Here is a 57,141-nt window from a genome sequence, read left to right as displayed (position 1 = left end):
TCGAGCGGGACGAGGCGGCCGGACACGCCGTCGATCACCGACGAGGTCAGGCCGGACGTGCGATAGGCCAGCGTCGGCACCCCGCACAGGCCGGCCTCGATCGGCGTCTGCCCCAGGGTCTCATGCCGGCTCGCGGTGACGTGGAGGTCGCAGGCACCGTACCAGGCGGCCAGGATCTCCTCGTCCGCGATCAGCCCCGGCGCGAACAGGTTTGGCACGCCGAGCCGGGCGGGATCGTCGAGCCGGCCGATCGCCACGACGCCGACGCCCGGGCGCGCCACGGCCTGGAGCGCGTCGCGCAGATCGGAAAAACCCTTGTCGGGCCCATCGACGATCACCGCCGAGACCAGGATCAGCACATCGTCTGCGGGCAGGCCGAGCCGGCGGCGCAGGGCGGCGCAGTCGCCGGGACGGAACGCGGCGGTCGGGAAGGCCAGCCGGATCCGTTCGGCCACGGTACCGGGCGGTGCCAGGTCCAGCGCGCGAGCCAAAGTCCAGTCGGAATTGGCCAGCAGCCACGGCCCGGCGGGACCGGACAGGACGGCACGCTTGCGAGCGTGCATCCCGGCGATCCGGTTCGGAGCGAGTTGCGGGTACTCGTCCGGGCCGGGACAGGTCGCGTCGCATCCGGCGATGGCGCGGGTGCAGGCGCGCGGATGGCAGCAGCGGCCCGTGAGTGGAAAGAGATCGTGCAGCACCAGCGCCACCGGGCCGCCCCGGGCGAGGCGCCCGACCACGTCGAGGCTGCGGGTCGCCCCGTGCAGGTTGCCGGCAAGGATCAGGTCGGGGCCGGCACCCGCGACCGTGGCCTCGGCCGTCGGGAAATCGTCGGTCCATTCGGCGGCTTCGGGTCGGTCGCTAAGGGCGACATGCGTCACCCGGTGACCCGCGAGCGCCAGAGCCTCGGCGAGCCGTCGCTGGGCCACGCCGGCACCGCCCTGGGTACCGGTGCCCGTGAGCGAGACGATCGACAGGGCATCGGGCGCCTCAGCCGGCGCCCGGTCCACGCGCTGCAGCAGCACCGGGCGGCCGATGGTCCCGCGCACGGCGTCCGTCACCGCCGACCATGCGGCAGCCGCGTTCAAGCGGCCGTTCGCGTCGAGCATCGTCTGCGCGCTTAGGGAACCACGCATCCACAACACCTCGCCGCCGGTGAACGGCAGGTCGTCCGGCGCGTCCGACGATGCCGTCCCGGGCGTGTCGAGCGCCAGCACCCTGTCGGTGAACAGGACGCGCAGGCCCGCCACGGCGACCGCGCCGGTCAGCGCGGCCTCGAGCGCCAGTGCGGTGAGGGCCCCGGGGGCGAGCAGGTCGCCGGCGGCGAGCCAGAGCACGGCGTCGCAGGCGGCATCGGCCACCAGCGCCGCAACATGGGCATGCCCGAGATGCGCCGGCACGACGTCGTGCCGCAGCTCGGGATAATCCTGGCGCAGGACCGAGGCGGCGGTCTCGTGCAGATCCGCCCCGGCCGCGGCGACCGTCACGATCCGGATCCGCGGCCAGGGGCGTCCGTCCGGCAGGGTGTCCGGTCGGCGCATCCAGGGCGCGGCGGCCCCGAACGGCCAGCCGGCGACCCCGTGAGCGGGCGGTGATGCGGGGGCGTCGGTCAAAGGCGGTTCGTGGGTTCGAAGGGGCGTGCACCGTGATCGTGAAGGATGAAGATTGCCTCTCGGGCCGGGCCATCCGTCGGCCCTCGACGCGGATTCGGGCGGTGCGGGCCGCCATGGCATAGGCCGACCGGACAGGGCGCGTCGGTCATAGCGGGGCTCCGTTCCGGCCGAGGCCGCCGGTGCAGAGCGTGTCAGTACCGGGTTGTCACCGCGTTCAGCCAATCCGGCGAGGCCGCCACAGCCGCGGCCTCGACGCGCTTGTCGGTGCCGGTGAGGACGAGCAAGCCGAGCACCACCATCACGACCCCCAGGGCCGCCTTGACGCGCGTGCCGGCCGCCGCGAGCCCGCCCCGCCAGCGCATCAGCGCCTCGCGCGAGACGAAGCCGAGCAGCATCAGCGGCGCGGCGGCACCGATCCCGAAGGCCAGCATGGTCGCGGCGACGTCCCCGAGATGCTCGCCCCGGGCCGCCAGCAGCGACGCTGCGCCCAAAGTCGGCCCGACGCAGGGGCTCCAGGCCGCCCCGAGCAGCAGGCCCACGCCGAACTGACCGGACAAGCCACCGGATCCGAACCCGCCGAAGCGCTCCTCGGCCCAGGCCCCCGCGGGTCCCGCCGCGGTGGCGACCCGCGCCTGCAGACGCGGCAGCGTCAGGACCACGCCGAGGATGACGAGCAACACGGCGCCGACACCGCGGAATACGTCCCCGTCGAGCCCGATCGAGAAGCCGATCGTGGCCACGAACAGCCCTATGGCGGTGAACGACAGCGCAAGGCCGAGCGCCAACGCCACCGGCCCCAGCCGATGCTCCGACGCCGCGGTGCCGAGGACGATCGGCACCAGCGGCAGGACGCAGGGCGACAGCACCGACAGCAGCCCCGCCAGGAACGCGAACCCGACCGTCCCCAGCATCGTTCCGACCTTCCCGCGATCTTAAACCCTCGCGCCGGCTTCGCGCCGGGGGGCGACGGCGTCAACGGGGATGCCGATCACGGTCCGGTTTGATCGCCGCGCAGGTGTCCGTCGGGCCCGTCGCGCCGAGCCCAGGAACGAATACCAATATGGGTTAGGCAAGGCGCCGAACGGAGCAGTTTATAATGGATGTCGGAGTCCAGGAGCCGACCTAACTTTTGCCGCGGAAGCCGCTACACGGTGTCATGCCCGAACGCAGCCATCTCCAGCATGTCATCGAGAGCGCGATCGATTTCGCGATCGTCGTCACCGACCTGGATGGCATCGTCACCGACTGGAACGCCGGCGCGGAGAACATCTTCGGCTGGCGAAGCGGCGAGATCCTCGGTACCTCGGCCGACCGCATCTTCACCGCGCGGGACCGGGCGGCCGGGCGGCCGCGCGAGGAGATGCACGTCGCCCTCGCCGAGGGCCGCGCCGCCGACGAGCGGTGGCACGTGCGCAAGGACGGCTCCGAGTTCTGGGCCTCCGGCGAGTTGATGCCCCTGCGCCGCGAGGACGGCACGCGGCACGGCTACGTTAAGATCCTGCGCGACCGCACCGGCCCGCGCGAGGCCGGCGAGCGCCTGCGCAAGACGGAGGATCTGTTCAGGACGCTGCTGGACACGGTGGAGACGGCCTTCGCCATCGTCGAGGTGAAGTTCGACGGCGACCACCCGGTGAATTACCGCTTCCTCGAGGCCAACCCGGCCTTCGAGCGTCAGGCCGGCGTCAACCTGCGCGGAAAATGGGTCACGGAGTTCGCCCCCGACCTGGAGCGATTCTGGTTCGAGACCTACGGCCGCGTCGCCTGGACGGGGGAGCCGGCCAACTTCGAGAGCTACGCCAACAACTTCGAGCGCTGGTTCGACGCGCGCGCCATCCGGGTCGGCGAGCCCGCGGACCGGCATATCGCGATCTTCTTCAACGACGTGACCGCGCGCAAGGTCGCGGAAGCGGAACTCCGGACGCTCAACGACACGCTCGAGCAGCAGGTGCAGGAACGGACCCTGGAGCTGAACACCCTTTGGGACACGTCGCCGGACTTCCTGCTGGTCATCGATTTCGCGGGGGTCTTCCGGCGGGTCAATCCCGCCTGGACGAAGATGCTCGGCTACACGCCCGAAGAACTCCTGGGCCGCCACGTCAACGCGTTCGTGGTCCCGGACGACCATGCCGAGACCATCGACGCCTACACCGCGGCGGCTGAGGGCGCCCAGCCGCGGATCGTCAATCGCTACCGCCACAAGGACGGGTCGCTGCGCTGGATCTCCTGGGTCGCGGTCCCGGCGGGAGACATGCTCTACGCCACCGGCCGGGACGTCACGGCCGAGAAGGAGCGCGACGCCCTCCTGCGCGACGCCCAGGACTTCGCGCGCCTCGCCCTGTCGGCGGTCGGCGGGGTCGGCGTCTGGACCTACGAGCTGGACAGCGACCGATTCTTCTACGACGCCGCCATCGCCAAGCTCTACGCGATCGATCCGGACCGGGGATCGGAGGGCATCCCGCGTCCGGACTTCCTCGCCAACGTCCACCCCGACGACCGCCCGGCGCTCAAGACGACCATGACGGGCGGATTGGCGAATGCCGGCGACCTCGAACTCGAGTACCGCCTGTGCCACTCGGACGGCACCGTCCACTGGGTCCTGTCCCGCGGCCATACCTACCACGACGCCGAGGGGCGGCCGCTCCGGCGCACGGGCGTCGGCATCGACACGACCAGCCAGCGCCAGACCGAGGAGGCCCTGCGCCAGTCGCAGAAGATGGAGGCGGTCGGCCAGCTCACCGGCGGCCTGGCCCACGACTTCAACAACCTGCTGGCCGGCATCTCCGGCGCGCTGGAGCTGATGCAGACCCGGATGGGCCAGGGCCGGTTCGCCGAACTGGACCGCTACATGACGGTGGCCCAGGGGGCGGCCAAGCGCGCGGCCGCCTTGACCCACCGCCTGCTCGCCTTCTCGCGCCGGCAGACGCTGACCCCCAAGCCGACCAACGTGAACCAGCTCATCCTGGGCATGGAGGAATTGATCCGGCGCACCATCGGGCCGGAGATCGGCCTGGACGTCGTAGGAGCTCCGGCGCTGTGGCCGGCGCTGATCGATCCGGGCCAGCTCGAGAACGCGCTCCTGAACTTGTGCATCAACGCCCGCGACGCCATGCCGGCGGGCGGGCGCATCACCATCGAGACCGCCAACACCCACCTGGATCGGGCCGCGGCCCTCCGGCACGACCTCCCCGAAGGCCCGTATCTCGTGCTGAGCGTGACCGACACCGGCACCGGCATGCCCCCGGAGGTGATCGCCCGGGTGTTCGAGCCGTTCTTCACCACGAAGCCGATCGGCCAGGGCACCGGCCTCGGGCTCTCGATGATTCACGGCTTCGCGCAGCAATCGGGAGGCCAGGTGCGGATCGAATCGGAGGTCGGCCGGGGCACGACCGTGTGCCTGTACATGCCGCGTCATTGCGGTGAGGCCGAAGGCGGCGATGTCGCCCTGCAGCTCTCCAGCGTGGCGCGGGCCGGCCAGGACGAGACCGTGCTGATCGTGGACGACGAGCCGTCCGTGCGGATGCTGGTCACCGAGGTGCTGGAGGATCTCGGCTATACCGCGATCGAGGCGGCCGACAGCACCGCGGGGCTCAAGGTCCTGCAGTCGGACGTGCATATCGACCTGCTCGTCACCGATGTCGGCCTGCCCGGGGGGATGAACGGCCGGCAGATGGCGGATGCCGGCCGCGAGCGGCGCCCCGACCTCAAGGTTCTGTTCATCACCGGCTACGCCGAGAACGCGGTGCTGGGGCACGGCCACCTGGAGCCCGGCATGCAGGTGCTGACCAAGCCCTTCCCGATGGAGGCGCTCGCCGCGCGGATCAAGGATCTGATCGTCGCCCGCTGATGGCCGTTGCGGGCGTGATCGCCGGGTTGCGTCGGCTGCCGTCCCAGGTATGCGGCGTCGCGGAACGCCATCGCGTCCGCGGTGTCGGATCCCCGGCGTCGCGGCGTTCCCGACCGCAACGCCACGGTCGCCATCAACGCGACTTCGACGGGTTCCGGTCCAATCGGCCGGGCCGGCTGAGGCCGGTCATGGCGGATATCCGACCGCATCTTTCGGCCGTGTGCTGCGCAGCAGCCTCGACGGAGCTGCCCAGGGATCGCGCGGCAGGCCCACAGCATGCGATCTTTACCCTTCCCGACGACCATGGGGACTGCACAGCGTGGCCTCGCCGCCGCTTCGATGTCGCAGTCCGAGGCCACGTCTTGTCCATCCGGAATGTCCGCACGGAACGGTGCGTCGAACTCGATGTCTTCAAGACGTTCCTCGTACTGGGCATGGTGTTCGCCCACGTCGTCCAGATCGTCCAGGCCCCGATCGACGGGTTCACGGCGGGCCTGTCCAACGTCATCAACCTCGTGAGCTTCTCGGGATTTCTGTTCGCATTCGGCTGGGGGACGGCCCTGTCCGCCCGGTCCGGCCGGGTTAGGCCGGTGTGGGAGCGGCTGCAGGGGCCGGCCAAGATCCTGCTGGCCTTCTACCTGTCCGGGATCGGAGCCGTAATCCTGACCGACGGCAACGGGTGGTCGGCGGCGCGGATCCTCGGCGTGGTGACGCTGATGGACCTGCCGGGCCACAGCGAATTCCTCGCCTCGTTCTTCGTCCTGAGCCTCGCGATGGTTTGGCTCGGCAGAGGGCTCGGGCACGTCGTCCGCAGGCCGGCCTGTCTGATGGCGTGCGTTGCAGCCTCGGCCGCGTTCGGATGTCTCCCGTTCGACGGTCCCGATCTGCCCTGGCTGACGATCTTCGTCCCCGCGCCGGACAACACGTATTTCCCCCTCGCCCCGCACGCGATGTGGCTGTTCCTGGGGGCCTTTTACGCCGACAGGACGGAGCCTTTCGGCGGCATCGATCTCTGCCTCGCCGCGTCGGCGACCTACGCCCTCCTGACCGTCGCGTCGATCACCGGGAGCCTGCCTTCGCGGTTCCCACCATCGACCGTGTGGGTGATCGGGCCTGCGCTGTTCCTGCTGCTCTACCGGGCGGCCAGCATGGCGATCGTGCGGCGCATCGCGGTCCCGCGCCTCTGGACCAGCCCCGGTCGGCACGTCCTGATCTATCTGGTCGCGTCGAACTTGAGCCTGTTCGCCGTCCAAAACGTCTGGGGTCCGATCGCTCGAAGCCCGTGGGAGGCCGCGGCGCTCACCATCGTCCTGATGGCCGCGATCACGGTCCTCCGCGCGGCGTTGACGCGTGCGACGCAGGCCGCGTTCATGCTCGCACCGACGTGACCTCCTAACCGCGCGCGCCGTCGCCCGTGACTTCGAGCACGACGCAGGCGCGGATCGGCCGGCCGTACTCGTCGGTGCCCGCGACCGTGACCCGGTGGGCGCCCGGCGCGAGGTCGTCGGGCAGGCCCGCGGTCCAGATGTGGGTCGAGGGCGTCGCCTGCACCCAGCTCTTCCTGGTCTCGGGATAGCGGGCGTAGAGTTCGGTCACGAACGGATCGAGCCGGCGCGTCCGCGCCATCGGCGCCGGCGCGCGGTCGCCGATCCGAATCGCGAGGTTCGTGCGCGGGCCGCCGTCGAACACGTTGACCACGAGATTGGTCGCCGTCAGCGCGTCCTGCGGGACCGGCGGGCGCAGCCCCTGCATCGGGTGGCTCGCCCGGACGATCTCGGGGGCGGCCGGGCGCAATTCGCTCTCGAAGGCGATCCGCATCGCCGCGTCCGGCTCGCCCTGGGCGGGGACGAAGCGAGTGGTGTAGTCGGTGCCGCGGATCGAGAGCACGTGGAAGCCGTTCGGCGTGCCGTCGCGGCTGTCGGCGGACGGGATGCCGGTGCGGGTATCCGGCCCGCTCCACCACGAGCCGGACACGGCGGTCATCACGTGGTGGTGGTGCCGCTCCGAAAGGTAATGGTGCTCGGTGGTGTGGGTGTGGCCGGCGAGGCTCAGCACCGTCCGGCCGGCCAACAGGTCGAGGAGCGCGGCCCGGTCGATCGTCGCGCTGCGCGGGTCGTCGCCGGTATCGGTCACCAGCGGGATATGGGTCGCCAGCACGATCAAATCGTCCGGCGGGATCTCGGCCAGAAGGTTCTTCAGGAAGGTGAGCGTGCGCTCACCGACATGGCCCCGGTAGGTGTTGGCTCCCACGGGCACCGGCGGCCCCATCCACTCGACGTTGTCGATCATCACGAACAGCGCGCGCCCGTGGCGGAACGCGTAGGTCGGCGACCCGAACACGCGCTTCCAGGTCTCGCGGCTGTGGCGGGCGTCCGGTGCCTGCATGTTGAGGTCGTGGTTGCCGGGCAGGCTGTACCACGGCAGGCCGATCCGCCCGACGATGCGGTTGGAGCGGCCGTAGAGCGAGAGGTCGTCGAACAGCACGTCGCCGGTGGTGAGGCCGAAAGCCGCCGGGATCGCCATCGCCCGGGCGACTGCGGTGTCGCGCACGTGGTCGAGCTCGAACCGGCTCTCGGGCTGCGGATCGGTGAACAGGATCACGTCGAAATCCGCCGGCTCGTCGGCCTTCGTCAGGGTGAAGTCGATCGAGGCCGGGAGCGGACCGGTAGGCGCGATGCCCCTGTAGCGCAGGCCGAGGCCCGCGGGCGTCCCGCCGGGCTGGTGGATGTAGGAGTGGCGGGGCACGTTGTCGGCGTCCCGCGGCAGGGCATAGCGCGGCGGCTTGATCACGAACACCACCCCGTCTCCCGGCATCGGCAGGCGGTAGCGGCCGTCTCCGTCCGTCCGCACCACCTCCCGGCCGTTGGAGACCAGCACGCCCGGCAGCGGCGCGCGCGTGGAACCGGCCGCCCCGACGGCATAGACGATGCCCGTGGCCTCAGCGGATCCCTGCGCGCCGGCACGGCCGGCCAGGAGCGAGAGGGCGGCGGCGCCGGCGACGGTCTCCCGGCGGGTCAGACGTCCGGACGCTGGGATCGAATCGCGTGGCATCGGGGGCTCCTGCTCGGCGGCAAAGGCCAAGCAGAGGCATTTGACTGCCGGATGACAGAGCGGCCCCAAACGCGCGAGGCCCGCACCCCGGGTAGGGGTGCGGGCCTCGGCTGAACCCGATAAGCGCGGCGCGCGGCGAACTTACTCTTCGTCGCCGGGCTCGAAGGTCTGCGGCAGCGGCTCGGCGCTGGCGACCGGGGTCGGCGCCCCGATGGTCGAGGGCACGTTCACGCCGTCGCGCTTGTAGATGTCGTCACGGAACTGCACGAGCCCGTCCGGGGTCGCCCAGGCGGTGATGTAGGTCCAGTAGACCGGCACCGGCTGGGCGATGTTGGCGTCGACGCGCTTGCCGCTCTCGATCGCCTGCTCGACCTGCTCGCGGCCCCAGCCGGGCGTGTCCTTCAGGAGCCACGTGATGTACTCGCGCACGTTCTGCACGCGCACGCAGCCCGACGAGATGAAGCGGAAATCGTCGCCGAACACGCCCTTGGTGTTCGTGTCGTGCATGAACACGCCGTAGGGGTTCGGGATGTTGATGCGCACGATGCCCATCGAGTTGAAATCGGCGCCCGATTCCTGCCGGTAGGTGAAGCGCGTGCCCTCGTCCGAGTTCCAGTTGATCGAGCGCGGCGAGACCTCACCGTTGCCCGACAGGATGTGGATCTTGTTGTCGGTGAGGTAGTTCGGATCCTTCTGCATCTTCGGGATCAGGTCCTTCTTCACGATGGAAGCCGGGACCGTCCAGGTCGGGTTGAAGTTGATCTGGGTCGCCTTGGTGTTCATGATCGGCGACTGGCGGTCGATCTTGCCGACGCCGGCGGCGTGCAGCGTGACGACCTGGCCGTTCTCCACGGTCTCCACCAGGGCGGCCGGGATGTTCATGATCACGAAGCGCCGGCCGAGATCGCCCGAATAGGAGCGCAGGCGGACGACGTTGGTCTCGAGCTGATGCAGCCGCACGTCGGCGGGCACGTTCATCGCCTGCTGGGTGGCGAGGCTCATGGCGCCGGTCTGGCTGAGGCCGTGGCGGGCCTGGAACCGCTTCACGCCGGCCGAGACGTAGGAATCGTACACGCCGGAGCCGCCGGCGGCCGGATCGAGGTCGCCGGTGACGATCAGGCGCTGGCGCACCGCGGCCACGGCCGGGCCCTTGGCGCCGACGCGCAGGCGGTCGGCGCCGGAGACCGGGCGCCAGCCGCCGCGGTTGACGATGTCCCGGTAGCGCTCGACCATCTGCTCGGTGGCCGACACGGTCTGGGGCGACAGGATCGGCACGGTCTCGCGCTGCACCTGCATGGCGGCGGGCGAAGCGTAGTCCTGCGCCCATTCGGCCTGGGCGTAGTTGCCCTGGTCGCGGGCCTCGGCGGCACCGAGGCCGAGCGTGCCGAGCGCGGCGACGCCCAGCATGGCGGTGAACCGGTTTGTTGCCTTGATGCGCATCAGTCGCTGGCTCTTGTCCGGAGTTCGTCAGTTCATGGCGAGAGCGGGTGTACTCGGTCGCCACGGTGTCGGGATGGCCTTAAGACTCCCTATCGAAGGGGCCGGATTGTGGCGTCGGCGTGCGCCAGCGCACGTGGCGACTGGATGCGGCACGGCGACAACAGTCCTGGGTGGACCAGTGTGGCAGAGATGTCACCGCAACGCGGGCCGGCGCAGGATTCCGCCTACCTCATAAGGACCGGCCGCGCGGGCCTGACGTGTCGTCTCGGTCGATCATCATCCTCAGGACGGAAGCATGCCGATGAAGATCTTTTGCGCGGCCCTCCTCGGCCTCAGCGTGTTCACGGGGGCGGCCCAGGCCGACCCGATCAAGGCCGGCGACCTCACGATCGACACGCCCTGGCTGCGCGCCACGCCGAACGGCGCCAAGGTCGCTGGCGGCTACGTGACGATCCGCAACTCCGGCACCGCCCCGGACACGCTGACGGGCGCCGCGGTGCCGTTCGCGCGCTCGGGCGAGATCCACTCCATGTCGATGGAGGGCGGCGTGATGAAGATGGCCCCGGTCTCCGGAGGCCTGACGGTCAAGCCAGGCGGGACCGTGGAGCTGAAGCCCGGCGGCTATCACCTGATGTTCGAGGGCCTTTCGGGCGCCCCGAAGGCCGGCGACAGCGTGTCCGGGACGCTCACGTTCCAGCGTGCCGGCACCGTGCCGGTCACCTTCTCGGTCGCACCGATCGGGGCGAGCGCGCCCGGTGGCGGTCACCAGCATCAGCATTAAAACGGCCACCGCCGGGGTGACTACCGGCTCGGCATGAGCCGACTTGCTGAACCAAGCCCTTGGACCCGTTCACGATTGCGCGGCTGTCGCGAGCGGCTCGGGCCTCCGGCTCTGCCGAGCCCGGACGGCGATACACCTTCCGGGTGTCTCGAAATGGGTCATGCAACTGATCCTGGCGTCGCCGACGCGCCCCTGTTCAAGGCCTGCGCGCCCGAGGGAAGCCCGATTCCAAGACCGGTCCAAGGCACCGTGTATTCGGTGGTGTCCAGGTCACCTTTTGAATGCTTGCAGCTGGCCGTGTACGCCATATCTTAACCATCGGCCGGCTCATTAAGGTTAAGGAAGATCTAACCCTGATGCCGCCGCGGTTCGGCGCTAGGATTGCGGCGTCGCCCGAGAGCCATGGCCGGAATGTCCCGGTCCGGGACGGCTTGGCCCGTCGGCGGCACAGGAGAGGCACATGAACGGCTTCGATGTCACGTTCCGGGACGATCGGGACTGGGTCGATTTCGGCAAGACCTACGTCAATTCCGAGGCGTTCAAGACGCTGTTCCGCGACGGCATGCTGCTCGTGGAAGAGACGGCGGCCTATCTCGACGGCCAGGGCCGGGACGAGTCGCGCCTGGTTTCCCGGGATGCCACGCTCAGCTACGCGGCCGAGAGCATGCGCCTCACGACGCTGCTGATGCAGATCGCGTCGTGGCTGCTCGTGCAGCGCGCGGTGTCGGAGGGCGAGATGACCCCGGCGGAGGCGCTGCAGGAGAAGCATCGGGTCAAGCTCGGCAAGTCCGAGCCGCCGAAGCAGTCGGACTTCTCCCTGCTGCCGATGCGCCTCCAGCAGCTGATCCTGCGGGCGCGCCGGCTGCATGCCCGCATCCTGCACCTGGATTCGCTGATCACCGATGACCGCCCGACGCCGATGCCGGTGGAGAGTCCGGTGGCGGCCCAGCAGGGTCTGCTGCGCATGGCGTTCCGCCTCGGCGAGGGCTGAGGAGGGCGGCGCGGTCGGTCCCGAAGGCTCCGACCGCGCGCAGACCTCAGAAGGCCGGCACTTCCCCCGGCCGCTTGTCCGTGATGTAGGCCCGGATCGTATCGTTCTGATAGGCGTGGACGAGCTTGGGTACCCACGGAGCGTTCTTGTCCGTCTCCCGAACCGCGATGAAGTTGCTGTAGGGATTGTCGACCGACGACTCGATCGCGATCGAGTCCTTGCCCGGCTTCAGGCCTGCCTCGACCGCGTAATTGGTGTTGATCACCGCAGCATCGAGATCGTCGAGGCTGCGCGATAACTGGGCCGCGTCGATCTCACGGAACTGAAGCTTCTTCGGATTGTCGGTCACGTCGAGCACCGTAGGCAGGATGCCGACGCCGTCCTTCAGCTTGATCAGCTTCTGCGCCTGAAGCAGCAGCAGGGCGCGCCCGCCATTCGACGGGTCGTTCGGGATGCCGACCGACGCGCCGTTCCTGAGTTCGCCGACCGCCTTCACGCGCCGGGAATAGAGCCCGATCGGCGAGACGATCGTGGCCCCGACCGGCGCGATCTTGTAACCCTTCGCGGCGATCTGGTTCTCCAGGAAAGGCTTGTGCTGGAAGGCGTTGGCCTGAAGGTCCCCGGCATCCAGGGCGGCGTTCGGCAGGAGGTAGTCCGAGAACACGACGAGATCGAGATCGAGCCCGTCCTTGGCGGCGATCACCTTGACCTTCGCCCAGACGTCCTCGGCATCGCTCATGATGCCGACCTTGATTTTCTCACCCGCCAAGGCCGGTGCGGCGAAGGTCAGCAGAACGGCGACGACGGAAAACAGCCAGCGCTTCATGAAAAACCCCACAGTCGCCGCTTGCAAAACTCAAGCGCGCAAGAAGATGCATCGACTTAAATTTGAAACTACTCAGGCTCCGCGCGACGAAGACCTCGAGACAAACGGCCGCCACCGGGTCCGTGCGAGACCGTGACGACCGAGGATCGTGACCGGGCGGATCGTCGACGGCACCGGACATTACGACGGCTCGGCTTGGCTGGAAAAGAGGCCGCGCCGACCGGGCCGGCCGGGTGGTACGACCGGTGCGCACCGAGACAGAAGAATATTTTCTCTCTGCGGCGTCAGACAAGATCGAACGCGTCGGCGAGCTGGAAAATTCGCCAGACCATTCCGCCAGAAAATTCTCGCCCCGCTCTGCGACGGCGCAGAACAGGCACGAAAAAACGGGCGGCCCCGCGAGGGACCGCCCGTTCTGATTCGTTTCGGCGCGATCCGTCCGGGATCAGCGCTTGCCGAGGTTGCCGAACCGCGAGTTGAAGCGCGAGACACGACCAGCGCGATCGAGCATCTTCTGCTCGCCGCCGGTCCAGGCCGGGTGGGTGAGCGGATCGATGTCGAGGTTGAGGGTGTCACCCTCCTTGCCGTAGGTCGAACGGGTCCGGTACTCGGTACCGTCCGTCATCACGACCTTGATGAAGTGGTAGTCGGGGTGCTCTGTCCCCTTGGCCTTTGCGGCCGCGTCCTTCGCCATGACCTGTCGTTCCTGTTCTGGCATGCCGGCGGGGAGCGCAGGAGGCGCCGCCCGGCCCGGAATGCGGAAGGTGTCAGCGGTTGCACCGAACCGTAGGTTCGTGGCAACGGCACGTCCAAGCCGACCGTGGTGGCGGCCCGCGGCCATTGAACACGCGCAATCGGATGAGGGGCGGCGTATATCGCAGGCTCTCTCCGGGAACAAGCGCCGTGGACCGGGTGGGAAGAGACGCGTGAGGCGTGATGGCCCGTAAGACCAAAGCGGCGGCTTCCGGCCGGCCGAAGGCCCCATTGAGCGCGCTCCGGCCGCTCCTGCCCTTCGCCCTGCGGTATCGTGGGCGGATCGTTGCCGGCATCCTGGCTCTCGTCTGCGCCTCGGCCTCGACCCTGGTGGTGCCGATCGCCATGCGGCGCGTCATCGACCACGGCTTCACGGCCGACGGCGCGAACGTGATCGACGCCTACTTCCTCGCGCTGCTCGGGGTGGTCGCGGCTTTCGCGCTCTCCAGCGCGGCCCGGGTCTACACCGTGGTCACGCTGGGCGAGCGCGTGGTCGCGGATCTGCGCAGCGCCGTCTTCGCCCGGCTGACGATCCTCGACCCCGCCTTTTTCGACCGCTCGCAATCGGGCGAGATCGTCTCCCGCCTCACCGCGGACGCGACGCAGATCAAGTCGGCCTTCGGCGTTTCCGTCTCGATCCTGCTGCGCAACCTATTCCTGTTCGTGGGCGCGACCGCCATGATGGTGATCACCAGCCCGCGCCTGTCGGTGATGGTGCTGGCCGCCATCCCGGTGATCGTGTTCCCGCTGATCGTCTCGGGCCGCGGCGTGCGGCGGCGCTCCCGGGCCGCGCAGGACCGGCTGGCGGACGCCTCAGCCTACGCCGCCGAGGCGGTCGGAGCGGTGCGGACCATGCAAGCCTTCGGGCGCTCCGGCACGGCTGCGGCCCGGTTCGCGGCCGCCTCAGAGGACGCCTACACGGCCGCCCGGGACTCGATCCGGGCGCGGGCGCTGCTCACCGGTGTGGCGATCTTCCTCATCTCGGCCTCGGTGGTCGGGGTGATGTGGTACGGCGCCCAGGGCGTACTCAACCACACGATGACCGGCGGTGAGCTGTCGCAATTCGTGCTCTACGCTGTGTTCGGCGCAGGCGCGCTCGGCCAGCTCTCCGAGGTCTACGGCGACCTCGCGATGTCGGCCGGCGCGGCCGAGCGGCTGACCGAGATCCTCGCGTCCGAGCCCGCGATCCGTGCGCCCTCCCCGGCCCTGCCCCTTCCCGTGCCGGCCGGCGGCGCCGTAAATTTCGAGGCCGTGCGCTTCGCCTATCCGACCCGGCCCGGTCACGCTGCCCTGGACGGGCTGACCTTCGCGGCGGCCCCCGGCGAGCGCATCGCCATCGTGGGACCGTCCGGTGCCGGAAAGTCGACGGTGCTGCAGCTGCTCCTGCGCTTCTACGATCCGCAGGGCGGCCGCGTGCTGGTCGACGGCATCGACATCGCGCTGGTCGATCCGGAGGCGCTGCGCGCTCGCATCGCCCTGGTCCCGCAGGATCCGGTGGTGTTCTCCGGGACGGTCTCCGAGAACATCCGCTACGGGCGCCCCGAGGCCGGTGAAGCCGAGGTGCGGCACGCCGCCGAACTTGCCAACGCGCACGGCTTCATCGCGGCCCTGCCGCAGGGCTACGACACCCAGGTCGGCGAGCGCGGCGTGACCCTCTCCGGCGGGCAGCGTCAGCGCGTCGCCATCGCCCGGGCGATCCTCAAGGATTCGCCGATCCTGCTACTCGACGAGGCGACCTCGGCCCTCGACGCGGAATCCGAGCGCGCCGTCCAGGCCGCCCTCGACACGCTGATGCGTGGGCGCACCACCCTGGTGATCGCCCACCGTCTCGCCACGATCCGCGCCGCGGACCGGATCCTCGTCCTCGACGACGGTCGCATCGTCGAGACCGGCACCCACGAGAGCCTGCTGGCCCAGGGCGCGCTCTACGCGCAGCTCGCGAGCCTGCAATTCACCGACGCCCTGGACGAGACCGCCCGCGGCAAGGGGCTTCGTACGCGCGGCGAGCGCATCCCCGCCGCCGAGTAGTTTTGGGACTTGGCTGGGTAGGGTTCGGGGACGGAAGGCTCGTGTCCGTCGCCGAGAGCCGGAACAGGACCGTGATCGTACTTCAACGGGCGGCCGCCTTGAAGGTCTAGGCCCCGCCGTGCCTATGTGTCTCCCGTCCGGTGGATGGAACCCGATCGGCTGCCTCGGCTACGCCAATGCCGCCTCCGAGATGCTCGCGCAGGCCGACGCCACGGGCAGCAATCCGATGCTGGCGAGATCCCCCACACGATGGTCGCCGAAGACGGCCACGCTCGGGCCGAGGGGCTGGGGACGTCCCATGCCACCCTGGACCTGGTCGGCGCCGAGCGATGAGTCCGCCCCCGAGGACATCGCCGTCGGTGTGCGCCATTGCGGGCGGGGCTCTCGAAGCGCGTCGTTCGGTCCGGTCTATCGGACGGGCGAGCGCCTACCGCTCCGTCAGCTTCATCTCGATCCGGCGGTTCCTGGCATAGGCATCCTCGGTGGTGCCGGTGTCGAGGGGTTGGAACTCGCCGAAGGCCCCGGCCAGGAGATGCTGCGGCGGGATGCCCTTGCTCGCGAGATACTGCACCACCGCGATCGCCCGGGCAGCCGAGAGCGCCCAGTTCGACGGGAATTGCGCGGTGATGATCGGCCGCGCATCGGTGTGACCGTCGACCCGCAGGACCCACGGCAGGTCCGCCGGGATCTGCCGGGCAAGGTCGGCGATGGCCGCGGCGATCCGGTCGAGCTCCGGGCCTGCCTCCGGCTTCAACGTCGCGGAGCCGCCGGGGAACAGCACCTCGGATTGCAGCACGAAGCGGTCGCCGACCACCCGGATGTCCGGCCGGTTGCCGAGAATCTGTCGCAGGCGCCCGAAGAAGTCCGAGCGGTAGCGCGCCAGCTCCTGGACTTTCTGGGCCAGGGCGACGTTCAGCCGGCTGCCGAGTTCGGCGATCCGCACCTGCGATTCCCGGTCGCGGGTCTCCGAGGCGGCCAGCGCATCCTCGAGGGCTGCGAGCTGGCGGCGCATGGCGCTGATCTGCTCGTTCAGGAGATCGACCTGGGACAACGCCCGCTTTGTCGCGCCGCGCTCGGCCTCCAGCTGCTTGTCAAGGGCACCCGCGGCCCCCTGGCTGACAGTCGCGGCCTCGGCCTGCGACTTGGCCTGATCACGCTCGGCCTCGACGCCGGCGAGCGTGGTGCGAAGGCTGCGGACCTCGTCCTCCTGGCCGCGGCGGTTCGAGCGCTCCAAGGCCAAAAGATCGGTGAGGTCGGCGATCTGGCGGTTGAGCTTGACCAGCGTGGCGTCTCGCCCGGTCAATTCCTGCGACAGGAAGAACTGGCCGACCACGAACACCGTGAGCAGGAACACTACCGCCAGCAGCAGCGTCGCCAGGGCATCGACGTAGCCGGGCCAGACGTTGAGGGGGCGCCGGGCGCGGGCCGCGGTCGAGGCCACTACACCCGCTCCCGGCCGAGCCGGTCGAGCACCTGCTTCAGCTCACGCTCGCGGCTCGCCTGGGCCTCGACCCAGTCGCGGATCATCTGCTGCTCGGCGCGCATGTGCTGGACGAGGCCCTGGATGCCCTCGGCCAGGTTGGTCATGGCCAGCGTCGCGGCACGGCCGCCCCCGCCCTCGGATACGATCGTGGTCAGACGCTCGACCGCCTCCTTGAGATCCTGCGCACCGGCGGCGGCGGCAACAGGCCGGACAGCTCCCGCCACTGCCGGCTCGGACGCCGTTCCGGACAGCAGCCAATCCTGCAATTCGTTGTGGAAACGGGCATGGGCCTGGCCGGCCTGCAGTTCCAGAAAACCGGTGATCAGCGACGAGGCGAGACCGAACAGCGAGGCCGAGAAGGCGAGGCCGATGCCTGAGAGCGGCACGGCGAGCCCGGACTTGAGCTCGTCGAACATCACCCCGGCATCGCCGCCGCCACGCATGCCCTTGATCACCCCGCCGACCGCCGAAAGCGTGTCGATCAGGCCCCAGAACGTGCCGAGCAGGCCCAACAGGATCAGGATGCCGGCGATGTAGCGCAGCATCTCGCGGCCTTCGTCGAGGCGCGCCGCGATCGTATCGAGGTAGCCGGAGGTCCCCGGCAGCAGCGCCCCGGTCTTCCGGGCCGCGATCATCGGCACCATCGGGGCGAGCAGCGCCGGCGGCTTCCGGGCCTGAGCACCGGTCGCCACCGCGTTGACGTAGCCGACCTCGCGGAACAGCCGGACGACCTGCCCGAAGGCGATCAGCACCGCGATCAGCAGAACCCCGAGGATCAGCCCGTTGAGCCCGGGATTGGCCAGGAAGGCTGGGGTGATCTGCTTGAACAGGATGAAGGCCAGGAAGCCCACCAGGATCAGGAATATCACCATACGCCCGAGATAAATCCCGGGTCGCGCCAGCGGTGGACTGCTATTCTCACTGTTGTCGCGGGCGGCCATCGGTCGCTCTAACCTGATCTCAACATGGGGTCGCCAAGAAGCGGGGCCCGTCACGGCCACTGTGGGGGCAGCCCCACCTGCGATCAAGTCTCACCGCGGACACGCTTGTGTGGCGCCAGACCGGGCGAGACCGGATCCACCCGTGGCATGAGGTAGGCATCAGCCCTGCACAAGCGGCCCATTCGACTTAGGCGGGTTCGATCTCGGGTGGTCGGACGCGGGATGGCGGAGCCGGCTCGATCGCGGGCTTTAGCGGTGCTGGTACCAGTCCCAGACCAGATAGGCCGGAAACGGAAGCATGATGGCGAAGAAAATCCAGTCGAACATCTGAGGCATGCGGAGCTCCCTGGTTCAGAGGATCTCTGCAATCTACGGGTGCGGGCCGCTGAAGTTCCTGGGGCGGCGCGTGCCGGCATCCGCTTCGGCTGCGAGGGCGCTAGTCCCAGAACTGAGGCCAGCTCTCCTCGAGATGCGGACCGAGGCGGACCGCCGCGACCCGGGTCGCCAAGCCGTCCGCCTGCGTCTCGACGGCGAAGCCGCACAGCGTCGCCTCGCCGCCGGCGACCTCCCAGCGGGAACCCGGCGTCTTCTGGATCATCCGGCGAATCGGCTCATCCTTCTGCATGCCGATGACTGAGTCGTAGTCGCCGCACATGCCGGCATCCGACAGGTATGCCGTGCCGCCGGGCAGGATCCGGTGATCGGCCGTCGGCGTGTGGGTGTGGGTACCGACCACGAGGCTGGCACGGCCGTCGAGATAATGGCCTAACGCCTGCTTCTCGCTGGTCGCCTCGGCGTGCACGTCCACCACGACGGCGTCGGCGGCGGCCCCAAGCGGGCAAGCGGAGATCTCGCGTTCGACTGCGGTGAAGGGGTCGTCCATGGCGTCCATGAAGACCCGGCCCATCACGTTGACCACGAGCACCCGGGCTCCGCCCTGCGTCTCCACCACGGTGGCGCCGCGGCCCGGCGTACCCGGGGGATAGTTCGCCGGCCGCACCAGACGGGGCTGACGGGCGATGAACACCAGCGCCTCGCGCTGGTCGAAGCTGTGGTTGCCGAGCGTCACCGCATCGGCGCCCGCCTGGATCAGCTCGTCGCAGATCGTCTCGGAGATGCCGAAGCCGCCGGCGGCGTTCTCACCGTTGACCACGACGCAGTCGAGCCGCCAGCGCTCCCGGAGTTTGGGCAGGCGCTCGCACACGACGGTACGGCCCGGGCGACCGATCACGTCGCCGAGAAAGAGCAGCCGCATGGATCAGGATGTCCTGTCGAACCGGATCACGCCCATCTCGGTGATCACGAACTGGAGCGGCCGGTCGTGCGGCTCAGCCGGCACGTGTTCAACCGCCTGGACGGAGAAGCCGACCCCGACCGTGAGGACGGGTCGCCGAGCGGATAAGCGCGCGATCGCGCCGTCATAGTACCCGCGACCGTATCCGATGCGCTGGCCGTCGCGATCGAAGGCAGCGAGCGGCACGATCAGGGCGTCGGGCTCCACGGGCGGAAGCGACGGATCCGGCTCGCTCAGGCCGAAGCGGCCGGCGACCAGCGCGTCCCCGGCCCGCCACTCCCGGAAGATCAGTCCCTCGGGGGTGACGTGCGGCAGTGCGACCGCTTGGCCACGGGCGAGCAACCCCTCGGCCGTGGGACGCGGATCGACCTCGCTGCGGATGGGCCAATAGGCGCCGACCAGCCGGGCCTCGGCCAGTTCCGGCAGAGCCAGCAGCGCGCGGGCGATCCGAGCGGAGGCGTCCAGCCGGGCGGCCGGATCCAGCGCGTCCCGGGCGGCCAGTGCCGAACTGCGCAGTGCGGCCTTGAGGACCGCGTCCGGGCTGGGAGATCCGGTATCTGAAGACGATGAGTGCGGAGCCACGTGAGCCGTTGGAGGATCGATCCCGGGAAACCTACAGAGTAGGTGGGCGCCGTGTTGGCCAAGTCCAGGGACGAGGCCAGGGACAGCTCCCGAGGGAGTCGATAAGGCCCCGGGGAAAGTGCTCCTGACGAACTCTGCAGCCCCGCCTTCGCAATGTAGCGATCTCGTGGGGCTCCCGCCAGGGCCGACGACATGGAAATATCGATGGGCAGGGATCGATCTGATGCGGCATCGGACGCGACGGCTCAGCTCCGTATCGCGGCGGCCGAGCGTTCCTCAGCGAAGGTTGTCGCTCGCCCCGGCGACGACCGCGCGGGTGCCGGCCAGGATCTCTGCCCGCACGGTCTCCGTCTCGGCCGCGTCCCAGAGGCGGATCAGCTCGATCAGACCGCCATGGGTCGCAGACACCGATTCAGTGAAAAACGCCTCGACCGGAATGCCGGCAACGGCGGCGATCCGCGAGAGCCTGACATTCAGGGCGTTGCGCGCAGGCATGTCGGTTCCGATCGTGGCGCTTGCACTCATGAAACAGTCACTCCGATTGATCGGACGCACGGGATATCAGACATCCTCAAACCAAAATACAATCTATGCAATTAGTCCATCCGGCTTAAGGCACGCACAAGTTGCGTTATCCACCATCGAGGTAGGCAACAAGCGCCGGGACAGCGTTTTGACCCCTGAAGCCCTATTGCAACAGGCTGAACCCATGGGTTTGGGGGCTACCGACGCCGGCAACGCTGCGAAGCGATCAGGAACGGCCCGGCATCCGGATCCGAGGGGCTCGGGCCGAGCCGTCGATGCACTCGATGCCGCCACCCGAATTGACGGTGTGGAGCCGTGTCCCGGCCCAGGCCGGGCCTGGTTCGATGAGGCCGATCAGGGTCTGGGCGAACCCGTCCGGGTCCAGGCGATCGATCCGCGCCAGCCCGAGGGCGCGGCCGTAACCCGTGGCGCAGTCCTGGACCGGGCGGATCAGCTGGCCGCCGCGCTCGACAATGCGCCCGGCCGGCCGGGCGGTCGCAGGATCGATCAGGACCGGGTTGGCCGGATGCGGCGTGTAGGGACCCCGGAAATCGGGAGCCGACCAGAGGCACAGCGCGTCGTGGTAGGATCCGGAGCCGGCAGGCGCCTCGGTGGCGGCATCGCGCACGGTCGCGAACAGCCACCATCGGCCGCCGTGTTCGAGGAGCGTCGCATCGCTGGCGACCACGTCGGAGAGCAGCGTCGCCTCCTTGACCCAACCTCCGGGATAGCGGGTCGCCCGGTAGAGATCGACCCGGCCGGCCGCGGAACTCTCCGGGACCATCCAGACCGCCCCGTCACGCTCAAACACGAACGGATAGGAGAGATGATGGGGCTCCTCCAGCACCGGCACGGGCGTGCCCTCCGGGCCGTCCGGGCCGAACCGGACGGCTGAGATGATCGCCTTGCCGGTCGCGTGCGGAAATTCCTCGACGAAGACGTGCGTGCTCCCGGCGTAGGCGAGCGGGAACGGGTCGGCGTAGAAGCGGTGGCCGTCATCCGGCAGGTCGGTCCACCCGGTCTGGGGGTGACGCCCGAGGTCGATCAGGTCCGGTCCGTCGAGGTGCCGCCAGCCGCAGCGCCAGTGCGGAGCGCGATAGCAGAGATGGTACAGGCGGCGGATGACCGCGCCGGCCAGCATCCGCGCTGCGCGCGAACCGAGTTCGCTGCCCGGCAACGTCCGCTCGGGCCTCGGGGACGGCTCGGGCACGGCCGAGGGCGGAGCGCTGCGCCCGGCGGCGCGGCGAGCGGTTGCTGCGGCGATCAGGGTCACCGTCCGCGCCAGCGCGTCGTCGATGCCGGCGAGAAGGATGCCGGGCCGGTCGGTGCCGAGCCGGCCTTCGGCCTGAATGCGCCCATCCGCGATCAGCGTAGCCCGCGGGACGGCACCGGCCAGCAAGCTCGCCAGCAGGGCGTCGTCACCGCGCCGGCCGTCGAAGGCCAGATGCCAGATGCCGGGCCCGGCAGGTAGGTCACCGCACAGGTCGATCGTCAGATCGGGCCAGGCGTCTTGCCGCCGCCATCGGTCGAGGGCGGTCGGCGGCAGGCGCTCCGAGCCGATACGCGGCAGACGGTGGATCAGTGCCTCCAGCCGGAACAGCAGCTCGACCGTGTCGGGCCACCCGTTCGGGACCTGCGCGGCGTCGATGCTGACGGCGCGGATGCCGGGTGTCGCGGCGATTCGTTCCAACAGGGCGATCTGCCAGCGGCGTGGTTCGGCGCCGTCCAGGCGAACTCTCACATGCATGATGGAGCGCCCCTGCGCAGTGTAGCAGTCCGGCAGATCACGGCTGCGGCTACGACCTAATTCCCAAACCCTAACGGGACGGATAATCCTGGCGGCAGCAAACTTCGGTAGAGGGCGTTTACCAGACGCTGAGTAATCGGTGCGTGCGGCCACGACCCTCGGCAGTCTTGAGGGATTGTCAGCAGTCTGCGCGACACTTGCAGTGGGGGTGGAGCCCGCGAGGGACCGACCGAGTTCGAGACGATGGTGACCGATCGTGGCACAGATCGACCGTAACATTGCCGTGGCGAGCTGGCTCGCGCCGGTCCATCCGGCACAGCCGGAGCGGACGGGCCCGACCCGGCCCGACACCACCGCCGAGTTCGGCGACCTGTGGCGCATCCTGTGGCGGCGCAAGCGCACGGTGCTGACGACCGCCCTGGTGCTCGGGCTGCTGGTCCTCGCCTATGCTCTGATCACCCCGTCCCTCTACACCGCGACCGCGCAGATCCTGATCGACCCGCGCGACCGGCAGGTCGTCCTGAACGACGTCAATCCCGCCGCGCTGTCGCCGGACGGCGGCATCGCCCAGGTCGAGAGCCAGGTGAAAGTGATCGAATCCGACGCGGTCCTGGGCCGGGCCGTGACGCAGGCGCGCTTGGAGAGCGAGCCCGGGTTCGGCGCGGCTCAGGACGGTCTGGTCGCGCGCAGCATCGCCTCGCTCCGGGAGTTGGTGCTCGGTCCCAAGCCGGAGCGGCCGGTCGATGCGCGCGGCCGGGCGCTCGACCAGCTGCGGCGCAAGCTTGCGGTCAAGCGCGCCGACAAGGTGTTCGTGATCGACGTGGTCGTCACCACGGTGGATCCCGACCTGTCGGCCCGCATCGTCAACGCGATCGCGAGCGCCTACCTGGCCGACCAGACCGAGGCGCGCTCCGACGCCGCCAAGCGCGCCTCCGGCGACCTGCGCGGACGCCTCGACGAGCTGCGCAACGCGGTCAACGCCGCCGACAAGAAGCTCGAGGACTACAAGGCGCGCAACGGCCTGATCGCGTCGAGCGGTCGGCTCGTGAACGAGCAGCAGCTCACCGATTCCAACGCCCGTCTGGTGGCGGCGCGGGCCCGGACCGCCGAGGCGAAGGCGCGCCTTCAGGGTATCAAGGATGCGCGCGGCCAGGCAATCGGCTCCGGGGCGATGCCGGAGGCCGTCCAATCCTCGGCGGTCGACCGGCTGCGCGGCCAGTATGCCGAGCTCGCCGCCAAGGAAGCGGACCTGCGCACCAACCTCGGCGAGCGCCATCCCTACATCGCCGCCGTACGCACGCAGATGCAGGATGTCCGCCGCCTGATCGACGCCGAACTGAACCGCATCGCCGGCGCCGCCGAGACCGAGTACCAGCGCGCCCAGGCCAACGAGAAGTTGCTCGCAGCCGACCTGGAGCGGCTGCAGCGGCAATCGGCGGTGACCGCGCAATCCTCGGTTCAGCTGCGCGAGATGGAGCGGGAGGTCGAGGCGGCCCGCACCGTGTACAACACCTTCCTGGTGCGTACCCGCGAGATCAAGGAGCAGTCTGGGATCGACAGCTCGAATGCCCGCATCATCACATCGGCCCGGCCGCCGCAGGATGCGAGCTGGCCGCCGCGGCTGATCCTGGTCGCCGCCGCGCTGGCAGGCGGCCTCGGCCTCGGCGCCGGCCTCGCGCTGACCCGGGAATACCTGGAGCCGACGGTCCTGTCGTCGCGTCAACTGGAGCGGCTGTCGAACGCCCCCGTCGTCGCGGTGATCCCGGGCGTCCAGCCGGGCGGCGCCAGCACGGCAGCCGCGAGCTTCACCCTGGACCACCTCGCCACCACGGCGGGTACGCGGGGCCGCTCGCTGGCGCTGCTGGTGACGTCGGGCCAGGCCGAGGCGACCGAGCGCCGGGCGGTGATCGCGCTGCTCGCTTCTGTGGCCGTGGCACGCGGCGACCGCGTGCTGCTGATCGATGCCGATCTCCGAACCGACAGCGCCGGCACAGCCGGGCTCCTCGACGTGCTGCGCGGTGAGCAGAGCCTCAACGCTGTCACGCAGGTCGATGCGAAGACAGGTGCCCGGCGGATCGGACTCGGCGATACCCAGAAGCCGATCCGCGACGCGCTGGTCCCGACCAACATCGAGCGCTTTCTGGCCGGCGTGAAGGGCCGGTTCGAGCTGGTGCTCGTCGACGGCGGCGTTCTCTCCGAGAACCTGCGTCTCGGCCCGATCGCGGCGGCGGCGGACCGGCTGCTCCTAATCGTCTGCAACGGCGCCACCCGCCAGCGCGACCTGATCGACCTGGTCGACACCTCGGAAGCCCTGGGCCGGCCCGTCTCCGGCTCCCTGCTGCTCGACCGGCGTAGCGCGTGAGCACGGCGCGGCCCGCGGGCTTCGCGCACCGGCAGGCGGCGCGTTCAAGGCCGGACACGCGCCTGCGCGGCCTGGCGCGGCTCGAATCGATGGCCTTCATCCTGCTGACCGTGGTTCTGGTCGGCGTATCCGGCGGCCTGCTCTGGGCGCTCGGCCTCAACTACGACGGCATCAGTGGTTCGGCACCCGCGAAGATCCATCCGGCGACCTACATGGTCGTCGCCCTGGTCGGCTGGACGATGCTGCGCGCAGGCAACCCGGTGATCCCGGTCGCACAGGCCCTCAACCGCCGGCCGGCCTGCGTGCTGCTGGCCTTCTGCGGCGTGCTGCTGCTCATACTGATCGCGGCCCGCGGCGGCACGGGCTTAGCCGGCTCGATCGACACCTTCGTGCTGGCCGGGCTCGTCCCGATCCTGCTGATGGACCGGGATGCCGCGACGCTGCGGCGGATCGAGGCCGTCTTCCACCTGATGATGCTGGCCAACGCGCTGCTCGGCCTGTTCGAGTTCGCCAGCGGCCAGCGGTTCTTCCCGTTCCGGTTCGACGGCATGGCGTTCGAGACGGACACGCGCTCGGCCGCGCTCCAGGGCCACCCGCTGGTCAACGCGACGCTCACCGCCTGCTACATCCTGGCGCTCGCCAACGGCGGTGGCCGCCTGAACCCGGCGCTCCGGGCCGGAGTGATCGCCCTGCAGCTCGTCGCGCTGGTGACCTTCGGCGGCCGGTCGGCCACGGTGACGACCCTCGCGCTCGGCGGGGCGGTCGGCCTCTTCGCCCTGAACCGGACGCTGCGGAGCAACCGCATCCCCCTGATCGGGGCGGCCTGCGCGTGTTTCGTGCTGACGGCGCTGCCGGTGATGGTCGCGGTGCTGGCAGCAGTGGGGTTCTTCGACACGCTGCTCAGCCGTTTCGTCTCGGACGGCGGCAGCGCCCAGGCCCGGGTCGACATGCTGGCGATCTTCGATGCCGTCCCGTTCCGGCAGCTGCTGCTGGCGCCCGACCTCCTGCAGGTCAGCACCCTGCGGCGGATCTACGGCCTGGAATGGGGCATCGAGAACTCGATCGTTTCCGACGTGCTGTACCACGGCATCCTGGTGACGACGCTGCTGGTCGTGGCAGTGAGTCTCTATCTCACGGAGATCGCGCGCAACTGCCGACGCGGCGTCTGGCTGCCGATCCTTACCTTCGTGATCCTGGTCAACACCTTCGAGGGTCTGGCCGGCAAGACCACCATGCTGGCGAAGTTCGCCCTGATGCTGATCGTGCTGTTTCCGCCCAATTCCCTGCGCGCGCGGGCCTGACGGCCGCTCACGGCCGCGGCGTGAGACCCAGCGCGGCCACAAGGGCGGGATCGATCCTATGCGCGTCGTCCATCAGGCCGAGCCCGTCGAACAGGTTCCAGAACGACCAGCCGAAGCCCGCCTGCTCCGCCGCCCGCCGCACGTCGCCGAGATAGGCCGCGCGGTCGGGCGCCCGGGATGCGGTGTACCGGGCATCGGTGCGCAAAGCCCCGAACTCGCCCATCAGGATCTGCCGCGCCGGGATCCCGTAGAGGTCGGCCCAGGCCGCGACCGGGGCCAGCTCCTTCGCCAGGTAGGCCGGTCCCGGTTCGGCTGCGAAGTAGTCGCGCAGCTTCCCCTCGATCACCGCGCGGTCCCGGGCCTTCTCGGCCTCCGGGACCGCGCGGTCGGCAGCCATCCGCGCCCCGACCGCCGCCAGGGTTTCTGGCTGGCGCCCCGGGGTGCCGGGCCAGGGCACGGCGTTCAGCCAGCGATAGAACGGCTCTTCGGTGAGCCATGTCGCGCCCTGGTGGGAGAACAGGTACGGCTCGTAGAAGTGGAAGGTGTAGAGCAGCGGCGTGAACCGGGCGAGGGATTCCGGGTCGAGGACCGTCAGCCCGGAGACGAGGCTGCCGCAGGCGCCGGTCGCCACCAGGGTCAGGTCCGGCGCGGCGCCCCGCGCTGCGGTGAGGAGCCCGGCCTGGATCCGGTTCCAGGCCTCGGCCCCACAGCCCTGCGGCGGCTCGTTGACCGGCTCCAGCGCCACCCGCCCGATACCCTTCCGGACGCAGAGCCGGGCGAGGTCCGCGATGAGATCGCGATAGGCGGGGAACAGCGGCGCCGGGTCCGATCCGTAGAACGCGTCGGGCGTGTAATGATGCGTGGCGGCATTCGCCTGCACGTTGACGAGGACGCGCATCCCGGCAGCCAGCACGTCGTCGATCGCGGCCGAGAGCATGGCCATGAGGTCGGCCCGGCGCCCGCCCGTGAACGCCACGAACGGTCCGGGATCCAGGGGAAGCCGCGCGAAATCGAAGCCCAGCACGGCCAGCCGGCGCAGGTCGCCACGGGTCGGGGTCGGACGGTCGGCCTGGAACGGCGGCCAGGCGTAATCGATGCGCGGCGCCGGAAACTCCGTGGTCAGCGAGAACCAGGGCCACAGGGCGATGCCGCGGCGCAGCGGAAGCGGTTCGGCCACGGCCGCAGCCGGGAGCGGACCGGCGCCGGCGAGCGCGAGGCCGCCGGCCAGCACCGAGCGCCGGTTCGCGCTCACATGTGGGTCCCAACCGTCGCGCGAGCCGGGCTGGCGTCGATCCGGATCGGCGATGCGGCGAGCGCCGGGTAGCCGCCGACCCGGCGCAGCTCGCCTTCGTAGGCTGCCAGCACGTCGTCCCAGCGGAAGCTCTCGGCACGCACCCGCGCCGCCGCACCGGCCGCCGCGACCGCATCGTCGTCGGCGATCACGCGCTCGATGGCGGCGGCGCAGCTGTCCCCGTCCGTGAAGTAGAACTGACCATCGCCCGCGGTGTGGCGGTTGAAGGGATTGTCGTGGGCGATCACCGCGTTGCCGGCCCACAGCGCCTCGACCAGCGACGGGTTGGTGCCGCCGACCGTGTGGCCGTGAAGATAGGCGCGGGCGTGGACCCGGAGGCTCTGGACCAGTTCCGGCTCGTAGATCGCTCCCGGCATCAGCACCTCCAGTCCCGCGGCGTCCTCGACCGCACGGTGATAGGCATTGCCGACCTTCAACGTTCCGAGCACCACGAGCCGCATGCCCCGCGGCTTGCGTGAGAACGCCTCGACGAGCGTCAGGATGTTGTTGTCGGGCTCGATGCGGGCGATCGACACGAGGTAGCGACCCGCCGTGAGACCGAGCGGAGGCGGCCCGAGATCCGCCGGCGGCGGGTCGCCCCCGTAGGGAATCGTCGCGATGGCGCGCCGTGGGCGGCGATGGGCGAGATGGTCCGCAATCGCCGGATGGTCGGCCACGAGGCGCTGCGACGCCCAGGCGGCGATCCACTCGCTCAGGTAGAAGAACGTCCGGACCGGCAGCGACCATTTCGGCCGACGCCACTCGATCCCGTCCATGTTGGTCAGGATCCGGCCGCCGCGCACCCGCAGATAGGGCAGGAACGCCGCGCCGTTGTAGCCGAGCACGAGGCAGACGCCGCCCCGCGACGCCGCGTCCTTCACGCAGAACGCATCGAAGGCCAGCGTCGCGGCCGGGCCGCGCAGGGCGACCTCCACGGTGATCAGTTCGATGCCGTTCCAGGTTCGGGTCGAGATTCGGTCCCCCACCCGGTCGACCTCTGCCTGGCAATACACGCTCACGCGCCAGCCGCGACCCGCCAGATAGAGCGCGAGTCGTTCCGCGAAAGTCTCGAAGCCGCCATGGGCGGCCGGAATCCCGCGTGTCCCAAGAATAAGTAGTGTGGGCACATCAACGGGCACGGCTCTTCCTTTCTTGTCAGCGATTCATATTGTACGGAGACAGGAATAACGGTCGCCTAAACAGGCGATACAACTCACGGTTGTTATAGACTAATAAGTATTCATCTTATGGTAGATTTCTCGATACTCACGACATCTTCTAGCCCAGTCGGTGCTCACGGGGCATCGCATCCGTTCGCGTTTGGGCCGGAGACGGCACAGACTCTTCAGCGTGATGCATTCGCCGAGCCGGGCTCCGCCGGGACGACGCGCCGGTTCATATTCAGCCGCGACCGCGGCGATGCACCGGTCACCCGAATCACCTGCGTGCATCAGGGTTTCGAGCTCTACGGCTCGGATCGCTGCTTCATTGAGACAGTACGGACAATCCGGGCCGCCCATCCGAGCGCGCGGATCGACGTGGTTCTGCCCCGTAGCGGCCCGATCGTGGCGGCGCTCGAGCCCTATGCCAGCGCCATCGTGATCGAGCCCCTGTGGATTCTGCGGCGCAAGAACCTCGCCCGGCTCGCGACGCTCGGGATGATGGCGCTGCCCTTCGCGGTGGCCCGGGCGCTTCGGCGCATCCGCGACAGCGACCTCGTCTACGTCAACACGACCGTGGTGGCCGATTACCTGCTGGCCGCCCGCCTGCTGCCGGGGCGCAGCATCGTGCATGTGCACGAGATCCCGGAAGGCGCCGTGCTGAAGGTCCTGCGCGGGCTGATCCGCTGGAGCGGGGCCAACGTGGTCTTCAATTCGCGCGCCACCGAGCGCGCCTACACGCTGCCCCCGGAAGCCACGGCCCGGGTCGTCTATAACGGCATCGCGGGCCCGGCCGAGCCGAACGACCGGGATTACGACGGCACGCGTCCGCTGCGCGTGCTGATGCTCGGCCGGATCAGCCGGATCAAGGGCCAGGACGTCCTGGTCGAGGCGCTCGCCTCCCTGCCGGAAGCCGTTCGCAACCGGATCGACTTGCGGATCGTCGGAAGCGCCTTCGAGGATGCCGCGCGCGAGGAAGCCCTCGCCGCACGGATCGCCGAGACGGGTCTGTCGAAGCAGGTCACGCTCCAGCCGTTCGTGGACGATCCGTCCGCGCTCTACCGCTGGGCCGACGTGGTGACGATGCCGTCGCAGCGGCCCGAATCCCTGGGACGGGTCGCGATCGAGGCGATGTCCTACGGGGTGCCGCCGCTGGTGACCGACATCGGCGGACTTCCCGAGGTGGTCGCCGACGGCAAGACCGGCTGGATCGTGCCGCCGGGCGGTCCGCAGCCGATCGCCGATCTGCTGGCCCGCATCGCCACCGATCCAGCCAGCTGGCGCGGCTTCGGCGCCGCGGCGCGGGCGCGCTACGAGACCCTGTTCTCGGAAGCCTCGGCGGCCGAAGGGATCAACGGCATGGTTCGCGCGACCCTGCGGGGCGCGTTCAGTGCCGACAAGGCGGTGACGGCGGAACAGGCCCCGCGCCCGACGGCGTGAGCGGAGCCCGCGGGCTCAAGCGCTCGTCGGCGGACACCCGAGCCGGGCCAGCGATCATCCGTCGCGACCGATCTCCGGTGGACAATCGACGCCTCAGTCAGATTCGGTAAGTACCAGTCGTCGATAAAGCTCGACGGCCAGAACGTACGCGTTTTGGCGAATCTCGAAGCGTCGGATCGGGAGCGGTCATCCGCACCGTTCAAGCGTCGGACATTGCACGGTAGGGTCGGCGGTCCCCGCCGGCGAGCGGACCGGACCGGCGGAGGAACGCCTCGTCATGGATGTCGTCGGCTTCGTCACCCGGATCATCGACAGGGTCTCGGCAGAGAACCTCGTCGCCGCCGGCCTGCTGTTCGCGACCGCGTTCGGCTGCGCGCTGATCGCCTACTTGCGGACGGCCGAACGCTATTCGTTCACCGAGTTCTTCGAATTCGTGCTGCCGCACGAAGTGATGACGCACCCCTCCGCGCGGGCCGACCTGCTGTTCTACGTCACCCGCAAGGCGATCATGCCGTTCCTGCTGATCCCGGCCGGCGTGACCTTCGTGGTGGCGGTCGGCTACGCGACCAACCGGGTACTCGGCACCGTCTTCGGGATCGACCAGCCGGTCTTCGGTGATCCCGGACCCGTGACCGTGGTGCTGTTCACCCTCACGATGCTGCTGGCCTACGACCTGTCCTACTACCTCTACCACACGGCCCAGCACCGCTATCCGTTCCTGTGGGAGCTTCATAAGGTTCACCACTCCGCCGAGGTGATGGTCGGCATCACCAAGGACCGGGTCCACCCGCTCGACGAGCTGATGAATCGCGCCTGGGACGGGGTGATCCCCGGGATCTGCTTCGGGATCTGGAGCCTGCTCGCGCTCGACCCCGTCGAGCTGACGGTGTTCGGGATCAACGTCTACATCATGCGCAACATCCTGATGATGGACTTCGTGCGGCACACGCACTTCAAGATCTCGTTCGGCCGGCTCAACGCAGTCATCCTCTGCCCGCACTGGCACCAGCTTCACCACTCGACCGCGCCCCAGCATTACGACAAGAATTTCGGGCTGCTGTTCTCGTTCTGGGACCGTCTGTTCGGGACCCTTCACGTCCCGGATCCGAACGAGGATTTCACCTTCGGCCTCGTCGACCGCGACGTCGCCGACTATCAATCGCTGTCGGGGCTCTACGTGCTTCCGTTGAAAAAGATGGGCCGGCGGATCGTGCGGCAGGTCAGGCGCCTGCGCGGTATTCCGACCCAGCCTCGCTCGGGCGCTTGACCATGTCTCCTGAACGTTTCGAGATCGTCCGCTCCACCGACCGACTCGCGGCCGTCGGACCGGCCTGGACCGACCTGTGGACCCGCAGCAATGCCCTGGTGTTCCAGAGCCATGCCTGGATCTCGGCCTGGTGGGCGAGCGCCCCCGACCGCGATCGCCGGGCGCTGGCGATCGTGCTGGCGTGGCGGGGCGAGACCTTGGTCGGCGTGCTGCCGCTCGCAACGGTGCGGCGGAAGGGTTTTCGCGTGCTCGAATGGGCCGCCAAGGATTGCTCCGATTTCGGCGACGCCGTGCTGGCCGACCGCACGAATGCCGGGCTGGTGCGCCGGATGTGGCAGCAGGCCAGCCGGGACGGCGGATTCGATCTGGCCTATCTCAACCGCCTTCTGCCCGACGCTGCCGCGCGGGTGCTGCTCGCCCCCGCCACCGGGGGCGTCCGGCTGCGCCTGAACCACCGCGACGAGGCGAACTGGCGGGTGCGCGGCCCCTGGCCGACCGGGCAAGCCTGGTTCGACGCACAGTCGAAGAAGACCCGCCAGAACTACCGCCGCGGCCAGAAGACCATGGGCGAGCACGGGCCACTCACGTTCCGGCTGCTCGGCCCCGAGGAACCGCTCGGGCCGGTTCTCGACAGGCTGACCCAGTTCAAGCGGGCCTGGCTGGCAACCCACGACCTGCCCTCCACGGCGTTCTACGACGAGGGCTCGCAGGCCTTGCCCGCGATGGTCCAGGTGCTGGCCGCGACCGGGCTGCTGCACGCTTTCGTGCTCGAATGCGGCGGCGCCGTCGTCGCCGTCTCGATCAACTTCGTCCAGGCCGGGACGATGATGGCGTTCGTTACCACCTACGATCCGGCCTTCGAGCGCGGCTCGCCCGGCATGGTCCTGATGATGGATTACATCATGTGGTCGATCGACCGCGGGCTGCACACGGTCGACTTCCTGTGCGGCGACGAGGGCTTCAAGGGCCGCTTCGGCACGCAGTCCCTGACCCTGACCTCAATCATGGGCGGGCGCACCCCCCAGGGCGCGGCCGCACATCTTGTCGACCGCACACGGCACGCGTGGCAGCGGCGCTTCGGCAAGGACGGCGCCGCGGAAGGGGCGCCGACCGAGGCCGCGGCGTAACGGACTGACGCTTTCCGGGCGGACTGGAAGACACGACGTCCGCGACCCGTCAGGGCATCGCCGCCGCCAACCGCTGCCCCCGCGACAAGCTTCGGAACGCACCCATCGACCAGGCCAAAGTCGCGATCTCAGAGGCGAGGAGTCCAAGGAGCGCCGTGGCGGGGGGCAGCAGCAGGAGAAGCGGCACCATGAGGGCGAAGCCGAGGGTGGCGCTCGCCACGGCTCCCGCCGTGATCGTCCGGAAGGCCGCGGAGGCCTCTAGATAGGCACGGGGGATTGCGTAGAGCAGCGACACGGCCACCACGCTCCAGATGCCGAGGCCGATCCAACCCATGGGCTCACCGGTGAAGCGGCCCTTGAAGAGCACCTGCTCGATCAGCGGCAGGGTCGCGGCCATCACCAGCCCGTAGACCAGGCAGGCGCCGGCGATCAGCAGGACGTAGCGCGTGACGAGCCGGCGGGCGGCCTGAACCTGCCCGGCGGCTAGAAGGCCGCTGATCTCCGGCAGGACCATGTTCATCAGAGCGGCCGTGGGGATGCGCAGCGGCGCGTAGAGCACCAGCGTCGCGGCGATCGGCGCATAGGCGGCCGGGCCGGCCAGCAGGGCGAACAGGAGCGTCAGGCCCTGTCCCTGGACGGTGAGGCTGGTCACCCCGGCCAGCGACCACGCCAGGGTCCGCCAGATCGCCCGGTAACGCGCCCGGGCCCGTGCATGGAGCGAGAGTCTCAGACGCTCGCGCAGCGCTCCGTACGCCACCGCGATCGCGATGGCATGGGCCAGCGCGATAGCCAGGAAGGCCCGGTCCAGCAGCGCCGTACCCTCCTCGCCGCTGAGCCCTTGCCAGATGAACGCGGCGCCGCAAACAGCGTAGACGAGGTCGCTCAAGCCTGCGATCCGCGGCTTTCCACGGGCAAGCAGCACGATCCGTAGATAGCTGCGGAAGCCATAGAGACCCACGAACGCCCCCGCGGCCAGCGCGCCGAGACCGATCGCGGGGAGCAGCGCCACGCCGGTGGCGAACGCCATCAGCACGGAGACCAGGGCTGCGCCGGAGCCGAACATCACATCGTAGCCCAGTACCGCCGGCCGGCCGAGACTTCGGGTGAGGTGGAGCGTGGCCGGCACCGTCACCAAGGCGCGGATATAGGTGATGCCGACTGCGCCGACCGTGAACACGATCGCGAACAGCCCGTAATCGTGGGCGCCGAGTTCGCGCACCAGCAGGATGTTCAGCGCAAAGTGGAACAGGCTCTGGATCAGCTCGCCGGACAGGATCACGGCGAACCGTCCCGACAGGGCTGCGCGCACAGAGGCAGTCAGGCGTCGTCCGCGGGCCGGCATGGGAAGGGTGTCACCGGAGCGCGGCATGGGTCTCGACTGATGGTGGGGGCGCCGTCGTCCCGGGGGGCGATGGCCACGTCTCGGCTCCGGGAACACGGGGCAGCGGTCCGCACGGCATCCGCACGCCCGACGGAGGCACGGATTCTATCGGCCGGTCCAGTCCGTATTGTTCCGGGTCCCGTGCCCGAGCGCATCCGGAAGTGCGGCGAGACAGCGCGCGATATCGTCCGGGTCGGTCCAGACATGCGGGCTGAGGCGCAGTGCGCCCGAGCGCTCGCTCGCGTAGATCCGTGCCGCCTGCAGGCGATCCAGAAGCCCATCGGGCAGGCCGCCGGGGGCGCGAACGCCGAGGATGTGATCTGCGCGCAGATGCGGGGGCGCAACGGTGAGGCCGAGCGCCGTCACGCCCTCGGCGAGTCGACCGGTCAGGTCCCGAAGCCGCGCCGCGATGGCCGGGACGCCCCACCCGGCGGTGAGCTCGAGACCGGTCGCGGCCATGGAGAGGGCTACGGGATCGTTCAACTCGCCGCGGTCGTAGCGCCGGGCTCCGGTCGCCGACGTGCGATTTCCGATGTTGTCCTCGATCGGCCGGCCCTCCTGCCGATGGGGGGCCGCGTACAGGAACGCGACGCCGTAGGGGCCGAGCGCCCATTTGTAGGTCGGGAAGGCGAGGAAATCCGGCTGCCAGCGGCCCACGTCGACGGGCGTTGCGGCCACCGCCTGCGTCGCATCGATCACCAGGGCCGCCCCCGCCGCATGCACCGCCGGTGCGAGCCGGTCGAGGTCGATCAGGCTGCCGTCGGTCCAGTGCAGGGGTGTCAGGGTGGCGATGGCAAGCGGCTTGGCTGACGGCTTGTGGATCGCCGCCAGCAGGGCGGCGGTCCAGTCGCCGTCCGGCGGCCGGGGGACTTCCTCGACGGCCAGATCGTGCGCGGCCGCCAGCCGGTCGAAGGCGTAGCGCAGGGACGGGAACTCGTCGGCGACCCGCAGCAGGCGCCCGCCCCGCGCGGGAGCGAGGTTGTACGCGGCGGTCGCCATGGCGTGGCTCACCGAGCCGACGATCGCCACATCGTCCGCCCCCGCACCGATCAGGTGCGCCGCGGCTTCGCGGGCCCGCTCGGCGAGGGCCGGAAACGCCGTCCTGGGATGATCCCAAGGCCGGCTCTTGGTCAGGATGCCCGCCTCGCCGGCGGCCCGGACAACCCGCGGCAGCGGCGACCAGGCTGCGGCATCCAGGTAGCTGACGTCCGCCGGCACCTCGAACAGGTGGCGCAGACTGGCAATCGCTTCGATACGCGGCATGATGCAAGCGAGCGTAGAGGATCGGACGGGCAGCCGCCATCGTCCGGGCTTGATTGCTCAGCCCCGATGCCGCAAGCCGGCGGACCACAGCCCCGCGAGGCACCCGTGCCGACCCGCTTCCTGCCAACGACCGACATCGCGTCACGATGGGACGCCTGAGTCGCGACTGCTTCGACGCTGCCCCCGCGCCCATGCGGGTCGCCGACGCGGTGACGCTGCTGCGCGCGCGCCTGCCGATCCTGTCGGGCGTCGAATCGCTCCCCGTCGACCGGTCCGACGGGCGCGTCCTCGCCGAGGATTTGATCGCTCCGATCGATCTGCCGCCGTTCGATAACGCGGCCGTCGACGGCTACGCCGTGCGTGCCGGGGACGTCGCGACTGCGGGCGAGACACCCCTGCCCCTGGGCGGCCGTGTCCCGGCCGGGCACGCGCCGGTGGATCCCGGGCCGGGCTTCGCGGTGCGGATCTTCACCGGAGCGCCGATGCCGCCGGGGACCGACGCGGTGGCGATGCAGGAGAATGTGCGGATCGACGGCGACGCCGTGATCCTGCCGGCGGGCCTCGCCTCGGGGTCCAATCGTCGCCGGGCGGGAGAGGATATCGCGCACGGCAGCCTCGCGATTCCGGCCGGCACCCGACTGGGACCGCGCCACCTCGCGCTGGCCGCCGCGCTCGGCCTGCCTGCCCTGCGCCTGCGCGTGCCGCTCCGGGTGGCGTTGTTCTCGACCGGTGACGAACTGACACCGCCCGGCCGACCCCTCCCGGCCGCCGGCATCCACGATGCCAACCGGCCTATGCTCGCCGCCCTGCTGCGCAGGCTCGGTGCCGAGCCCGCCGATCTCGGCATCCTGCGCGACGCGCCCGGCCCGTTGCGGCAGCGCCTCGAAGCCGCGGCCGCCGACCACGACCTGATCCTCACCACCGGGGGCGTCTCGGTCGGCGAGGAGGATCACGTCCGAGCCGCCGTTGAGGCGTCCGGTGCGCTGACCTTTTGGCGGCTAGCCATCAAGCCCGGTCGGCCCGTGGCCCTGGGCACCGTCGCGGGCACGCCCTTCGCGGGGCTCCCCGGCAACCCGGCCGCGGCCTACGTGACCGCCCTGGTCGTCCTCCGCCCGCTCGTCCTGCACCTGTCGGGCGCACGCGACGAAGCGCCGACGCTGACGGTGCGCAGCGGCTTCGCCCAGGAGAAACGCCCGGGCCGGCGCGAGTACCTGCGCGTCCACGTCCGCATCGGAGCGGACGGCGTCGCGGAGGCGGTTCCGTGTGCGGGGGGCGCCCTGTCCGGCCTGTCGGCCAGCGACGGGCTGGTGGAACTCGCCGAGGATCTGAGCGCGATCCGTGTGGGCGATCCCTTGCCATACCGGCCGCACGGGGACTTTGGGTGAGCTGTTGTTCGCGCCCACGAGGCTGTAGAGCGTCAACCCCGTTCTTGCCCGACCCGTTCGAGATCCCGTGCCCGTGCTCGCCGACCGCGCCCCCGCCAAAGTCAATCTGACGCTCCACGTACTCGGGCGCCGGGCCGGAGACGGCTACCACGAGTTGGAGAGCCTGGTGGCCTTCGCGGGAACCGCCGACCGCCTCACCCTCGACCCCGACACCGCGCTCGGCCTCACCGTCAGCGGTCCGACCGCCGGTCCGGCCGGTCCGACGGACGACAACCTCGTCCTGCGCGCCGCTCGCGGGCTGGCGGCACGGGTGCCGAACCTGCGAATGGGGTCGTTCCATCTGGTCAAGCGCCTGCCGGTCGCGGCCGGCATCGGCGGCGGTTCGTCGGATGCCGCCGCGGCCCTGCGGTTGCTGGCGCGTCTCAACGACCTGCCGCTCGATCACGCGGCCGTGATCGCCGCCGCACGCGGGACCGGGGCCGACGTGCCGGTCTGCCTCGACCCGCGAGCCCGCATGATGCGTGGCGCCGGGGAGGAGATCGGCCCGGTGCTGGGGCTCGCGCCGCTGCCGGCCGTGCTGCTCAATCCCGGCGTGCCGGTTCCGACCGCTCCGGTGTTCAAGGCCTTGGGCCTCGCTGTCGGGCAGACGCTCGACGGCGCGGCCCATCCTGGCATCGCCGGGGGGCTCGGCGCGGACGCCCTCCTGGCAGCGCTCACCCCGGCCCGGAACGACCTGGAGGCGCCGGCGCTCACCGTTGCCCCGGTGATCGGCGAGGCCCTGGCGGCCCTGCGTGAACGGGAGGGATACCGCCTGGCACGGATGTCCGGTTCCGGTGCGACGGTGTTCGCGCTGTTCACCGACCGCCGCGCGGCGGTGCGGGCCGCCGCCGCCCTGCGGGCCGCACATGCGGATTGGTGGGTGGCGCCGACCTTCCTGCGCTGAACGGCGCGTCGCACCTGCCCTCAGCCCCCGCTTGCCCCCATGCGGATGCGGTTCCGGCGGAAATACGCCCGGCGCTCGGCCTCAGCGCGGACCGTCGAGGCGCGCACCTGCAACAGGTCCTTGCGGGTGAGGAGCCCAACCAGCGCACCGCTCTGCGAATCGGTGACCGGCAGGCGGCCTTGGCCGGCCGACAGCATCACGTCGAGGGCGTGCGAGACCACATCGCCCGGATGGACCAATGCTAAGCCGGCATCCGAGACGCGTTCGGCGAGGGTCTCGTCGGCCGCGTCGTCCGCCCGCGTCTCGATCGTCCAGCGGAGCGCGTCGTCGCGCGTGACCAAGCCCACGGGCCGGCGGGTGGCGTCGAGCACCGGATAGGCGTGGTGGGGACCGGCGGTGATCGCCGCCACGGCCTCGGCCACCGGGAGATCCCCCGCGAGGGTGGCGACCTCACGGGTCATCACGGCCTCGACCCGGGCCAGGTCGTAGGGATCGATGCCGTATTCCCGGGTCACGTGCTGTCCGCGCCGGGCGATCTTCTCGGTGAGGATCGACCGCTTGAGCAGCAGCACGGTCACCGCGTAGGCCGCCATTGTGGCGGCCAGCAGGGGCGCCAGGGCGGCGACGTCGCCGGTCACCTCGACGGCGAACACCACTCCGGTCAGCGGCGCCGGCAGGGTCCCACCGAGCATCGCCGCCATGCCGAGCAACGCCCAGAACCCATGCGCGCCGGGGAGGACGAGGCCGATCAGCCAGCCGATCGCGCCACCCAGGATCAGCAGCGGCGCGAGCACGCCCCCGGACGTGCCCGACGACAGCGCCACGAGCCAGATCACCGCTTTCACGACGAGGATCGTCAGCACGGCTGCGGCCAACATGTGCCCGGACAGCAGATCGCGGATCACGTCGTAGCCGACACCGAGCGCCCGGGGCTCCACCAGGCCGCCGAGGCCGACCGCGAGGGCACCAAAAGCGGGCCACCACATCCAGTGGATCGGCAGCCGGCCGAACCCGTCCTCAAGGGCGTAGAGCGCGCGCGTAAGCACACCGGAGATCAGCCCGCAGGCTAGCCCGAGTGCCGCACAGGCCGGCAATCCCCACCACGGCAGCGCCGGATTGTCGGTGAAGGGGAAGAGCGGGCCGGCCTCGAACAGGGCGGGCCGCCAGCATGCCGCCGTCACCGCACCGACCGTGACCGGAACGAGGCTGCGCGGGCGCCACTCGAACAGCAGCACCTCGACGGCGAGCAGCACGGCCGCCACGGGCGTGCCGAAGATCGCGGTCATGCCGGCCGCGGCGCCGGCCACCAGCAGGGTCTTCCGCTCGGCCGCGCTCAGATGGAAGAACTGCGCGAACAGCGAGCCCACCGCACCGCCCGTGACGATGATCGGCCCTTCCGCACCGAACGGCCCGCCGGTGCCGATCGCCACCGCCGAGGAGAGCGGCTTCAGCACGGCTACCTTGGGCGACATCCGGCTGCCGCCGATCAGGATCGCCTCCATGGCCTCCGGGATGCCATGGCCGCGGATCTTCTCAGAGCCGTAACGTGCCATCGCGCCCACGATCAGGGCACCGATTACGGGAATCGCGATCATCCAAGGGCTAGGCGTCGCGCTGGCGAGTGACGTCAGGGCGGTGTCGAACCGGCCGTACCAGGCGAGATTGGTCACCAGACCGATTAGCGTGAGCAGGATCCAGGCGGTTGCGGTGGCGGCCGTCCCAGTGATCACCGCGAGCCCGGCCAGTGCCAGCACGCGCCGATCCGTGCTGAAATCGCCAAGCGTCCGACGCAGCGGCCTTTCGGAGCCGCGCGCGATATCCTGTCCGCCGTCCATACAGCCCTCCGTCCTACGAGGCCTAATTACATCGTGATACGATATATTCAACCGCGTCGCGTTCGGAGCGGGGTGCAGCGAGCCGGCGGAACCCGTATGGATCCGGACGGTGTGCTGCCGAAGACCTGAGCCCGGCACCAGGGAGATCATCGTGGCGTCCGAGGATCCTCAGACCGCGCCGCTGTCTCAGGAACAGTACGCCGCGCTGGCGGAGTTCCGGTACCGGCTGCGGCGCTTCCTGGCCTTCAGCGAGGCGGCGGCAGGCCGGGCCGGCATCCCGCCCCAGCAGCATCAGGCACTTCTGGCCCTGGCTGGGCATGTCGGGCGCGCGCCACCGACCGTCGGATTGCTGGCCGAGCAGCTCCTGATCGCTCCGCATACGGCGGCCGAACTCGTCGCCCGGATGGTCGATGGCGGCCTGCTCACGAAGGGACGCGCCGCCGAGGATCGACGCCGGAGCGAGCTGGCGCTCACGCCCCGGGCCGAAAACCTGCTGCGCGATCTGACCGCTGCGCATCTCGATGAGCTACGCGGCCTAGCGCCGGCGCTCTCGGGCGCACTCGCCCCCGCGGCGACCTGACGCATAGGGGACTGGATGGTCTGTTTCCGCGGGGGGAACGGAGATGCCGGATCCTTACAGTTCGGCGGTGCTCAGCGCCAAGCTTCGCGGGTTCTACGCGTCGCTGGTAGCCAATCCGAATGCGGCCGACCGGCGCGTCACGGCGGCCTTCGCGGCAGTTCCCCGGGAGCCGTTCGCCGGCCCGGGGCCCTAGTCGATCCTCACCGCGCATGTCTGGCGATCACAGGATCGCGGCCCACTCTACATGACCACCCCGGACGACGACCCCGCCTTCCTGTATCAGGACGTGCTGGTCGCCCTCGACGCAGCACGCGGCATCAATATCGGCCAGCCTAGCCTGCACGCCCTCTGCCTCGATGCGCTCGCGCCCCGGCCCGGGGAGACCGTGGTCCGGGTCGGGACCGGCAGTGGGTATTATACGGCGCTCCTCGCCCATCTCGTGGGGCCGGACGGCCTCAATGCCGGGGCGCCGCGCCCGGCCCGTGCCTGGCTCGACGCGCTGCGGCCGGCGGGCCGACTTCTGTTCCCGCTCCAGGCCGCAAACCGCCGGGGCGGCATGCTTTTGCTGCGCCGGGCCACGGGTGAGGCAGCTTGGCCGGCCCGTTTAGTCTCCATGGCGAGCTTCATTCCCCTCAAGGGCATGCCGGAGGCGGGCGAAGTAGGCTTGTCCAATGCTTTCGCCCAGGGTCCCCTCGCGGCGGTTCGTTCAATCCACTTCGACGCGCCGCCCGATGCAAGCTGCTGGCACGATGGCGGCGATTGGTGCCTCTCGACCCATGACGCGTCCCGCGGCTGGTGCCTCGTGCTCCATATCGGAACTGGCACAACGTGCAGGCTTTTAGGATGACGCTCTCATTAGGCGAGCACGGCTAACTGGCCGGCAACGCGGCCGGTCCCGATCTTTGCCTCCGCGTGGCGCGAATGGCCCTCGGCGCGCAGATCTCCGACACGGATGCAAACCGCTTGGCGCCTCTCGCTCACCGGAACGACGTCCAAGCTCATTTCGTGCAGAGCCCAGTAAAGACGCACGCCAGCGTCATGGTCGGCGTCCTGCTCGATAGTAGGCGAAAGCCCCGGGGCACGCAGATCGAAAGGAGCGCTCTTCAGCGCGCCCGGGCCACGCAGAAATCCACGGCCCCGTTGAGCGCGGCCTTGACCGGACCGTCCGGGAAGACGTCGAGGGCGGCGCGGGCCTGGGCGCCATACTCGTGGGCGCGGGCCACCGTCTCCTCCAGGGCGCCGTGCCGCTGCAGCAGGTCGAGGGCGGTGCCGAGGTCGTCCTCGCCGATCTCACCCTGCTGCAGGGTCCGCCGCCAGAAGCCGCGCTCGCCCTCGCTGGCCCGGCGGTGGGCCAGCACGATCGGCAGGGTGATCTTGCCCTCGCGAAAATCGTCGCCGACATTCTTGCCGAGGGCAGCCGAGGTGCCGCCGTAATCGAGCACGTCGTCGATCAGCTGGAAGGCGATGCCGAGGTTCATCCCGTAGGCGCGGGCGGCGACCTGCTCGGCCTCCGGCCGGCCGGCGAGCACCGGCCCAACCTCGCAGGCGGCGGCGAACAGCTCGGCGGTCTTGCCGCGGATCACCGCCAGGTAGGCGGCTTCGTCGGTATCGAGGTTCTTGGCGTTGGTGAGCTGCATCACCTCGCCCTCGGCGATCACCGTGGCGGCGGCGGACAGGATATCGAGCGCCCGCAGGGAGCCGACCTCGACCATCATCCGGAAGGCCTGGCCGAGCAGGAAGTCGCCGACCAGCACCGAGGCCTCGTTGCCCCACTTGATCCGGGCGGCGACGCGGCCGCGCCGCATGTCGCTCTCATCGACCACGTCGTCGTGCAGCAGGGTCGCGGTGTGCATGAACTCGACGCTGGCGGCGAGCTTCACGTCGCCGTCCGACGGGTCGGCGTAACCGCAGAGCTGCGCGCAGGCGAGCGTCAGGATCGGGCGCAGCCGCTTGCCGCCGCTGGCGATCAGGTGGTTGGCCACCTCCGGGATCATCGCCACGTCGGATCCGGTGCGCGACAGGATCGTGGTGTTGACCCGCGCCATGCCGTCCGCCACCAGCGCGACGAGGTCGTTCAACCCCGCCTCGGTCTCGGGCTTCGGATTCTCGATGGAGAGGGCCATACCCAAGATCCGCGACCTCCAGTCCGGTTCCCCCGCAGGGGGCGGGCGATCCCTTCGCACGCGCCTCGCGGCGCCGCAACATCGGCGCAGAGAGGATATGGTGCGAAGGGAATGCGCAGCGAACGCGACGAATGCGCCGGACGACCGGCATCCTTCGAAGAATTGCGATGATCGTGCTGATTTCCGCGAATGATCCCGTGCTGATCGGCTTTGCCCGCACGGTGCTCGAGGCGGCCGAGATCCCGGTCCTGGTGGCCGACACCCATATGAGCGTGATGGAAGGCTCGATCGGGGCGTTCGGTCAGCGCCTGATGGTTCCGGGCGATTGGGCGCCCCAGGCCCGCCGGTTGCTCAAGGATGCCGGGCTCGCGCACGAGTTGCGTGACCCGTGAGCCCGGAGCCCGATGCCTTCCTGGGCGGGATTTTGCGCCTGCACCAGCCGCCCCGCGGAGCGCACCGGGCCGGGACCGATGCGGTGCTGCTCGCCCGGCTGCTGGTCCCGGCGCCGGGGGAGCGGTTGTGCGATGTCGGCGCCGGGACCGGCGCGGTGGGTCTGGCCTGCGCGGCGCTTCATCCCGGAACCTGCCCGACCCTGGTGGAGCGCGACCCCGAACTGGCCGGGCTGGCCCGGGCCAACGCCGTCCTCAACGGCATCGCGGCTTCGGTGATCGAGGCCGACGTTCTGGCGCCGGCGGCCGAGCGCCGCGCCGCCGGGCTGGAGCCCGACAGCGTCGACCTCGTCCTGACCAACCCGCCGTTCTTCACCACGGGCCGCCACCGCCCCTCCCCGCATCCCGGCAAGGCGACGGCACACACGTTTCCCGAGAGCGGCCTGGACCTCTGGATCCGCGCCTGCACGGCGGTCCTGCGACCGGGGGGCCGGCTCGGGCTGATCCACCGGGCAGACGCCCTGCCGGCCTGCCTCGACGCCATGAAGGGCCGCTACGGCGGGATCGCGATCCGCCCGGTCCACGCCCGGGCCGAGGCGCCGGCGATCCGGGTGCTGATCGCCGGCATCCGGGGCAGCCGCGCGGCTCCGAGCCTGCTGCCGCCGCTGGTGCTGCACGGCCCCCAAGGCTTCACGCCCGAGGCCGAGGCGCTCCACCGGGGCGCGCCCTGGCCTCGGGCGTGAAGGGCCGTCCGGTCAGGCCGCGAGGGCCGTCGGCACCGCGTCGTCGATGCCGAGAAACCGCTCGACGGCCGGCAGATCCGAGAATCCCAGAAACTCTGGGCGCAGCGGCTCGGGCAGCCCGTCGAAGTTGAGCCCCGGGAACGTGTCGGGATGCGGGTAGAGCTGCCACTCAGCCCCGGGCTCGACCGGCGGGAACAGGATCGCGACTTTCTCGTCGCCCAGGCGCACGATCCGGGTCGGGCTGTACGACAGGGTCTCGATGCTCCAGCCCCGATGATGGTCCCGGCGGGCCTTCAGGGTACGGCGGCGCGTCGTGAGATGCATGGCGGTCTCCTGCGGGTTTGAGCGTTCGAAACTTCAGGCGGCGCTGCGGCGGCCGGTGCGCTTGGGCCAGCCGAGCGCCACGAGGCGCGCCTTGGCGTAGTCGCGGACCTCGTCGCGGGTGCCGGGCGGCATCGCCGCCAGGATCGCTTGGGTGGCCCCGTCGAGCATCAGGTCGGTCACGTCGTTGATCGTCTCGGCACCGTCGATGCGGCGCTTGAGGTCGCCCTCGGCCTCGGTGACCTCGTCGAAGGGCTGGGCCTCCTCGAAATCCTCGTCCACGGCCCGGACCGTGGGCAGGTGGGCGCGGAACTCGTCGGCCTCCTCCTCCGAGTAGACCAGGCCGTGCAGTTCGATCAGCTTGAGGATGACGCGGTCCTTCCCGCGCTTCTCCGCCATGGCGTAGACGTAGGCCGCCTGCTTGCCCGAGACGCGGTAGTTCACGTTGACCAGCGCCTCGCCCATCGACCACTCGACCCGGTCGGCGGCTGGCTTCGCACCGGATTTGGCACCGGGCAGGCGCCCGGTGACCAGCAGCACGGCCTCGTCGCGCTCGGCGCGGATGATCGTCGGCGGCTCGAACACGATCCCGGCCTGGGCGGCGATCCGCTCCAACGTCTTGTGGTAGATGACCGCCGTGCCCTGCACGCGCCAGACGTTGCCCCCGAAGGGCTCCCCGTAACGCACCAGGATGTCGGCGATCTGCTTGTCGGCGGTTCGCATGCGGGGCTCGTTCCGGTGAGAGGCAACCGCGTCATCCACAGCTTTCTACGGCGACGCTCTTTTGTTCCTGTTTTGTTTCATCGTATATGCGGGATCGCGGCGGCGTGCGCAAGGGTCGGGGTCTGCTGTCCGCGGAAATCAGACGGGGCTGCGTCAGTGCGTGCGGGGGCGTCGCAGGACGCATCCAGGGGCTCGGTTTGCCGCGGAGGCGGTGATGGCGCGGGCGTTTCGGATTTCGTTTCGCGGCTCAGGATGGCGACGGGTCCGGGCTCCATCACCCTGTGCCAATCCAACCGCCTCATCTCGGAGCGCCCGCGTCAGGATGCGGGGTTAGGCGGGAGAACGTTCGGGTTCGCGATGATCCTCGCCATCATCGCAAGACCAGCCTAGCAAGTACGGGCCCGGATCTGATCCGATCATGCATGGGACCAATGCTTTCGACCCGTGCCGGCCTTTGGATGGCTGCCGGCCCTTCTGGTCAGCGGCCATCTTCTGGCCGCCCGGCAACTCGAGTTCGGGGTGAGGACCAGACTGTCGTAGCCCGACCAGATTTTTTTCTTGACTTAGAGTGCGCTCAAACCCGCAGCATTCTTAGCGTCGTGATGAGAAGATATTCGTGAAGATCGGAGAACTCGCGAGGCGTTCGGGATTGTCTGCCCATACGATTCGTTACTATGAGCGGATCGGGCTACTCCCCTATGCTGACCGAGATCAGTCAAACCAGCGTGATTACGACGCGTCTATCCTAGCGTGGATCGCATTCTTAGATCGTCTCAAGACGACCGGTATGCCGATCCGGGACATGCTGCGATACGCAGCATTGCGCGAGCGTGGCGTCATCACTGAGGCTGAGCGCTGTGATTTGCTGTGGGAGCACCGCGAGTGCGTCCGCGCGCATGTGGCCGATCTGCAAGCCTGCCTTCTCGTCCTCGACACCAAGATCGCCGGCTACGCCGGCTCTGACGGGAGGACGCAGGCGTATGACACGACAACACCGCAACGGCGACGAAAGCCGGCTAGAGCGCGGGCAGCGAGCACTCGCTGAGATCGACGGCCAAGCAGGAGAGAAGGTCGTCGCCTCGCTCGCGGAGATCGCCCCTGACTTTGCGACCTACCTTATCGAGTTCCCTTTCGGCGATATTTACAGCCGCCCCGGCCTAGAACGGCGTTCCCGCGAGATAGCCACTATCGCGGCACTAACGGCGATGGGCAATGCAGCACCACAACTTAAGGTCCACATAGAGGCAGGCCTGAACGTCGGCCTCTCGTGTGAAGAGGTCACTGAAGTTATCATGCAGATGGCCGTTTATGCAGGCTTTCCAGCAGCATTAAACGGATTATTCTCAGCCAAAGAAGTGTTCGCGGCGCGTTCGACAGCCGAGCCTTGTGCCCCAGGGGCCTGACGCCGCCTTCGTCATCGACAACGGCGCATCGTCGGTCAGGCGGGTCGACCTGACCGGCCATTCGACAAACGTTGCACAGGGCTTCGATGTCGCACCAGTCGCGCGTGGCCGGGCTCGGGACGGCAACCTACCGGTAGACGTATGGGGATCGGGCAGCAACTACAGGGTAGTCATCGATCCAAGACGGTAAGTGTAGCGATCGGGTCGCATTGCTTGACTCTCACGGCCGCTTGCAAGGGGCGAGGAGGGAGCGCCCCGGTGATATCCACTTCGACGCCTCTTTCATCCAAAAGCAGACAGGCGGAAATCCGCTCAGCCACGCCGTATTGGCGGGGCGATGCCGGCCCCTGATGGCCATCCATCGAGCGGCAGGTTCGGCGGCTCTACGCCTTTCGAGGTCACTCAACGGCCGTCGTGAGGACTTGGGGCGGGACAGCCGGTTCCGGCGCGGGCTGGGCCACGAACATCTTGCCCGTGGCAAAAGCAGCCGCGTTGACGATGCCCATGGTGAAGAGCCCAGCCGCGAGGGCAACAAACATCCACGCGGGGCCGAGCCCGAGGATAGCCGCGATCCAGGCCCCCCCCAGCGCCACCCCCATCCGGAAGACGCTGGCCGTGAGCGGCCAGCCGACACGGCCTGCACCTTGGGCCGCGAAGTAGAGAGCAAGGCCGGCCCCGAAGAACCCGTAGAACGGTCCGACGATGCGGAGATAGGAGGAGCCCGTAGCCAACATGGCCGGATCACCCCCGAACAGACCGAGCCAAGCTTCAGGATACAGGGCGGCCGCAACGCCGATGGCCTCCGTCAGAAGACCGGCCACGATGGCGCCGGTGAGCGCAGCCTGACGGGCGCGGGCCTGCAGTCCGGCGCCGAGGGCGGTGCCGACGATGGCGGCAATGGGCGAACCGAGCCCGAATACGAGGGGGACCAGCAGGTATTCCAGCCGGGCGCCGGTTCCATACCCGGCAACCGCGGCCGGCCCCGCCGTCCCCACGAAGCCCGTCGCGGCGATGACCGTGACGTTCGACGTGATACTGGCGATGCCGGAGAGCAGGCCGACGCGCAGGATCTCGCGGGACGGCGCCCAGGTAAGCCTCGGGAGGCGCCGGCTCGGGTGCAGGACGCCGCGGCCAGACCAAATCGAGGCGGCGAAGACGGCGGTGCCGGCGGCGTAGTAGGCCGCGAAAGCGACTCCGCCGCCCACGACCCCGAGCTTCGGGAACGGCCCCCAGCCGAAGATCAGCGCCGGCGAGAGAGGGATCAGCACGATGGCGCCGGCGCAGGTGACGCCGGCCGGGAGGGCCATGTTGCCGGTACCGCGGATCACGGCCGCGAGCGCGTTGAAAAGCCAGATCAGGACCGCTCCGCCGAGCACGACGTTCGCGTAGGCCGTCGCAGCCTGGAGCGATTCCCCCGTGCCGCCCATCGCGGCGTAGAGGCGCGGTCCCAGCGGCAGCGCGAGCAGACTGGTCACGAGACCAAGTCCGAGGCCGATGGCGACAGCGTGCCAAGCGACGAGGCTGGCCTCCGCCTTCCGGCCGGCGCCCAGGGTACGCGAGACCGCCGACTGGATGCCGCCGCCCATGCCGCCGGCCGACAGCATCTGGACGAGCATGACGACCGGGAAGACGAGGGCCATGCCGGCTAGGGCGTCGGTGCCGAGCTTCGCGACGAAGTAGGTCTCGATCAGGCCGATGGAGGTCTGGACGACCATCACCACGACGTTCGGCCCGGCCATCCGAGCCAGGGTCGGCACGAGCGGCGCTTCGAGCAGGCGACGCGTTCGGATGTCCATGGCAGAACCCTCACGGCCTCACGGATTTCAGCGCGGGCACGATGGCCGATCCGCCACCGGCCGGCGGATCGCCGTCGAGAACGGCGCGGTCGCTTGACCGGCGGCGGGTGGCATCCCGGCACCGGACCGATCGAACGGAAGGCCGGTCGTGCGCGCGGTCGCGACGAGGTAGCCTGCCGCGTCGCGGGTGCGGTCCTCGGACCCGGAGTGCCGACCTCCGGCATGGAAGACCAGACCGAAGGCGGTCAGCGGCCCAGGCGTTTCTTCGGCCATCGATGGACCTCTTGGAGTGGCCGACCGCCCGGCATGCGGACACGTGCCGTGCCAGCGCCAAAGCCGATCAACGCGACCGCCTATTCATGCTGACCGTAATTTATACTGCGGCTTCGTGCAAGCTTGAACCCGTTTGGGAGTCCGGTGGATGGCCATCGTCGGCTCGCCAGCTGTCTTCCTCGCCGCCACCGTCCGTCAGCGTTTGTGAGTTCGGAGACCGAGAGGCGAGCGCCGTTTCGGACCTCGGCACGGTCAAGCGGATCGCATGCCGGTGGTCGTGCGGTGAGCGCTTTCCAAACCGTGGCGTGGTCACCCCGGAACCCGCGATGACGCGCGAGCGGACGGTGGGACGACCGTACCACTCAGATGACCGCGGTCTCGGTCAGGGCGACGGACAACGCCCACAACCGCGCGGCCTCGTCAGGATCCACCGCATACGCCTTGACGCCCACGAACGGCACAGCTGCCGCTTCGGCCCTAACGGCCACGTCGCAATCCTCGCAATAGAGGCCGCCGAGTCCGTCGAGCAGCGGCGAGGTCGCCGCCCAGACCTGGGTGGCGGCGCCCTGGGCCGGCGTCTTGAAGGTCGGGTCCGCGGGCGTGCCCTGCGCGTCGAGCCAGCCTTCCGCGATCATCTCGTCCTGCGTCAGGTGGCGCTGGAGCGGGGTGAAGATTTTTCCCGGGTGCAGCGAGAAGGCGCGGATGCCCCGGTCCTGCCCCAACCGGTCGAGATGGGCGGCGAACAACGCGTTGGCGGTCTTCGACTGACCGTAGGCGTGCCATTTGTCGTAGCCGCCGGCGAACATCACGTCGTCCCAGCGGATCGGCAAGAGGTGATGCCCGGCCGAGGACACCGCGATCACCCGGGCGCCTCCCGCGAGCAGCGGCAGGAGGCGGTTGGTGAGGGCGAAGGGGCCGAGATGGTTGGTGGCGAACTGCGCCTCCCAGCCCGGCCCGACCCGGGTCTCCGGGCAGGCCATCAGGCCGGCATTGTTGATGAGCCCGTCGATCGGCCGGCCAGCCTGCAGGACGCCCTCGGCAAAACGCCGGACGCTACCGAGGTCCGACAGGTCGAGGGCGTCGACCGTCGTCCGGGGCATGTCCTGCGTCGCGATCCGGGCGGCAACCGGATCGCGGGCGGCGACGAGGACTTCGGCGCCCGCGGCCGCGAGCGCGCGGGTGGTCTCGAGACCCAGGCCCGAATGCCCCCCGGTGACGACGGCAAAACGCCCCGTCAGGTCGCGCCCGGCCAGGACATCGGAAGCGGTGCTGCGGGCGCCGAACCCGGATCCGAGCGGCGTCTGGTGATCGATCATGGTCTTGCTCCGGGTCGCCCCGGCGATGCTGCCGGTGCGCGGACCATCGACCCGGAAAGCCGGACGCTCCATGCTGGGGCGTCCGCGAATCCTGTGCGGGCGTCCGGTTCGCGCCATGGATCCGCTCTCCGACGTTCTCGCGTTGCTCAGGCCCCGAAGCGCCCTCAGTGCGGGCCTTGATGCCGGCGGCGCCTGGGCGATCCGCTTTCCCGCCCATGACGGGATCAAGTTCAACGCCGTGATGCGAGGCGCCTGCTGGGTTGCGGTCGAAGGCGAGCCCGAGCCCATCCGGATGGCAGCCGGCGACTGCTTCCTGCTGACCCGGGGCCGCCCGTTCCACCTCGCGACCGACCTGGCCCTCCCGGCGATCGAGTCCGCCGCGATCTACGACCACGCGGCCGACGCGGTCGCGACCTGCAACGGAGGCGGCGACTTCTTCCTGGTCGGCGGGCGGTTCTTCTTCGCAGGCGACGCGGCCGGGCTGCTGCTCGACGCGCTGCCGGCGATCGTGCCGGTCCGGGATGCCTCGAACCAAGCCGCGATCCTGCGCTGGGCGCTGGACCAGCTGGCCGCGGAACTGCGCCAGGGCGCGCCTGGCGGCGCCCTGATGGCCGACCACCTCGCGCAGATCATGCTGCTCCAGGTGCTGCGGCTCTGGCTCGCGTCGGGGCGGCAGACCGGCTGGCTCGGGGCGCTGGCCGATCCGCGGCTGGCGCGGGCGCTGACGGCCCTGCACGCGGAGCCGGCGCGGCGCTGGACCCTGGCGGACCTCGCGGCGTGCGCAGGCATGTCGCGCACGACCTTCGCGGACACGTTCCGCGCCGTGGTCGGCCGGACGCCGCTTGCTTACCTCGCCGGCTGGCGGATGCAGTGCGCTGCCGACCGGCTGCGACGCTCCGGCGATTGCGTCGCCGCGATCGCGTATTCCGTCGGCTACGAGTCGGAGACGGCGTTCCGCACCGCCTTCCGGCGGCACATGGCCTGCACGCCGATGCAGTATCGACGGACAAAGGCCGCATTGTTGCTGCACCGCACCCTGGGCTAGACCGCCGGAACGATGTCCGAGACAGACGCCATGACGCCCTCCCTCTGGACCCGCCTGTCGAACCCGAGCCACTTCATGCGGTGGTCGGGCGCGCTGGTGCCGTGGCTCACCGCCCTGTCGCTCGGCGTGCTGGCGGTCGGCCTGTACCTGACGTTCTTCGCCGTGCCGCCGGACTATCAACAGGGCGAAACCGTGCGGATCATGTACATCCACGTCCCGGCGGCCTGGCTCGGGGTGTTCTTCTACGGCGCCATGAGCGTGTCGGCGATCGGGACCCTGGTCTGGCGCCATCCGCTGGCCGACGTGGCGCAGCGCGCCGCTGCGCCAATCGGGGCGGCGTTCACGCTGATCTGCCTGGTCACCGGCTCGCTCTGGGGCAAGCCGATGTGGGGGACCTACTGGGTCTGGGACGCGCGGCTGACCTCGATGCTGGTCCTGCTGCTGATCTATTGCGGCATCATCGCCCTGTGGCGCACCCTCGAGGAGCCGAACCGGGCCGCCCGCGCGGTGGCGATCATGACCCTCGTCGGCGCGGTGAACCTGCCGATCATCAAGTTCTCGGTGAACTGGTGGTCGACCCTGCACCAGCCGGCCTCGATCCTGCGCATGGGCGGCTCATCCATCGACCCGTCGATGCTCTACCCGCTGCTGATCATGATCGGCGCCGCGACTTTGGGCGGGATCACCCTCCACCTCTACGCGATGCGCACCGAGATCATGCGCCGCCGGGTGCGGACGCTGACGATCCGCGAGGCCGAGCGCCTGGACCGTGCGCAGCCGCGCCTCACGCCGAAGCCCGCCGGGATGCCGGTCGGGCAGCCGGTCTAGGACCTTATCGATGGATCTCGGGTCTCACGGCGGCTTCATCGTCGCCGCCTACGCCTTCACGGCCCTGGTCATGGCCGGGCTGATCGGCAACGCCCTGCGCGACCGGCGGGCGCAGCTGCGCGCCCTGAAGGGCTTCGGGGAGGAGCGGCGGTGAGCGTCGACGAACCCCTGGATCGGCCGCCCCCTGTCCGCCGCTCGCTGCTGCTGGTCCTGCCGGTCCTGGCGTTTGCCGCGCTGGCGGCGGTGCTGTTCCTGCGCCTGCGCTCGGGCGCCGACCCAGCCGCCCTCCCCTCCGCGATGATCGGCAAGCCGGTGCCGAGCTTCAGCCTGCCGGCGGTGCCGGGCCTGAAAGCCGGCGACGCCCCGGTGCCGGGCCTCTCCAGCGCCGACCTGAAGGGCCAGGTGACGGTGATCAACGTGTTCGCCTCGTGGTGCGCACCCTGCCAGGTCGAGCACCCGATGCTGATGCGGCTCGCCCGGGAGCCCGGGATCCAGCTGGTCGGCATCGACTACAAGGAGCCGACTCCCGCCGCCGGCCAGCGCTTCCTGGCCCGGCACGGGGTGCCGTTCCGCGCGGTCGGCGCCGACGCCGACGGGCGCGCGGCGATCGATTTCGGCGTCTACGGCGTACCCGAGACCTTCGTGGTCGGGCCCGACGGGGTGATCCGCGACAAGCTCGTCGGCATCCTCACGCCGGAGAACTACGCCAGCGTGCTGGCGCGGATCCGGGCGGCCGGGAAGGTCGCGGAGGCGCGCTGACGTCTCCATCCCGGAAGGTAGCCGCCGCCTCTCGGAACACGATGAGATGCCCTCAAGAACCCTGCGCGCCCGGCTTCGGCTCCTTGCGCTCGTGGCGGGTGAGCAGCGGCGTCTGTGCCAGGGCGAACAGCACGGTGATCGGCATGATGCCGAACACCTTGAAGTTGACCCAGAAATCCTCGGTCTGGGTGCGCCACACGATCTCGTTGAGCGCGGCCAGGATGAAGAAGAAGAGACCCCAGCGGAAGGTGAGCTTGCGCCAGCCCTCCTCGGTGAGGCTGAACATCGAATCGAGCACCACCGAAAGCAGCGAGCGCCCAAAGGCGAGCCCGCCGAGCAGCACGGTGCCGAACAGCGCGTTCACGATGGTCGGCTTGACCATGATGAAGGTCTTGTCCTGCAGCGCCAGCGTCAGACCGCCGAACACCACCACGACCACGCCGGACACGAGCGGCATGATCGGCAGCCGCCGCACCAGCGCGAAATGAACCGCCAGCGCCACCACGGTCGCCGCGATGAACACCCCGGTGGCCACGAACAGCTTCTGGTCCGGCGCGACGCCGAGTCTTTCCGAATAAGCATTGCCCAGGAAGAAAATGACGAGCGGTCCAAGCTCCAGCGCCAGCTTCACGAGCGGCGGCAGGTGGCGACGGGGAGGAACGGATTCGATCTGCATGCGCGTCAGTTGGCTCGGATGCGGCACCCGCACTAGGCTGGAAGCCGGGCTGGCGGATTCGGGGCTGTGTGGAACGGGGGGCTTGCGATGTCCATCACGATCGACAACGCCGAAGTCGCGGCGCTCCTCGCCGACCTCGCGGCAACGACCCATCGCGCAGCGCCGGATTTGCTCTTGGAGCTGCTCCGGCGGGAGCGCGCGCGGGTGGCCGAGGATCGGGAGACCGACTGCGCCGACGCCATTGCGTCTGGACGGTTGCTGCACGAGCGAACCTACGCGAGCCCGCTCATTGCTTCCCGACCGATCGACGAGATCCTGGCGTACGACGAGAACGGTTTGCCGGTTTAACCGCCGTTGTCGTCGACAGCTCCGTACTTCATCGCGATCCTCGACCAAGAGCCGGATGCGAGCCGCTTCAGCGTAGCGATTCGCAACTACCGCTACCGCTCCCTGGCGGCAGCGTCTTATCTCGAACGTGCGATCGTGATGTCGGGCTGGGTGGTCGGTCGGGTCGAACTCGACGACTGGCTGTTGCGCGAGCCGAGCAAAGTCATTCCCGTCGACCACGCCCTCGCAGGTCGCGGCCGACGCCTTCGCGCCCTACGTCAAAGGCCGGCATCCGGCCGGGCTCAACTTCGGCGATTGCTTCGCCTACGCCCAGGCCCGGACCCTGAATGCGCCGGTCCTGTTCAAGGGCGACGACGTAGCCAGGACTGATGTCCTACGTATCGCCGCCTGGAGCCGTTCCCGATCACGTTGCAATCTCGAACGGCTCTCAATCCTTGATACAACGCGCTCGCTGACGCGGAGCCGGTATCCCCTTCGGCGGCGCGCGCTCTAATCCTTCTCCAATCCGGCGATCGCACGGGCGAAATCCCGGGCCGCGAACGGCTCCAGATCCTCCACGCCCTCGCCGACGCCGATGAAGTGCACGGGCATGCCGAACTTGGCCGCCAGCGCGACCAGGATGCCGCCGCGCGCCGTGCCGTCGAGCTTGGTCATGACCAGGCCCGAAACCGGCGCCGCCTGGGAGAACAACTCCACCTGCGAGATCGCGTTCTGGCCGACGGTAGCGTCCAGGACGAGGATCGTGGCGTGCGGCGCCTCCGGGTCCTGCTTGCGCAGCACGCGCACGATCTTCTCCAGCTCGGCCATCAGCCCGGCCTTGTTCTGGAGCCGGCCGGCGGTGTCGATCAGCAGCACGTCGGTCCCGGCGGCGGTTGCCTGCTTCAGCGCATCGAAGGCGAGGCCGGCCGCGTCGGCACCCTCACCGCCGCTCACCACCGGGGTGCCGGTGCGCGCCCCCCAGACCTTGAGCTGCTCCACCGCCGCCGCCCGGAACGTGTCGCCGGCCGCCAGCATCACGGTCCGGCCCTCCGCGCGCAGCTTCGAGGCGAGCTTACCCAGCGTTGTCGTCTTGCCGGCGCCGTTGACGCCGACGGTGAGGATCACGAACGGCTTCTTCGTCGCGTCGATCGACAGCGGCACCGCCACGGGCTCCAGCGCCCGTTCGACCTCGGTGGCCAGGATCGCCCGGACCTCGTCGGGCGAGATGCCCTTCTCGTAGCGGCCCTTGCCGACCGCGTCCGAGATCCGCGTCGCGGTCTCCAGGCCGAAATCGGCCTGGATCAGGGCGTCCTCCAGATCCTCCAAGGTGTTGGCGTCGAGCTTGCGCTTGGTGAACAGGCCGGTGACCCGGTCGGTCAGGGCCGACGAGGTCCGCTTCATTCCGGAGGTGAGCCGGGTCCACCAGCCCTTGGCCTCGGGCTCCCGGTCGGGTCCCGCGCCGGCATCGTGGGCGAGCGCGGCGGCGGCATCGACCGGCTGGATGTCGGGCGCCGGCTCGACCACCGGGTCCCGGTTCACGTCTCCGGTATCGACCGGGGCGGCGCCGTGCGCGGGATCGTCGCCGGCCGTGCCGGCGGGCGGCCGCTCGGGCTCCCCCTCGATCGGCAGCAGATCCGCCCCTTCGACCACGTCTGCGACGGGCGCGTCCGTCTCCTCGGGCGGCAGCGGGATGTGCGCGACGTCCTCGGCCCCGCTCGCATAGTCGGGCTGACCCTCGGCGGGCGAGGCCGGGGCATCCGCGGGCAGCTCCGTCTCCGCAATGTCCTCGGCCGTGCCGTCGCCAGAGCCCTGGCCCTTGCGCCCGAACAGGCGCCCGAACCAGCCGGGCTTATCCTCGCTCGCCATGAAACCTCGTCCTCGCCCCAGCTTGCCGACCCGATGCCGAACCCCTAGAGCCGATGTCGACCGCGTTGCAAACGGCAACGACTCCAAGCCCTTCGTTTCAAGTCCTCGGTTCGCTGCGCCCGCCTGCACCGGACCGGCCGCCGCTCCGGCGGCGCGCGCCCTGGCCCGACCGGATGTCCTTCACCTTCGATATAGGTGCCCGCCTCCTCTACCGGGATGCCCTGCTGCTCGTCATCGACAAGCCGCCGGGCCTTCCGGTCCATCCCGGTCCGCGCGGCGGCGAGACCCTGACCGACCATCTCGACGGCCTCCGCTTCGGCCTGCCGCGCCGCCCCGAGGCGGCCCACCGGCTGGACCGCGACACCTCCGGCTGCCTGGCGCTCGGCCGACACGCCAAGGCGCTGGCCCGGCTCGGAAAGCTGTTCTCCGGCAGCGCCGTGGACAAGACCTACTGGGCGGTGGTGGAGGGCGGCCCTGACACGGATTCCGGCCGGATCGACCTGCCGCTGGCGCGCCGCTCCGACGATCCGCGCTCCTGGTGGATGAAGGCCGACCCGGCGGGCGACCCGGCCCTCACCCACTGGCGGGTGCTCGGCCGGGCCGGCGGCCGGACCTGGCTGGAGCTGAAGCCGGTCACCGGCCGCACGCACCAGCTCCGGGTCCATTGCGCCGCCTCAGGCTGGCCGATTTTGGGCGACTCGATCTACGGCATCGGCCCGCGCGGCGGCAGCCTGTACCTGCACGCGCGGACGCTCACGATCCCGCTCTATCCGAAGCGGGAGGCGATCACCGTCGAGGCGCCGCCGCCGAGGCATATCGCGGACGCCGTGGCGGGAATGGGCACGTAAGGCAGCCGATCGTTTTCGGCCAAGCGCGATCCATCATTGCGGCTGGGAAGAGCGGTTTTGACGCTTCAGGCAGCGATCAGCCGCGCTCCGTCATGTCCCGCGATCGAGACCGTGTGAAACGTCCCCGCCTCGAACTCCCCACCCAACCACACGACCGTGAAATCCGCGCTGCGGCCCGTCCCGCCGCGCTCGGCTAGCACCGTCAGCGCGCGTCCGACCTGCCCGTCGAGATGCCGGCGCAGCGCGTGGGCGCCGGCTTCGCGCAGGCGGGCGGCCCGGTCGCGGATCACGTCGGCCGCCACCGGGGGCATGCGGGCGGCGGGCGTGCCCGGGCGGGGCGAGTACGGGAAGACGTGCAGGTGCGTCAGCCCGCATTCCATCACGAGGTCCAGCGAGCGGGTGAACTGATCCTCTGTCTCGGTGGGGAAACCGGCGATCAGGTCGGCGCCGAACACCACGTCGGGACGCAGGTCGCGGACGGTCTCGCAGAAGCGGATGGCGTCGGCGCGGCTGTGCCGGCGCTTCATCCGCTTGAGGATCAGGTCGTCGCCGGCCTGTAGCGAGAGGTGCAGGTGCGGCATCAGCCGCTCCTCCTCGGCGAGCACCGCCAGCAGCGCGTCGTCCACCTCCACGGAGTCGATCGAGGAGATACGCAGGCGCGCCAAGTCCGGCACCGCCCGCAGGATCGCTCGCGCCAGCGTCCCGAGGGAGACCGACGGTCCGGGCAGGTCGCGGCCATAGGCGGTGAGGTCGACGCCGGTGAGCACGACTTCGCGGCCGCCATGGGCCACGATCGTCTGGACCTGCGCGACCACGTCGGGCACCGGCACCGAGCGCGAGGCGCCCCGGCCGAACGGGATGATGCAGAAGGTGCAGCGGTGGTCGCAGCCGTTCTGCACCGGCACGAACGCCCGCGTGTGGCCGGTGACGGAGTCGATCCGCGTCGGCGCGATCGTGCGGGCTGCCATCACGGCACCGGGGCCGGTGCCGGTGGGCGACCAGCCGGCGGGACTCAGCTTCTCGGCGTTGCCGACGAGGCGCGACACCTCGGGCATCGCCGCGTAAGCTTCGGTCTCGACCTCGGCGCCGCAGCCGGTGACCACGATCTCGGTCCCGGGCCGCTCGCGGGCGATCCGGCGGATCGCCTTGCGGGCCTGCCGGCCGGCTTCCTGGGTGACCGCGCAGGTGTTGACCACCACCCGGTCGCGCCCGTCCGCCGCCGCGTGGACGCGCAGGGCCTCCGACTCCACCGTGTTGAGCCGGCAGCCAAAGGTGAGGGTCTCGACGGTCATCAAGCGGTGCCGAAAAACAGCTCCGGCGCCAGATTGCCCTCGGCGACGAGCGCGACCGGGCCGGTCATCAGGACATGGTCGTCGGCGCGCCATTCCACGAACAGCTCGCCCCCGGGGAGACGGACATTGGCTTGCCGGCCGATCATGCGCAGGCGCGAGGCCGCCACCACGGTGGCGCAGGCGGCGGTGCCGCAGGCCAGCGTCAGCCCGGCGCCGCGCTCCCAGACCCGCAGGGTGATCGCCTCGCGCTCGGTCACCTGCGCCACCGAGATGTTGGCGCGCTCCGGAAACAGCGGGTGGTTCTCCAGCATCGGTCCGATCCGGGCGAGGTCGTAGGCGGCCGGATCCCGGTCGACGAAGAACACCGCGTGCGGGTTGCCCATGTTCACGACCCCCGGCGAATGCAGGATCGGATCGTCGATCGGGCCGATCTGCAATTCGATCCGCCGCGTGTCGGGGAACGGCTCGGAAAGCGGAATCTCGTCCCAGGCGAGCTTGGGCCTGCCCATGTCCACCGTGAAGGCGCGCTCCGAGATCCGGCGCACGCCGACGCGCCCGGCCGCGGTCTCCAGGACCAGGCGGCCGCCCTCGGCGGGGCGGGCCATGGCCGGGTCGTCGAGCATCGCGTAGGCGACGCAGCGGGTGCCGTTGCCGCAGGCGCCGGATTCCGAGCCGTCGGTGTTGTAGATCCGCATGAACGCGTCGGTGCCGGCGCTCACGGGATCGTGCAGGACCATCAGCTGGTCGAAGCGCGAGCCGGGATCCTGCGCGATCGCCCGGGCCTCCTCCGGGCGGACCTGGGTCGCCGAGCCGCGCAGGTCCAGCACCACGATCGCGTTGCCGGCGCCGTGCATCTTCAGGAAGCGTCTATGGGCGAGTGCGCTCATGCGGCCAGAGGGTTTGAGGGGATCGGCCAGCTATATGGCAAAACGCTCTGCCCGACGCGAGGGGCGCGCGCGGCGTGGCAGATGCGCCGCACCCGCGACTCTCGTGACCCATGCCCTCGCGGGCGGGCCGGATCGCCATTAGGTTAGCCGGCGGGAGCCCACGCGACGATCCGCCGGGACCCGACCGGAGCGCCCCCGTGATCCGCCTTCGTTCCCTCGTCGCCGTCTCGACCGCCCTGGTCTTCGCCACCGGACCGGTCGCGGCGCAGCAGCAGCCCGCGCCCCCGCCCTCCAC

50 protein-coding genes, 1 other RNA gene and 1 pseudogene (1 of these 52 only partly in view) are annotated in these 57,141 nt (G+C 69.9%); 24 read left to right on the top strand and 28 right to left on the bottom strand.

What is annotated here, in order from left to right:
• Positions 1-1,610, bottom strand: the 5' portion of a protein-coding gene (locus FV242_RS03440) for a glycosyltransferase (RefSeq protein WP_147937951.1). It extends 376 nt beyond the left edge of the window; only the first 1,610 of its 1,986 coding nucleotides appear in the window; it begins with the start codon at positions 1,608-1,610; its stop codon lies off the left edge, out of view.
• A gap of 191 nt (positions 1,611-1,801) precedes the next feature.
• Positions 1,802-2,521: a cytochrome c biogenesis CcdA family protein gene (locus FV242_RS03435; protein WP_147937950.1), complete on the bottom strand. Its 720-nt coding sequence runs from the start codon at positions 2,519-2,521 to the stop codon at positions 1,802-1,804.
• A 245-nt stretch (positions 2,522-2,766) separates the two neighbouring features.
• Here FV242_RS03435 and FV242_RS03430 point away from each other — a divergent pair, with 245 nt between their 5' ends.
• Entirely contained in the window at positions 2,767-5,454 is a 2,688-nt protein-coding gene (locus FV242_RS03430; RefSeq protein ID WP_147937949.1) for a PAS domain S-box protein, read from the top strand.
• 362 nt (positions 5,455-5,816) lie between these two features.
• Entirely contained in the window at positions 5,817-6,842 is a 1,026-nt protein-coding gene (locus FV242_RS03425; protein ID WP_187278320.1) for a heparan-alpha-glucosaminide N-acetyltransferase domain-containing protein, read from the top strand.
• 4 nt (positions 6,843-6,846) lie between these two features.
• On the opposite strand, the gene FV242_RS03420 is transcribed toward FV242_RS03425, so the two are convergent.
• Entirely contained in the window at positions 6,847-8,505 is a 1,659-nt protein-coding gene (locus FV242_RS03420; protein WP_147937947.1) for a calcineurin-like phosphoesterase family protein, read from the bottom strand.
• 141 nt (positions 8,506-8,646) lie between these two features.
• On the bottom strand, positions 8,647-9,945 hold the full coding sequence (locus FV242_RS03415; RefSeq protein WP_147906273.1) for a murein L,D-transpeptidase: 1,299 nt from the start codon (positions 9,943-9,945) through the stop codon (positions 8,647-8,649).
• A 367-nt stretch (positions 9,946-10,312) separates the two neighbouring features.
• On the opposite strand from FV242_RS03415, the pseudogene FV242_RS03410 reads away from it, so the two are divergent.
• Positions 10,313-10,726 (top strand): annotated as a pseudogene (locus tag FV242_RS03410) (copper chaperone PCu(A)C); the annotation flags it as partial.
• A 460-nt stretch (positions 10,727-11,186) separates the two neighbouring features.
• Positions 11,187-11,717 carry a DUF1465 family protein gene (locus FV242_RS03405; protein ID WP_147906275.1) on the top strand — a complete coding sequence of 177 codons (531 nt, stop codon included), beginning with the start codon at positions 11,187-11,189 and terminating at the stop codon, positions 11,715-11,717.
• Positions 11,718-11,763: 46 nt separating this feature from the next.
• Here FV242_RS03405 and FV242_RS03400 read toward each other — a convergent pair whose 3' ends face one another.
• Positions 11,764-12,543: a MetQ/NlpA family ABC transporter substrate-binding protein gene (locus FV242_RS03400; RefSeq protein WP_147937945.1), complete on the bottom strand. Its 780-nt coding sequence runs from the start codon at positions 12,541-12,543 to the stop codon at positions 11,764-11,766.
• A 445-nt stretch (positions 12,544-12,988) separates the two neighbouring features.
• Complete coding sequence (rpmE, locus tag FV242_RS03395; RefSeq protein ID WP_007565880.1) at positions 12,989-13,237, bottom strand: 50S ribosomal protein L31; 249 nt, start codon at positions 13,235-13,237, stop codon at positions 12,989-12,991.
• Between the two features lie 242 nt (positions 13,238-13,479).
• On the opposite strand from rpmE, the gene FV242_RS03390 reads away from it, so the two are divergent.
• On the top strand, positions 13,480-15,324 hold the full coding sequence (locus FV242_RS03390) for an ABC transporter transmembrane domain-containing protein (RefSeq protein ID WP_147937944.1): 1,845 nt from the start codon (positions 13,480-13,482) through the stop codon (positions 15,322-15,324).
• A 427-nt stretch (positions 15,325-15,751) separates the two neighbouring features.
• Here FV242_RS03390 and FV242_RS03385 read toward each other — a convergent pair whose 3' ends face one another.
• The 7 genes from FV242_RS03385 to FV242_RS03355 form a co-directional block, all read right to left on the bottom strand.
• Complete coding sequence (locus FV242_RS03385; protein WP_147937943.1) at positions 15,752-16,765, bottom strand: peptidoglycan -binding protein; 1,014 nt, start codon at positions 16,763-16,765, stop codon at positions 15,752-15,754.
• Positions 16,765-17,748, bottom strand: a complete 984-nt coding sequence (locus tag FV242_RS03380) for a MotA/TolQ/ExbB proton channel family protein (RefSeq protein ID WP_147906279.1) — start codon at positions 17,746-17,748, stop codon at positions 16,765-16,767. The genes FV242_RS03385 and FV242_RS03380 overlap by 1 nt, the downstream gene beginning before the upstream one ends.
• Positions 17,749-18,184: 436 nt before the next feature.
• Positions 18,185-19,003 (bottom strand): TIGR00282 family metallophosphoesterase, encoded by an 819-nt coding sequence (locus FV242_RS03375; RefSeq protein ID WP_147937942.1) that lies wholly within the window; start codon positions 19,001-19,003, stop codon positions 18,185-18,187.
• 3 nt (positions 19,004-19,006) lie between these two features.
• Positions 19,007-19,624 carry a 5-formyltetrahydrofolate cyclo-ligase gene (locus tag FV242_RS03370; RefSeq protein ID WP_147937941.1) on the bottom strand — a complete coding sequence of 206 codons (618 nt, stop codon included), beginning with the start codon at positions 19,622-19,624 and terminating at the stop codon, positions 19,007-19,009.
• Positions 19,614-19,770, bottom strand: a non-coding RNA gene (gene ssrS / locus FV242_RS03365) — 6S RNA. Before ssrS ends, FV242_RS03370 begins: the two co-directional genes overlap by 11 nt.
• Before the next feature lie 130 nt (positions 19,771-19,900).
• The gene (locus FV242_RS03360; protein WP_147937940.1) at positions 19,901-20,179 is read right to left on the bottom strand and encodes a hypothetical protein; all 279 of its coding nucleotides are present in this window, start codon (positions 20,177-20,179) and stop codon (positions 19,901-19,903) included.
• Between the two features lie 196 nt (positions 20,180-20,375).
• Positions 20,376-21,896, bottom strand: coding sequence for a formyl transferase (locus tag FV242_RS03355; protein WP_147937939.1), 1,521 nt, complete (start codon positions 21,894-21,896; stop codon positions 20,376-20,378).
• 256 nt (positions 21,897-22,152) lie between these two features.
• Between FV242_RS03355 and FV242_RS03350 the strand changes: the two genes are divergently transcribed.
• Together FV242_RS03350 and FV242_RS03345 are read left to right on the top strand one after the other, a co-directional pair.
• On the top strand, positions 22,153-24,258 hold the full coding sequence (locus FV242_RS03350; protein ID WP_147937938.1) for an exopolysaccharide transport family protein: 2,106 nt from the start codon (positions 22,153-22,155) through the stop codon (positions 24,256-24,258).
• Positions 24,255-25,559: a VpsF family polysaccharide biosynthesis protein gene (locus tag FV242_RS03345; protein WP_147906285.1), complete on the top strand. Its 1,305-nt coding sequence runs from the start codon at positions 24,255-24,257 to the stop codon at positions 25,557-25,559. The genes FV242_RS03350 and FV242_RS03345 overlap by 4 nt, the downstream gene beginning before the upstream one ends.
• Positions 25,560-25,566: 7 nt before the next feature.
• Here the strand turns inward: FV242_RS03345 and FV242_RS03340 are convergent, their stop codons facing one another.
• Entirely contained in the window at positions 25,567-26,811 is a 1,245-nt protein-coding gene (locus FV242_RS03340; protein WP_147937937.1) for a glycoside hydrolase family 5 protein, read from the bottom strand.
• Complete coding sequence (locus tag FV242_RS03335; protein WP_147937936.1) at positions 26,808-27,989, bottom strand: DUF1972 domain-containing protein; 1,182 nt, start codon at positions 27,987-27,989, stop codon at positions 26,808-26,810. Before FV242_RS03335 ends, FV242_RS03340 begins: the two co-directional genes overlap by 4 nt.
• Positions 27,990-28,247: 258 nt before the next feature.
• On the opposite strand from FV242_RS03335, the gene FV242_RS03330 reads away from it, so the two are divergent.
• The 3 genes from FV242_RS03330 to FV242_RS03320 all read left to right on the top strand — a co-directional run bounded on the left by FV242_RS03330 (position 28,248) and on the right by FV242_RS03320 (position 31,844).
• Positions 28,248-29,450 (top strand): glycosyltransferase family 4 protein, encoded by a 1,203-nt coding sequence (locus FV242_RS03330; protein WP_147906299.1) that lies wholly within the window; start codon positions 28,248-28,250, stop codon positions 29,448-29,450.
• Between the two features lie 277 nt (positions 29,451-29,727).
• Positions 29,728-30,717 (top strand): sterol desaturase family protein, encoded by a 990-nt coding sequence (locus FV242_RS03325; RefSeq protein WP_147937935.1) that lies wholly within the window; start codon positions 29,728-29,730, stop codon positions 30,715-30,717.
• Between the two features lie 2 nt (positions 30,718-30,719).
• A complete protein-coding gene (locus FV242_RS03320; RefSeq protein WP_147937934.1) occupies positions 30,720-31,844 on the top strand; it encodes a GNAT family N-acetyltransferase in 1,125 nt (374 codons plus the stop codon).
• Between the two features lie 49 nt (positions 31,845-31,893).
• On the opposite strand, the gene FV242_RS03315 is transcribed toward FV242_RS03320, so the two are convergent.
• On the bottom strand, positions 31,894-33,213 hold the full coding sequence (locus tag FV242_RS03315; RefSeq protein WP_246692581.1) for a hypothetical protein: 1,320 nt from the start codon (positions 33,211-33,213) through the stop codon (positions 31,894-31,896).
• 117 nt (positions 33,214-33,330) lie between these two features.
• Entirely contained in the window at positions 33,331-34,488 is a 1,158-nt protein-coding gene (locus FV242_RS03310) for an aminotransferase class V-fold PLP-dependent enzyme (RefSeq protein WP_147937933.1), read from the bottom strand.
• Positions 34,489-34,634: 146 nt separating this feature from the next.
• On the opposite strand from FV242_RS03310, the gene glp reads away from it, so the two are divergent.
• Both glp and FV242_RS03300 read left to right on the top strand, forming a co-directional pair.
• On the top strand, positions 34,635-35,873 hold the full coding sequence (gene glp / locus FV242_RS03305; RefSeq protein WP_147937932.1) for a gephyrin-like molybdotransferase Glp: 1,239 nt from the start codon (positions 34,635-34,637) through the stop codon (positions 35,871-35,873).
• A gap of 67 nt (positions 35,874-35,940) precedes the next feature.
• Complete coding sequence (locus FV242_RS03300; RefSeq protein ID WP_147937931.1) at positions 35,941-36,816, top strand: 4-(cytidine 5'-diphospho)-2-C-methyl-D-erythritol kinase; 876 nt, start codon at positions 35,941-35,943, stop codon at positions 36,814-36,816.
• Between the two features lie 20 nt (positions 36,817-36,836).
• Here FV242_RS03300 and FV242_RS03295 read toward each other — a convergent pair whose 3' ends face one another.
• On the bottom strand, positions 36,837-38,651 hold the full coding sequence (locus FV242_RS03295; protein ID WP_147937930.1) for a chloride channel protein: 1,815 nt from the start codon (positions 38,649-38,651) through the stop codon (positions 36,837-36,839).
• 151 nt (positions 38,652-38,802) lie between these two features.
• Here FV242_RS03295 and FV242_RS03290 point away from each other — a divergent pair, with 151 nt between their 5' ends.
• Genes FV242_RS03290 through FV242_RS03285 form a run of 3 tightly spaced genes read left to right on the top strand, consistent with a single transcriptional unit; the run spans position 38,803 to position 40,078 of the window.
• Complete coding sequence (locus FV242_RS03290; protein WP_147907207.1) at positions 38,803-39,231, top strand: MarR family winged helix-turn-helix transcriptional regulator; 429 nt, start codon at positions 38,803-38,805, stop codon at positions 39,229-39,231.
• A gap of 43 nt (positions 39,232-39,274) precedes the next feature.
• The gene (locus FV242_RS36255; protein ID WP_306440287.1) at positions 39,275-39,424 is read left to right on the top strand and encodes a hypothetical protein; all 150 of its coding nucleotides are present in this window, start codon (positions 39,275-39,277) and stop codon (positions 39,422-39,424) included.
• Positions 39,425-39,475: 51 nt separating this feature from the next.
• Positions 39,476-40,078 carry a protein-L-isoaspartate O-methyltransferase gene (locus tag FV242_RS03285; RefSeq protein ID WP_306440286.1) on the top strand — a complete coding sequence of 201 codons (603 nt, stop codon included), beginning with the start codon at positions 39,476-39,478 and terminating at the stop codon, positions 40,076-40,078.
• Positions 40,079-40,334: 256 nt separating this feature from the next.
• Here the strand turns inward: FV242_RS03285 and FV242_RS03280 are convergent, their stop codons facing one another.
• Entirely contained in the window at positions 40,335-41,354 is a 1,020-nt protein-coding gene (locus tag FV242_RS03280) for a polyprenyl synthetase family protein (RefSeq protein WP_147937929.1), read from the bottom strand.
• 167 nt (positions 41,355-41,521) lie between these two features.
• Here FV242_RS03280 and FV242_RS03275 point away from each other — a divergent pair, with 167 nt between their 5' ends.
• Both FV242_RS03275 and FV242_RS03270 read left to right on the top strand, forming a co-directional pair.
• On the top strand, positions 41,522-41,746 hold the full coding sequence (locus tag FV242_RS03275) for a DUF2007 domain-containing protein (RefSeq protein WP_147907204.1): 225 nt from the start codon (positions 41,522-41,524) through the stop codon (positions 41,744-41,746).
• Positions 41,743-42,486: a tRNA1(Val) (adenine(37)-N6)-methyltransferase gene (locus tag FV242_RS03270; protein ID WP_147937928.1), complete on the top strand. Its 744-nt coding sequence runs from the start codon at positions 41,743-41,745 to the stop codon at positions 42,484-42,486. The genes FV242_RS03275 and FV242_RS03270 overlap by 4 nt, the downstream gene beginning before the upstream one ends.
• 12 nt (positions 42,487-42,498) lie before the next feature.
• Here the strand turns inward: FV242_RS03270 and FV242_RS03265 are convergent, their stop codons facing one another.
• Together FV242_RS03265 and FV242_RS03260 are read right to left on the bottom strand one after the other, a co-directional pair.
• Entirely contained in the window at positions 42,499-42,810 is a 312-nt protein-coding gene (locus tag FV242_RS03265; RefSeq protein ID WP_147937927.1) for a hypothetical protein, read from the bottom strand.
• Positions 42,811-42,843: 33 nt separating this feature from the next.
• A complete protein-coding gene (locus tag FV242_RS03260) occupies positions 42,844-43,530 on the bottom strand; it encodes a trna delta -isopentenylpyrophosphate transferase (RefSeq protein ID WP_147907201.1) in 687 nt (228 codons plus the stop codon).
• A gap of 616 nt (positions 43,531-44,146) precedes the next feature.
• On the opposite strand from FV242_RS03260, the gene FV242_RS03255 reads away from it, so the two are divergent.
• On the top strand, positions 44,147-44,575 hold the full coding sequence (locus tag FV242_RS03255) for a MerR family transcriptional regulator (RefSeq protein WP_147907200.1): 429 nt from the start codon (positions 44,147-44,149) through the stop codon (positions 44,573-44,575).
• The gene (locus FV242_RS03250) at positions 44,511-44,933 is read left to right on the top strand and encodes a carboxymuconolactone decarboxylase family protein (RefSeq protein WP_147937926.1); all 423 of its coding nucleotides are present in this window, start codon (positions 44,511-44,513) and stop codon (positions 44,931-44,933) included. Before FV242_RS03255 ends, FV242_RS03250 begins: the two co-directional genes overlap by 65 nt.
• A gap of 398 nt (positions 44,934-45,331) precedes the next feature.
• On the opposite strand, the gene FV242_RS03245 is transcribed toward FV242_RS03250, so the two are convergent.
• The 3 genes from FV242_RS03245 to FV242_RS03235 form a co-directional block, all read right to left on the bottom strand.
• Positions 45,332-46,729: an MATE family efflux transporter gene (locus tag FV242_RS03245; RefSeq protein WP_147937925.1), complete on the bottom strand. Its 1,398-nt coding sequence runs from the start codon at positions 46,727-46,729 to the stop codon at positions 45,332-45,334.
• A gap of 27 nt (positions 46,730-46,756) precedes the next feature.
• Positions 46,757-47,002 carry a hypothetical protein gene (locus FV242_RS03240; RefSeq protein WP_147937924.1) on the bottom strand — a complete coding sequence of 82 codons (246 nt, stop codon included), beginning with the start codon at positions 47,000-47,002 and terminating at the stop codon, positions 46,757-46,759.
• 362 nt (positions 47,003-47,364) lie between these two features.
• Complete coding sequence (locus FV242_RS03235; RefSeq protein WP_147938025.1) at positions 47,365-48,318, bottom strand: SDR family NAD(P)-dependent oxidoreductase; 954 nt, start codon at positions 48,316-48,318, stop codon at positions 47,365-47,367.
• A gap of 115 nt (positions 48,319-48,433) precedes the next feature.
• Between FV242_RS03235 and FV242_RS03230 the strand changes: the two genes are divergently transcribed.
• The 4 genes from FV242_RS03230 to FV242_RS03215 are packed head-to-tail and all read left to right on the top strand — an operon-like array spanning position 48,434 to position 50,950.
• Positions 48,434-49,363 (top strand): AraC family transcriptional regulator, encoded by a 930-nt coding sequence (locus FV242_RS03230; RefSeq protein WP_147937923.1) that lies wholly within the window; start codon positions 48,434-48,436, stop codon positions 49,361-49,363.
• A 30-nt stretch (positions 49,364-49,393) separates the two neighbouring features.
• The gene (locus FV242_RS03225) at positions 49,394-50,191 is read left to right on the top strand and encodes a heme ABC transporter permease (protein WP_147907195.1); all 798 of its coding nucleotides are present in this window, start codon (positions 49,394-49,396) and stop codon (positions 50,189-50,191) included.
• 10 nt (positions 50,192-50,201) lie between these two features.
• Positions 50,202-50,345 (top strand): heme exporter protein CcmD, encoded by a 144-nt coding sequence (ccmD, locus tag FV242_RS03220; protein ID WP_147907194.1) that lies wholly within the window; start codon positions 50,202-50,204, stop codon positions 50,343-50,345.
• Entirely contained in the window at positions 50,342-50,950 is a 609-nt protein-coding gene (locus FV242_RS03215; protein WP_147937922.1) for a DsbE family thiol:disulfide interchange protein, read from the top strand. The genes ccmD and FV242_RS03215 overlap by 4 nt, the downstream gene beginning before the upstream one ends.
• Before the next feature lie 52 nt (positions 50,951-51,002).
• Here the strand turns inward: FV242_RS03215 and FV242_RS03210 are convergent, their stop codons facing one another.
• Both FV242_RS03210 and ftsY read right to left on the bottom strand, forming a co-directional pair.
• Complete coding sequence (locus tag FV242_RS03210; protein ID WP_147938024.1) at positions 51,003-51,626, bottom strand: septation protein A; 624 nt, start codon at positions 51,624-51,626, stop codon at positions 51,003-51,005.
• 837 nt (positions 51,627-52,463) lie between these two features.
• Positions 52,464-53,819: a signal recognition particle-docking protein FtsY gene (gene ftsY, locus FV242_RS03200; RefSeq protein ID WP_147937921.1), complete on the bottom strand. Its 1,356-nt coding sequence runs from the start codon at positions 53,817-53,819 to the stop codon at positions 52,464-52,466.
• 173 nt (positions 53,820-53,992) lie between these two features.
• On the opposite strand from ftsY, the gene FV242_RS03195 reads away from it, so the two are divergent.
• A complete protein-coding gene (locus FV242_RS03195) occupies positions 53,993-54,667 on the top strand; it encodes an RluA family pseudouridine synthase (RefSeq protein WP_147907189.1) in 675 nt (224 codons plus the stop codon).
• A 65-nt stretch (positions 54,668-54,732) separates the two neighbouring features.
• On the opposite strand, the gene mtaB is transcribed toward FV242_RS03195, so the two are convergent.
• Both mtaB and dapF read right to left on the bottom strand, forming a co-directional pair.
• Positions 54,733-55,959, bottom strand: a complete 1,227-nt coding sequence (gene mtaB / locus FV242_RS03190; RefSeq protein WP_147937920.1) for a tRNA (N(6)-L-threonylcarbamoyladenosine(37)-C(2))-methylthiotransferase MtaB — start codon at positions 55,957-55,959, stop codon at positions 54,733-54,735.
• Complete coding sequence (gene dapF, locus FV242_RS03185; RefSeq protein ID WP_147937919.1) at positions 55,959-56,846, bottom strand: diaminopimelate epimerase; 888 nt, start codon at positions 56,844-56,846, stop codon at positions 55,959-55,961. Before dapF ends, mtaB begins: the two co-directional genes overlap by 1 nt.
• Positions 56,847-57,141: the final 295 nt, after the last annotated feature.

It is taken from the genome of Methylobacterium sp. WL64, from assembly GCF_008039945.1.
In the GTDB taxonomy this organism is placed as follows: domain Bacteria; phylum Pseudomonadota; class Alphaproteobacteria; order Rhizobiales; family Beijerinckiaceae; genus Methylobacterium.
Note: the sequence above shows the minus strand (reverse complement) of the source record. Positions and strands in the feature narration are given on the sequence as shown.

Excerpts from the sequence above, each read along its gene's own strand:
- FV242_RS03310 (WP_147937933.1), bottom strand. The coding sequence starts at position 34,488 with ATGCCGCGTATCGAAGCGATTGCCAGTCTGCGCCACCTGTTCGAGGTG.
- FV242_RS03245 (WP_147937925.1), bottom strand. The coding sequence starts at position 46,729 with ATGGACATCCGAACGCGTCGCCTGCTCGAAGCGCCGCTCGTGCCGACC.
- FV242_RS03240 (WP_147937924.1), bottom strand. The coding sequence starts at position 47,002 with ATGGCCGAAGAAACGCCTGGGCCGCTGACCGCCTTCGGTCTGGTCTTC.
- ccmD (WP_147907194.1), top strand. The coding sequence starts at position 50,202 with ATGGATCTCGGGTCTCACGGCGGCTTCATCGTCGCCGCCTACGCCTTC.
- ftsY (WP_147937921.1), bottom strand. The coding sequence starts at position 53,819 with ATGGCGAGCGAGGATAAGCCCGGCTGGTTCGGGCGCCTGTTCGGGCGC.
- FV242_RS03405 (WP_147906275.1), top strand. The coding sequence starts at position 11,187 with ATGAACGGCTTCGATGTCACGTTCCGGGACGATCGGGACTGGGTCGAT.
- FV242_RS03225 (WP_147907195.1), top strand. The coding sequence starts at position 49,394 with ATGACGCCCTCCCTCTGGACCCGCCTGTCGAACCCGAGCCACTTCATG.
- FV242_RS03250 (WP_147937926.1), top strand. The coding sequence starts at position 44,511 with ATGACACGACAACACCGCAACGGCGACGAAAGCCGGCTAGAGCGCGGG.
- FV242_RS03435 (WP_147937950.1), bottom strand. The coding sequence starts at position 2,521 with ATGCTGGGGACGGTCGGGTTCGCGTTCCTGGCGGGGCTGCTGTCGGTG.
- mtaB (WP_147937920.1), bottom strand. The coding sequence starts at position 55,959 with ATGACCGTCGAGACCCTCACCTTTGGCTGCCGGCTCAACACGGTGGAG.
- FV242_RS03315 (WP_246692581.1), bottom strand. The coding sequence starts at position 33,213 with ATGCCGCGCTCCGGTGACACCCTTCCCATGCCGGCCCGCGGACGACGC.
- FV242_RS03285 (WP_306440286.1), top strand. The coding sequence starts at position 39,476 with ATGACCACCCCGGACGACGACCCCGCCTTCCTGTATCAGGACGTGCTG.
- FV242_RS03295 (WP_147937930.1), bottom strand. The coding sequence starts at position 38,651 with ATGGACGGCGGACAGGATATCGCGCGCGGCTCCGAAAGGCCGCTGCGT.
- FV242_RS03355 (WP_147937939.1), bottom strand. The coding sequence starts at position 21,896 with ATGCATGTGAGAGTTCGCCTGGACGGCGCCGAACCACGCCGCTGGCAG.
- FV242_RS03275 (WP_147907204.1), top strand. The coding sequence starts at position 41,522 with ATGATCGTGCTGATTTCCGCGAATGATCCCGTGCTGATCGGCTTTGCC.
- FV242_RS03230 (WP_147937923.1), top strand. The coding sequence starts at position 48,434 with ATGGATCCGCTCTCCGACGTTCTCGCGTTGCTCAGGCCCCGAAGCGCC.
- FV242_RS03280 (WP_147937929.1), bottom strand. The coding sequence starts at position 41,354 with ATGGCCCTCTCCATCGAGAATCCGAAGCCCGAGACCGAGGCGGGGTTG.
- FV242_RS03325 (WP_147937935.1), top strand. The coding sequence starts at position 29,728 with ATGGATGTCGTCGGCTTCGTCACCCGGATCATCGACAGGGTCTCGGCA.
- FV242_RS03260 (WP_147907201.1), bottom strand. The coding sequence starts at position 43,530 with ATGCGAACCGCCGACAAGCAGATCGCCGACATCCTGGTGCGTTACGGG.
- FV242_RS03390 (WP_147937944.1), top strand. The coding sequence starts at position 13,480 with ATGGCCCGTAAGACCAAAGCGGCGGCTTCCGGCCGGCCGAAGGCCCCA.
- FV242_RS03320 (WP_147937934.1), top strand. The coding sequence starts at position 30,720 with ATGTCTCCTGAACGTTTCGAGATCGTCCGCTCCACCGACCGACTCGCG.
- FV242_RS03420 (WP_147937947.1), bottom strand. The coding sequence starts at position 8,505 with ATGCCACGCGATTCGATCCCAGCGTCCGGACGTCTGACCCGCCGGGAG.
- glp (WP_147937932.1), top strand. The coding sequence starts at position 34,635 with ATGGGACGCCTGAGTCGCGACTGCTTCGACGCTGCCCCCGCGCCCATG.
- FV242_RS03235 (WP_147938025.1), bottom strand. The coding sequence starts at position 48,318 with ATGATCGATCACCAGACGCCGCTCGGATCCGGGTTCGGCGCCCGCAGC.
- FV242_RS03375 (WP_147937942.1), bottom strand. The coding sequence starts at position 19,003 with ATGCGGCTGCTCTTTCTCGGCGACGTGATCGGTCGCCCGGGCCGTACC.
- FV242_RS03430 (WP_147937949.1), top strand. The coding sequence starts at position 2,767 with ATGCCCGAACGCAGCCATCTCCAGCATGTCATCGAGAGCGCGATCGAT.
- FV242_RS03400 (WP_147937945.1), bottom strand. The coding sequence starts at position 12,543 with ATGAAGCGCTGGCTGTTTTCCGTCGTCGCCGTTCTGCTGACCTTCGCC.
- FV242_RS36255 (WP_306440287.1), top strand. The coding sequence starts at position 39,275 with ATGCCGGATCCTTACAGTTCGGCGGTGCTCAGCGCCAAGCTTCGCGGG.
- FV242_RS03415 (WP_147906273.1), bottom strand. The coding sequence starts at position 9,945 with ATGCGCATCAAGGCAACAAACCGGTTCACCGCCATGCTGGGCGTCGCC.
- FV242_RS03210 (WP_147938024.1), bottom strand. The coding sequence starts at position 51,626 with ATGCAGATCGAATCCGTTCCTCCCCGTCGCCACCTGCCGCCGCTCGTG.
- FV242_RS03380 (WP_147906279.1), bottom strand. The coding sequence starts at position 17,748 with ATGGCCGCCCGCGACAACAGTGAGAATAGCAGTCCACCGCTGGCGCGA.
- dapF (WP_147937919.1), bottom strand. The coding sequence starts at position 56,846 with ATGAGCGCACTCGCCCATAGACGCTTCCTGAAGATGCACGGCGCCGGC.
- FV242_RS03265 (WP_147937927.1), bottom strand. The coding sequence starts at position 42,810 with ATGCATCTCACGACGCGCCGCCGTACCCTGAAGGCCCGCCGGGACCAT.
- FV242_RS03195 (WP_147907189.1), top strand. The coding sequence starts at position 53,993 with ATGTCCTTCACCTTCGATATAGGTGCCCGCCTCCTCTACCGGGATGCC.
- rpmE (WP_007565880.1), bottom strand. The coding sequence starts at position 13,237 with ATGGCGAAGGACGCGGCCGCAAAGGCCAAGGGGACAGAGCACCCCGAC.